40 protein-coding genes (2 of these 40 only partly in view) are annotated in these 57,671 nt (G+C 52.3%); 22 read left to right on the top strand and 18 right to left on the bottom strand.

The annotated features are described in order from the left end of the window. Positions 1 to 171, bottom strand: the beginning of a protein-coding gene (locus tag SH302x_RS15520) for a response regulator (RefSeq protein ID WP_479363306.1). Its footprint begins 207 nt before the window's first position; 171 of the gene's 378 nt are visible here — the first part of the coding sequence; its start codon is at positions 169 to 171; the stop codon falls past the left edge of the window. A 449-nt stretch (positions 172 to 620) separates the two neighbouring features. Between SH302x_RS15520 and SH302x_RS15525 the strand changes: the two genes are divergently transcribed. Beyond that, positions 621 to 1,016 carry a DciA family protein gene (locus SH302x_RS15525; protein ID WP_479363307.1) on the top strand — a complete coding sequence of 132 codons (396 nt, stop codon included), beginning with the start codon at positions 621 to 623 and terminating at the stop codon, positions 1,014 to 1,016. A 25-nt stretch (positions 1,017 to 1,041) separates the two neighbouring features. Here the strand turns inward: SH302x_RS15525 and SH302x_RS15530 are convergent, their stop codons facing one another. Next, positions 1,042 to 1,302 (bottom strand): hypothetical protein, encoded by a 261-nt coding sequence (locus tag SH302x_RS15530; protein ID WP_479363308.1) that lies wholly within the window; start codon positions 1,300 to 1,302, stop codon positions 1,042 to 1,044. Positions 1,303 to 1,498: 196 nt separating this feature from the next. Between SH302x_RS15530 and ychF the strand changes: the two genes are divergently transcribed. Beyond that, positions 1,499 to 2,590 carry a redox-regulated ATPase YchF gene (ychF, locus tag SH302x_RS15535; RefSeq protein WP_479363309.1) on the top strand — a complete coding sequence of 364 codons (1,092 nt, stop codon included), beginning with the start codon at positions 1,499 to 1,501 and terminating at the stop codon, positions 2,588 to 2,590. A 166-nt stretch (positions 2,591 to 2,756) separates the two neighbouring features. Continuing rightward, positions 2,757 to 3,602: a M15 family metallopeptidase gene (locus SH302x_RS15540; protein ID WP_479363310.1), complete on the top strand. Its 846-nt coding sequence runs from the start codon at positions 2,757 to 2,759 to the stop codon at positions 3,600 to 3,602. Between the two features lie 104 nt (positions 3,603 to 3,706). On the opposite strand, the gene SH302x_RS15545 is transcribed toward SH302x_RS15540, so the two are convergent. The 7 genes from SH302x_RS15545 to SH302x_RS15575 all read right to left on the bottom strand — a co-directional run bounded on the left by SH302x_RS15545 (position 3,707) and on the right by SH302x_RS15575 (position 27,892). Continuing rightward, positions 3,707 to 4,867 carry a M24 family metallopeptidase gene (locus tag SH302x_RS15545; RefSeq protein WP_479363311.1) on the bottom strand — a complete coding sequence of 387 codons (1,161 nt, stop codon included), beginning with the start codon at positions 4,865 to 4,867 and terminating at the stop codon, positions 3,707 to 3,709. A 113-nt stretch (positions 4,868 to 4,980) separates the two neighbouring features. Next, positions 4,981 to 7,221, bottom strand: coding sequence for an ABC transporter permease (locus SH302x_RS15550; protein WP_479363312.1), 2,241 nt, complete (start codon positions 7,219 to 7,221; stop codon positions 4,981 to 4,983). Further along, positions 7,218 to 8,477 (bottom strand): efflux RND transporter periplasmic adaptor subunit, encoded by a 1,260-nt coding sequence (locus SH302x_RS15555; RefSeq protein ID WP_479363313.1) that lies wholly within the window; start codon positions 8,475 to 8,477, stop codon positions 7,218 to 7,220. The genes SH302x_RS15550 and SH302x_RS15555 overlap by 4 nt, the downstream gene beginning before the upstream one ends. Positions 8,478 to 8,479: 2 nt before the next feature. Beyond that, complete coding sequence (locus tag SH302x_RS15560) at positions 8,480 to 10,114, bottom strand: cyclic peptide export ABC transporter (RefSeq protein ID WP_479363314.1); 1,635 nt, start codon at positions 10,112 to 10,114, stop codon at positions 8,480 to 8,482. Next, positions 10,111 to 17,499 carry a non-ribosomal peptide synthetase gene (locus SH302x_RS15565; protein ID WP_479363315.1) on the bottom strand — a complete coding sequence of 2,463 codons (7,389 nt, stop codon included), beginning with the start codon at positions 17,497 to 17,499 and terminating at the stop codon, positions 10,111 to 10,113. The genes SH302x_RS15560 and SH302x_RS15565 overlap by 4 nt, the downstream gene beginning before the upstream one ends. Beyond that, positions 17,492 to 19,939 (bottom strand): type I polyketide synthase, encoded by a 2,448-nt coding sequence (locus tag SH302x_RS15570; protein WP_479363316.1) that lies wholly within the window; start codon positions 19,937 to 19,939, stop codon positions 17,492 to 17,494. The genes SH302x_RS15565 and SH302x_RS15570 overlap by 8 nt, the downstream gene beginning before the upstream one ends. A gap of 153 nt (positions 19,940 to 20,092) precedes the next feature. Further along, positions 20,093 to 27,892, bottom strand: a complete 7,800-nt coding sequence (locus SH302x_RS15575; RefSeq protein ID WP_479363317.1) for a type I polyketide synthase — start codon at positions 27,890 to 27,892, stop codon at positions 20,093 to 20,095. Positions 27,893 to 28,771: 879 nt separating this feature from the next. On the opposite strand from SH302x_RS15575, the gene SH302x_RS15580 reads away from it, so the two are divergent. Continuing rightward, the gene (locus tag SH302x_RS15580; protein WP_479363318.1) at positions 28,772 to 29,437 is read left to right on the top strand and encodes a hypothetical protein; all 666 of its coding nucleotides are present in this window, start codon (positions 28,772 to 28,774) and stop codon (positions 29,435 to 29,437) included. A 61-nt stretch (positions 29,438 to 29,498) separates the two neighbouring features. Here SH302x_RS15580 and SH302x_RS15585 read toward each other — a convergent pair whose 3' ends face one another. Genes SH302x_RS15585 through mddA form a run of 3 tightly spaced genes read right to left on the bottom strand, consistent with a single transcriptional unit; the run spans position 29,499 to position 33,472 of the window. Continuing rightward, positions 29,499 to 32,111, bottom strand: coding sequence for a serine/threonine-protein kinase (locus SH302x_RS15585; RefSeq protein ID WP_479363319.1), 2,613 nt, complete (start codon positions 32,109 to 32,111; stop codon positions 29,499 to 29,501). Beyond that, the gene (locus SH302x_RS15590) at positions 32,108 to 32,677 is read right to left on the bottom strand and encodes an RNA polymerase sigma factor (RefSeq protein ID WP_479363320.1); all 570 of its coding nucleotides are present in this window, start codon (positions 32,675 to 32,677) and stop codon (positions 32,108 to 32,110) included. Before SH302x_RS15590 ends, SH302x_RS15585 begins: the two co-directional genes overlap by 4 nt. Positions 32,678 to 32,689: 12 nt before the next feature. Then, the gene (gene mddA / locus SH302x_RS15595; protein ID WP_479363321.1) at positions 32,690 to 33,472 is read right to left on the bottom strand and encodes a methanethiol S-methyltransferase; all 783 of its coding nucleotides are present in this window, start codon (positions 33,470 to 33,472) and stop codon (positions 32,690 to 32,692) included. 373 nt (positions 33,473 to 33,845) lie between these two features. Between mddA and SH302x_RS15600 the strand changes: the two genes are divergently transcribed. From SH302x_RS15600 to SH302x_RS15685, 18 genes are all read left to right on the top strand, one after another. Then, a complete protein-coding gene (locus tag SH302x_RS15600; RefSeq protein WP_479363322.1) occupies positions 33,846 to 34,160 on the top strand; it encodes a hypothetical protein in 315 nt (104 codons plus the stop codon). A gap of 16 nt (positions 34,161 to 34,176) precedes the next feature. Then, on the top strand, positions 34,177 to 34,476 hold the full coding sequence (locus tag SH302x_RS15605; RefSeq protein ID WP_479363323.1) for a hypothetical protein: 300 nt from the start codon (positions 34,177 to 34,179) through the stop codon (positions 34,474 to 34,476). A gap of 24 nt (positions 34,477 to 34,500) precedes the next feature. Beyond that, positions 34,501 to 34,986, top strand: a complete 486-nt coding sequence (locus tag SH302x_RS15610) for a hypothetical protein (protein WP_479363324.1) — start codon at positions 34,501 to 34,503, stop codon at positions 34,984 to 34,986. Between the two features lie 56 nt (positions 34,987 to 35,042). Then, on the top strand, positions 35,043 to 35,513 hold the full coding sequence (locus SH302x_RS15615; RefSeq protein ID WP_479363325.1) for a hypothetical protein: 471 nt from the start codon (positions 35,043 to 35,045) through the stop codon (positions 35,511 to 35,513). Positions 35,514 to 35,701: 188 nt separating this feature from the next. Further along, complete coding sequence (locus SH302x_RS15620) at positions 35,702 to 36,073, top strand: hypothetical protein (protein WP_479363326.1); 372 nt, start codon at positions 35,702 to 35,704, stop codon at positions 36,071 to 36,073. A gap of 24 nt (positions 36,074 to 36,097) precedes the next feature. Next, positions 36,098 to 36,601: a hypothetical protein gene (locus SH302x_RS15625; RefSeq protein ID WP_479363327.1), complete on the top strand. Its 504-nt coding sequence runs from the start codon at positions 36,098 to 36,100 to the stop codon at positions 36,599 to 36,601. A 79-nt stretch (positions 36,602 to 36,680) separates the two neighbouring features. Continuing rightward, positions 36,681 to 37,418, top strand: a complete 738-nt coding sequence (locus SH302x_RS15630) for a hypothetical protein (protein ID WP_479363328.1) — start codon at positions 36,681 to 36,683, stop codon at positions 37,416 to 37,418. A gap of 365 nt (positions 37,419 to 37,783) precedes the next feature. Beyond that, on the top strand, positions 37,784 to 38,515 hold the full coding sequence (locus SH302x_RS15635) for a cupredoxin domain-containing protein (RefSeq protein ID WP_479363329.1): 732 nt from the start codon (positions 37,784 to 37,786) through the stop codon (positions 38,513 to 38,515). 12 nt (positions 38,516 to 38,527) lie between these two features. Beyond that, positions 38,528 to 39,244: a hypothetical protein gene (locus tag SH302x_RS15640; RefSeq protein WP_479363330.1), complete on the top strand. Its 717-nt coding sequence runs from the start codon at positions 38,528 to 38,530 to the stop codon at positions 39,242 to 39,244. A gap of 103 nt (positions 39,245 to 39,347) precedes the next feature. Further along, complete coding sequence (locus SH302x_RS15645) at positions 39,348 to 39,905, top strand: hypothetical protein (protein ID WP_479363331.1); 558 nt, start codon at positions 39,348 to 39,350, stop codon at positions 39,903 to 39,905. Between the two features lie 115 nt (positions 39,906 to 40,020). Continuing rightward, positions 40,021 to 40,509: a DinB family protein gene (locus tag SH302x_RS15650; RefSeq protein WP_479363332.1), complete on the top strand. Its 489-nt coding sequence runs from the start codon at positions 40,021 to 40,023 to the stop codon at positions 40,507 to 40,509. A gap of 285 nt (positions 40,510 to 40,794) precedes the next feature. Further along, positions 40,795 to 41,457 (top strand): hypothetical protein, encoded by a 663-nt coding sequence (locus SH302x_RS15655; protein ID WP_479363333.1) that lies wholly within the window; start codon positions 40,795 to 40,797, stop codon positions 41,455 to 41,457. A gap of 23 nt (positions 41,458 to 41,480) precedes the next feature. Next, positions 41,481 to 42,161: an acyl carrier protein gene (locus SH302x_RS15660; protein ID WP_479363334.1), complete on the top strand. Its 681-nt coding sequence runs from the start codon at positions 41,481 to 41,483 to the stop codon at positions 42,159 to 42,161. Between the two features lie 606 nt (positions 42,162 to 42,767). Continuing rightward, the gene (locus tag SH302x_RS15665; RefSeq protein WP_479363335.1) at positions 42,768 to 43,391 is read left to right on the top strand and encodes a hypothetical protein; all 624 of its coding nucleotides are present in this window, start codon (positions 42,768 to 42,770) and stop codon (positions 43,389 to 43,391) included. Between the two features lie 140 nt (positions 43,392 to 43,531). Then, complete coding sequence (locus tag SH302x_RS15670) at positions 43,532 to 44,026, top strand: hypothetical protein (RefSeq protein WP_479363336.1); 495 nt, start codon at positions 43,532 to 43,534, stop codon at positions 44,024 to 44,026. Positions 44,027 to 45,790: 1,764 nt separating this feature from the next. Further along, positions 45,791 to 46,015 (top strand): hypothetical protein, encoded by a 225-nt coding sequence (locus SH302x_RS15675; protein WP_479363337.1) that lies wholly within the window; start codon positions 45,791 to 45,793, stop codon positions 46,013 to 46,015. A gap of 793 nt (positions 46,016 to 46,808) precedes the next feature. Then, positions 46,809 to 48,551, top strand: a complete 1,743-nt coding sequence (locus tag SH302x_RS15680) for a hypothetical protein (RefSeq protein ID WP_479363338.1) — start codon at positions 46,809 to 46,811, stop codon at positions 48,549 to 48,551. 426 nt (positions 48,552 to 48,977) lie between these two features. After that, on the top strand, positions 48,978 to 50,609 hold the full coding sequence (locus SH302x_RS15685) for a tetratricopeptide repeat protein (protein ID WP_479363339.1): 1,632 nt from the start codon (positions 48,978 to 48,980) through the stop codon (positions 50,607 to 50,609). A gap of 95 nt (positions 50,610 to 50,704) precedes the next feature. Here SH302x_RS15685 and SH302x_RS15690 read toward each other — a convergent pair whose 3' ends face one another. From SH302x_RS15690 to SH302x_RS15715, 6 genes are all read right to left on the bottom strand, one after another. Further along, complete coding sequence (locus SH302x_RS15690; RefSeq protein WP_479363340.1) at positions 50,705 to 53,338, bottom strand: PVC-type heme-binding CxxCH protein; 2,634 nt, start codon at positions 53,336 to 53,338, stop codon at positions 50,705 to 50,707. Then, positions 53,331 to 54,236, bottom strand: coding sequence for a sugar phosphate isomerase/epimerase family protein (locus SH302x_RS15695; protein ID WP_479363341.1), 906 nt, complete (start codon positions 54,234 to 54,236; stop codon positions 53,331 to 53,333). The genes SH302x_RS15690 and SH302x_RS15695 overlap by 8 nt, the downstream gene beginning before the upstream one ends. A gap of 334 nt (positions 54,237 to 54,570) precedes the next feature. Further along, the gene (locus SH302x_RS15700) at positions 54,571 to 55,149 is read right to left on the bottom strand and encodes an ECF-type sigma factor (protein WP_479363342.1); all 579 of its coding nucleotides are present in this window, start codon (positions 55,147 to 55,149) and stop codon (positions 54,571 to 54,573) included. Then, positions 55,146 to 56,108: a hypothetical protein gene (locus SH302x_RS15705; protein ID WP_479363343.1), complete on the bottom strand. Its 963-nt coding sequence runs from the start codon at positions 56,106 to 56,108 to the stop codon at positions 55,146 to 55,148. The genes SH302x_RS15700 and SH302x_RS15705 overlap by 4 nt, the downstream gene beginning before the upstream one ends. 15 nt (positions 56,109 to 56,123) lie before the next feature. After that, a complete protein-coding gene (locus tag SH302x_RS15710) occupies positions 56,124 to 57,032 on the bottom strand; it encodes a WD40 repeat domain-containing protein (protein WP_479363344.1) in 909 nt (302 codons plus the stop codon). A gap of 235 nt (positions 57,033 to 57,267) precedes the next feature. Further along, a protein-coding gene (locus SH302x_RS15715; RefSeq protein ID WP_479363345.1) for an IS701 family transposase crosses the window boundary here: on the bottom strand, positions 57,268 to 57,671 show its end. 1,060 nt of this gene lie beyond the right edge of the window; 404 of the gene's 1,464 nt are visible here — the last part of the coding sequence; its start codon lies beyond the right edge, outside the window; it ends in the stop codon at positions 57,268 to 57,270.

A 57,671-nucleotide genomic window follows, 5' to 3' on the forward strand; every position in this document is an offset into this window, starting at 1 on the left:
GTGGACGTCAGCAATCAACATGTCAAAGGCATCTTTCTCGATCATCGAGAGTGCTTCGAGCCCGTCACCCGCTTCGTAGGTCACGAAGCCGCGTTTGCGAAGCCCCTCGCACAGGCAATCCCGAAATTCGGCATTGTCGTCAGTAATCAATAGCTTGGCTGTAGCGTGCATTGGAAAACTGCCAGTTGCCATTCCTTGGAATGAGCGAATCGTTTGAGTTCAGGACGGCTGGATTCGTCCAACCAGTCATTTTAACGCCAATAGCTAGCCTAATTCAAGTTCTTTGATTTGCCAGTTTGGCATGAAATTGGCTTGCGAATCGAGACGTTACATTTTGTGTTCCAAACGTCCGCCGAAACGCACAATCTTTCAGTTTTACCCTTTTTTCTTTGTCCAGCACAAGAGTGGTCTTGACTCGAAGACCGCCAAAACTCCGCCTGACAGGTTTGGCCAAACGCAGCATTTGACCTTCCTGATTTCAAGGCCCAGCGGTAGAACGTTGAGCCTCGCCAGATCCTTCCGCTGCACCTGTAGGTCGGTTGGCTGGATAAACCGCAGGATCACGAACCGGGCGGCGATTGGGCGATTCATCCTGCTTCAGGATTGGTTGGATTAAGAATATGGATGCACGTTTTGAAAATGAGGACCAAACAGGCACGCCGGAACTGAGCGAACTGGAGCAAGAGCGGTTACTAGCGGACTTGCAGAAACGCTCGCGAGCGATTGGACCGCATGCGAAGACTTTTAAGTCGGTTGTCAAAAACTGGCAAATCACTCACAACATGTCCGCCGAACAGACCTCGCTGCTGACAATCCAGGAGTGGAATGCGGTCGTGGGGGAAGCTTTGGCTAGTTACACTCGGCCCGGTCATATCCGCCGTGGATCACTTCAAATCTTTGTCGACAGCCCGCTGGTCATGCAGGAACTTACGCTCCAAAAAGGCCAGATCCTGGCGGCTTTGCAAGAGAAACTTCCTGACCACCAGATCAAAGCGTTACGGTTTCGCACTCGCTGAATGGCGGTTGGACGGCACTCCAATGCTATGCAGGGCTATCGATGTCTTTGAGCGAACGGCCCAGTCGTTTTCGGCTGCCGGATTGAGAAGCGTTATTACCAGCGGCAATTTTGGGTGCGGCGGCAGTCGCAACTGTCGATCTGTTTTGCGTTAATGCGGCAATGCTGGGATGCAGGGTGCTGGAATCGTCTGGAGCACCGATCGTTTCCACTGCGTCACTGACACCTTGCAGCACCGATTGCTTGACTCCCTCGCGGACCCACTGAAAAAAATTGAAGTTCTGCATCTTGCCCTCCCGGCGAAATCTCGAAGAAACATTGTTCCGTGATATACAACTGGACGCTCTTGCGTATGATCTAGAGCCCTGATGATGCGCCGCGAAGACTCTATAATCATGCGTCGCACTGGCCACAAACGCCCAGGCGCAGACTATCATCTTTCGTTCACTCAAAGCTAGGCAGATTTAAGGAAATTCAGAAGCGATGGAAGCAGGTATTGTTGGCCTTCCCAATGTTGGAAAAAGCACCCTTTTTAACGCACTGACGGGTAGCGGCGGGGCTCAAGCCGCAAATTATCCCTTTTGCACGATCGAACCCAACGAGGGCATCGTCAGTATTCCCGATGATCGTTTGGATCGCATCAGCAAGCTGATTGTGCCTCAGAAGAAAATCCCCGCGATCCTGAAATTGGTCGACATCGCTGGGATTGTCAAAGGCGCCAGCGAAGGCCAGGGGCTGGGCAATAAATTCCTCAGCCACATTCGCGAGGTAGATGCGATCTTGCAAGTAGTCCGCTGTTTTTCGGACCCGGACGTGATTCACGTCGCCGGTCGCGTCGATCCAGTCGACGACATGCAGACCATTGAGTTCGAATTGATGCTCGCGGATATCCAAGCGTTAGAAACCGCCCTGCCGAAAGCTCAGAGAGCCGCTCGTACCGGCGATAAAGAAGCAAAATTGCGCGAGGCCGCCATACAAAGTTGTCTCAAGCATCTGCACGAAGAAAAGCCGCTGCGGTCTTTGGAGTTACCTGAAGCCGAACAGAAAGCGATCTCCAGCTTCGGCCTTCTGAGCGCAAAGCCGATTCTCTATATCGCGAATGTCGACGAAGATAACTTGGCGGGTGAAGGTGAATTGGTTGCGGCGGTGCGGAAACAAGCGGCCGCTTCGAATGCTGAAGTCGCCATTGTAAGTGCGAAGATCGAAGCCGAACTTGCCGAACTCGAACCGGCCGATCGCGAGGAGATGCTGGCTGCGGTCGGCCTGACCGAGCCTGCACTTGCCGTGGTAGCGCGACAAGCGTACCAGACGCTGGGTCTGCAAAGCTATTTTACTGCGGGTGAGAAAGAGGTTCGAGCATGGACGGTGCCGATTGGTGCCACCGCTCCGCAAGCCGCCGGTGTGATCCACACGGACTTTGAGCGTGGCTTTATCCGCGCAGAAGTGTATTCGCTCGCGGATTTGGAAACTTATCAATCGGAAAAAGAGATTCGAGCGGCAGGTAAACTGCGGGTCGAGGGCAAGGCCTACGTCATGCAGGATGGCGACATCTGCCACTTCTTGTTCAACGTCTAGCCGAACGCCTGCAAAGTCCACGTTTGACCTCGCTATAGCTCCCCCCCTATAGCCAAAATTGCTGGTTAGAAAGCTTCCTAGATTTCTCGAGATCTTACGCAACTCTCAACGACTACGTGCGAGAACCGTATTGTTGCAATCTGAGTCATGCTGAGGGAGCTGAACCATGTCGTCTGTAATTTCTGCGTCGGTGGGTGCCGGTGGTACCAATCGAGATCCTGATGTTCGTACCATTCAAACTTTGCTAAACCGTCACACTGCTCGGCTGGGGCTAGCCGAGTTAGTTGTTGATGGCGACTGCGGCCGACTGACAATCGGAGCAATCAAGTCATACCAAAAGAATGTGATCGGATTTGGCAATCCAGATGGACGCGTCGATCGGAATGGTCGGACCTTGCGTTCGCTGACGGGCAGTACGCCTCCGGGCACGCCGACGCTGCCGCCCACTCCTCCGCAGTCACCGACCCCAGCGCCAAGCCATGATGCGAACTGGCCGCCACGCCCGACGTTCTCGCCGTTAACCAGCAACGATGCACGAGCCAACATTTTCGGACGATTTGAATACGTTCATGAACCAGTGGCGAATAACCCTGAGAATATTCGTATCCTAGGAACTTGGGAACGAGATAATATTCGGACCACGTCGATCAATATGGGCCCCAATGTCGGGACGCGCAGTGTTCGCTTCCATCGGTTAGCGATTGGTCAATTAGAAGCACTTTGGCGGGATTGGGCCGACGCTGGCCTACTGGATCGTGTCCGTACCTATGCAGGTTCTTATGTTCCACGCTTTATTCGCGGCAGCACTCGCACGTTAAGCAACCATGCGTACGGCAGCGCTTTCGATATCAATGTCGCTTGGAATGGCTTGGGGCAGACTCCAGCCGCTATGGGGGCCCCCGGATGTGTGCGAGAGTTAGTGCCGATCGCGCATCAGCACGGTTTCTATTGGGGCGGGCACTTCAGCAGTCGCCCCGACGGCATGCACTTTGAGATCGCGCGCATCTTATAACGAATTGCAATTTAACTAGATTTCTCTCCACGGCGGGGCAATTTGCAAACGCTTTAGCTAACCGCGATGGAAGCGTCCGTTCGAGCGAGCGATTTGTCCACAACTTAATGCCACTGCAGCCCCTCTGGCAGCGAATTAAAATTCTCACTGCCCGACTCGGTCACAGCATACATATCTTCGACTCGGACACCACCCAAAGCACGACAGTAAAGCCCAGGCTCAATCGTCACCACGTCACCCGCTAATAAGGTCGGCCCACCGGGCACAAGCAACGGAGCTTCATGCAATCCCAAGCCGACCCCGTGCCCCGTACCATGCACCATGCTAGTCCACGATGCTGGATCACTGTCGTTAAATGTGCGCGTCCCATAGTTCGCGCTGCGTATGACTTCGAGAGCTGCTTCATTGACCGCTTCACCAGTCACACCCGCTCGTGCCGCTCGCGCTGCCGCTTGCTTTGCTAACACGACGGTTTGGTGCATCCTCGCAATCGGCTCGGCGATCGTCCCATGCACAACCGTCCTAGTGCAATCTCCCCAATAGCGACTCTGTTTGCTCTTTGGAAATATGTCGACAATAATCGGCTCGCCAGTTCGCAACGGACCACTACCACGACTGTGGCAATCGGCGCCTTGGCGTCCGCCTGCAACGATCGATGTTGATTCCACATACCCACACTCCAGCAGCCAAATGTCGATTTTTGTTTGGACCGCTTCACTTGTCAGACGTTGACCTTCCGCCAACAAATAGCCATCGTCGTCGACCTCCGCGCGAGCGATCCACTCACAAGCCTTCCGCATTGCGATTTCCGTGACGGCTTGAGCGGCGCGCAGAGCAGCCAGTTCTTCGTGGCTCTTCTGCCGACGCGCTGAGGATTCCCAATGTGGATCGCAGGTACATGGGATGCCACTGGATTCGATCACATGCTGGTACACCGCGGGCGTACTACGTTCCAAGGTCAGCTTCGAAATCCCACGCGCCTTTAAGTAAGCCGCGACAGCTTGCGCAGTCCCAATTTCGCGGTCCGCCGACAGTTCCTCTGGAGGCACAACATCCTTAGGAGCCATGATCTCATCGGCGCAAGCCGACTGTCTAGCACGGTCCACTTCAATATCCCGCAGAATGAAAATCGATGACCGTTGCTGTGTCGCTTCATCCACCAACAGCAAGTAAGCAGCCGGATCACCGGCAGAAAACCGCACGCGGTGATACAAGGTCATGTTTTGATCAGGAATCCCTGCGATTAAAAAAGCATTCCAAGCCATCGTATCCAACCACCTTCTGCATGCGCTCCGTAGCAAGTCCAAGGGCGATAGTATAAAGCGTACGCGTCGGCTGTTAAGTACGCTCAACTGACAGGAAAAAGTGCAGAGGTGGTTTACTCGTACCGCAAGGCTTCGATCGGATTCAATTTGGATGCCTTCCACGCTGGATAGTATCCGAAGGTAATACCAACCACCATCGATACGGCCACCGCCACAATGGCAGCTTCAATCGAAGGCTGTGTGGGCCACTCCATCAACTTTCCGACCGCCAGCGACGCCACGCGTCCAAGGATGACTCCACTGAAGCCCCCCACCATGCACAGCACAACCGCCTCGGTCAAAAACTGCCGCAAGATATCTTTCGCTTTCGCTCCGATCGCCATTCGCAGCCCGATCTCTCGCGTTCGTTCGGTTACCGACACCAGCATGATATTCATGATGCCGACACCACCGACGGCCAGCGATACCGTCGCCACCGACAAAGCCAGTGCCGACATTAGATCGACAGTACGATCCAACGCATTCGACACTTCCGCCATGTCACGCACCGTAAAATCCGCGTCGCCATCGCTTACTTGATGCCGTTCACGCAAAACCGTTTCAATTTCACGAATCGCTAGCGGCACACTGTCGGTGGATCGAGCTTGCACCATAATCTGATGGATACTTTCACTGCGTATGCGTTGGCTGGCCGTCGGCACACGTTGCCGTGACGAGTTATCCTGCATCGCTGAGACAGAAGCCCCTGAGATCCCTTCACCGGAGACGCGAGCTTTGATGGTCGTCCAAGGTGCCAAGACAATGTCATCTTGATCAACGCCTAGAAGATTCGCGCCTTTAGTCTCCAGAACTCCGATCACTTTAAAGGGAACATTCGCGATGCGCACTTCCTTGCCGATTGGATCTTCGTTGACGAAAAGTTGATCGACGATCGTTTGTCCTAGCACGCACACTTTCGCACCCGCTCGGACTTCGCGGTCATCAAAGGTGCGACCAAGATTCATCTCAGTCCAGTTTCGAATCGCGAGAAAATCACTGTTGGATCCCAAGGTATAATTCGGCACCCAATTGCGATTCCCATAAACAACTTGGACGCGGGAGCCTTTCACGATGGGACAAGCTCGCGCCACGGACGGACACTCCCGCGTGATCGCTTCAACATCCTCTGGAGTCAACGTCGCGACACTTCCTGAACCTTGCGAAGCCCCCCCCGTGTTCGAGACGCCTGGCGAAACTTGCAACGTGTTGGCCCCCATGTTGGTCACGGTCAGCTCGATTGCTTTGGAAGCACCTTGACTGATTTCCATCATCGCGATCACCGCCGCCACACCGATGATAATACCCAAGGTTGTAAGCACGGTGCGCAATACATTGCGACGCAAGGCTTGCATCGCTATGTTGGCAGCGCTAAAAAACATCTGGGATCTGGCCAGTAAGCCTCGTGAACGATTGAAGTCCACTCGAGCGGGCAGTTTCTTGCCTTGCACATCAGCGCTCAGTTGCTTTTTGCTAATGTCTTTGTCGTCCACAATCAGTCCATCGACCACGCGAATCACGCGATCGGTATGGCTGGCAACCTCGGGGTCATGGGTCACGATCAACAGCGTAATGCCTGTTTCTTCGTTCAAAGTTCGAAACAGCTTAAGCGTCTCTTTACTGGTCTTCGAATCCAAGTTCCCGGTCGGTTCGTCCGCCAGCAAGATCTGCGGCTGATTGATCAGTGACCTAGCAATCGCCACTCGCTGCTGCTCGCCACCAGACAATTGCGCTGGCGTATGGTCAAAGCGTTTGGCTAAACCGACGATCCCCAACAACTCAAGCGTTCGATCACGCAACTGCCGAAAGGATAGATGACCATACGAATAGGCGGCTGGCATCTTCACATTATCAGCAGCGGTCATGCGAGGCAGAAGATTAAAGCTCTGGAATACAAATCCAATCTGCTGGCTGCGTATGACGGCCAGTTGATCAGACGACAGATTTGAGACTTCGATACCACTGAGTTGATAGGAACCCGACGTCGGCCTGTCCATGCAGCCTAGCACGTTCATCAACGTTGTCTTGCCGGACCCCGATGCGCCCATCAAGGCCACAAACTCGCCGCGGTGGATCGTTAGCGATACGCCCTTGAGCACTGGCACCGCAACTTCACCTACTTGATATGTCTTGTGAATATCGTTCAATCGAATGACGACGCTATCCTCTGCATCGGCGGAAGTCGAAGTGCTCATCGCTGGCACTGACGATCCTTCCACCTGCTTTGCATTGTCATCCACGAGCGCAACGTCCTTCGCATCTCGATGTCGAGCGGACTGCGAGCCGTGTGTCGGCGAGGAAACGGGAGTCTGGGTCATTTGTCTTTCGGTTTCGTGACGCGGGAGACAAAACTTGAGACGAAATCTGGCTGCTTCTTTTTGACGGTCCCAATGACAACCAAGTCGCCGCTCGATAGATCGCTGGTGGTCACTTCGGTTGCCAAGCCATCGGATATGCCCGCTTCTACTTCGATCGGGCGGACTTTACCGCGTGCAGCTTCCACCCAGATGGTCGGCTTGCTAACCGTCACCGTGGGTTGATCTGTTTCCGTCAGCGTTGTCTCAGATTTGACGTACTGAGCACGATAGTCTTCCAGAATCTCGTTGGCCGCCGGCCTCCAGCGCATCGCTTGGTTAGGCACCAGCAGTACATCATCTCGATTAGCAACTGTGAATTCAAGATTGGCGGTCATGTACGGCAGCAATCGCCCGTCGGAATTGTCGATATCGACAATGACGCCGTAGGTCACCACGCTATGAGCTGTGCTCGCATTAAGTCGGATCTGGGACACTTTGCCTGTAAATCTTTCATCGCGATAGGCATCGACAGAAAAGCGGACAGCTTGGCCGATATACACTTGACCGATGTCGGCTTCATTGACAGCGGCCCAGACTCGCATGTTGCGCAGATCTTTGGCAATTAAGAACAAACTCGGAGCGTTCAAGCCTGCGACCACCGTTTGTCCAACGTTCACACGTCGATCGAGAATGACTCCGTCGATGGGAGAGCGTATCAAAGTGTAGTCCAAATTGATCTCCGCCTGCTTGACGACAACTTGAGCTTGATCCACTCTTGCCTGCGCGATTGCCACTTCGGTCTCTGCGACTTGAGCGGCCGTCACAAAACTTTCATACTCGCTTTCCGAAGTCGCTCTTCTTGCCTCTTCAGCACGATCGCGATCGCGCTTTGCTTGCGCGTACTTGGTCTCCGTCAGCAATAGCTCGGCTTTTGCGAGTTGCAAGTCCGCTGTCGCTCGCTCCAGTTCTGCTTTGTACGGCAAGTCGTCGATCTGCGCGATAACCGCCCCAGCGCTGACTTTTGAAACAAAGTCCACTGTCTTGCCAGGATTGTTTGGATCATCACCAAAGCTGCGGATGCGGCCAACGATCTGAGCTCCGACATCGATCACTTCTACAGGTTCAATAGTCCCTGTGGCCGTAATGGTTGAAGTCAACGCACCACGAGCGAGCGTCGTCGTGCGAAACTCCGTCGGCTCAACATCGTCATTCTGCGAGTACAGGAACCCTACACCTCCCAAAATCGCTGCGATAAATAGTAAACCAAATATCTTCATCTCTAACTCGTGCTGCCTTCCAAAAGTAACGGCGGTTCCGCGTTGACGATTTGACCATCTGCCAAATGAATGATGCGATCTGCCTTGGCAAAATACTGGTCATCATGCGAAATGACTACAATGGACTTATTCTGCTTTTGCAAGGATGGCAAAATCTCTTCATAAAAAACGCGTTTATAAAGTGGATCTTGATCGGCCGCCCATTCATCGAAAACATAAATTGGTCGATCTTCCAAGTACGCCGTCAGCAAGGCAAGTCGTTTGCGTTGGCCTTTCGACAGTTCGGTGGTCGACAATTTCCCATCCTGGATCTGGACTTTTTTGTCGAGTTCCAAGTGTGTCAGCAACCGCTGGACGTTCTCTTGTTTCTGCCAGTCTAAACCATGCAGTGTATCGAACAAAACCGGCTCTGCAAAAACAACTGCGAACAATTGACGATAACTTTCTCGATTGTCGCAGGTGATCTCGACGCCATCAAGCAGTATTTGTCCTTCATCGGGATCGTACAGACCCGTCAAGAGTTTCAAAAACGTCGTTTTGCCACAACCATTGCCGCCCACCAGAAATACAACTTCCCCGGCGGACAACTGGAAATCCACAGGTCCAAACGCAAAGGTGCGCTCTTCACCGGGCGCTTCGTAGCGGAAACTTAAATCGTGGATGGTTAACCGATTAAATGTTTCATATGCGGGAGCTACTTCCGTCGGCTGGTCATCCAATGCCAAATCACCAAAGGATTCAATTTTTCGAATCGCAATCCTGGTGCGTGTCAGCAATGGGAACCACGCAATAATACGTTCAACGGGCGTGCTCAAAAACAGAATGGTCAGAGCGCAAGCAGTCAAGCTCGCTTTGTCCAGTTGCACAAAACGATTCGACGCAAATAGCAATGCACCAATCGCAACAAAGAACATCATTCGACCGCCACTGATCGCAGCCCCCTGAATGGTGTAGCCAATCGTTTGATTGGAGCGAACATCGCGATTGGCAGCGGCAATTGCATCAGCGAGAAAGCCACCCATCCGCGCACGATGCATCTTCAATTCCTTTACGCCATCAATCAAACTGCGCAAATGTTTGGTGAGCTCGTCTTGTCGTTCACGCGCCATCTGTAGATACGGCGTGCCAAAGGAGGCCGTCCACGTGTAGATGATATATCCAAAGATGATGAACACGATCGCGCCGATCATCACCGGCAAGGACAACCAGCCCAGGTAGATCAGGCCCGCAATCAATGTCAATGCATTGCCGATCAGCACCGGAATTCCTTGCACGGTCATGGCCAACGTACCTACGTCGACCGTGATCGCCGATAGCGCTCGATGGCTGCCCACTTTTTCCAAATCGCGAAGCGGCGCGTTGGCGATGCGTCCACATAACGATAGCAGTATCGATGAGATTGACCTTTCAGCCACTCGGGTCAACACCAATTGCGAACAGATCTTTGTCGTCAACACCGCAACTCCCAACGCTACGAAAGCCAAGATCTCTTGCGAGGTAGCTTGCGTGTCGCTGGTGAGTATCCGCTGGATCATCGCGATCATGCCGATGGAGGCCGCAGCATCGACGATCGATATCGCAACGGCTACCAATGTGATCGCCGAAGAGGACTTGAAGAGAAAAGTGAATAGCTTCATCCATCACCTCCGGTAGTCGCTTCATTTCGCTGGAGATAGGATTCAATCACCTTGGCCAGTTCGACGACATCTGGCTTGCTCAGCATGCTGTAATGCGAACCGGGCACCGTCTTCGTTTCAAATCGCGTTGCAAGACTTCGCCAGCGACCGTCGGTCAATCGCCAAGGCCTCGCTGCTTGCAACATCACAATGTCAGACTCGATCGGTTGGACCTGATACTTACCGAGCGCCACGAGATGCGCTTTGCACATCACTGCTAAGCGCCGAATCTCTTCCGCCGAAGAACTGCTGTCGGCATCGCCGGTCAATTGCTGCGAGGCTACCAGCACTTGCTCCCACTGTTGTTCTAGCGTCAGCTTGCGCAGGTTCTTTAACGATAAGCCGACTCGCGGCGCGATCTGCTTGAGTATCGATTCTTCCGTGATCTCTTCGAGTGAAGGGTCCTTCAGCGATAGATGCGTGTCCAAGAAGATGGGGACGCAAACCTGACGATCATTCGATTTCAAAATGCGTATAATCTCCATCGAGATCAACCCGCCCATCGACCAGCCGATCAATTGAATATTTCCTTCGGGCTGCCGTTGCATAATCTGCTGAGCGTAAAGGCTTGCCATTTCCAAAATGCTGTTGTGCGGCAAACGACGCCCATCCACGCCGGTCCCTTGCAAGCCGATCATGGGTCGATCCGTAATGAGCTCGCGTGCCAGTGGCACAAAGTTCACAACGTGGCCACCTAAACCATGTACACAGAAAATTGGATCGCCAACGGAAGATTCCTTCAATACAACCAAATTCGATTCTGCTTGCGTTCCGGTGATCATGGTGTCCAGCGTCTCCGAATGATAACTAGCTAGGGATAGAACTTGTTCTTCCTGCGATGTTAGCAACAACGCATGCGAGTTCAATTCCACAAATTTAGCTACCGCCGCGACCGTTGGCGATTTAAAAAGCTCGACCATCGGCAATTCCACCGCAAATGTCTTCCGAATTTTTGACACCAAACGCAGGGCCAGCAGGGAGTTCCCACCCAGCGTGAAGAAGTCATCCGTCGCCCCGACTGGTCCACGCAGTAAAACCTCTGAGAAAATACCCGCCACCTGCGGTTCAATCGTGCCGGTTGGTGCAACAAACTCGGACGTCGCAGCCTCTTCCCACGCCACCTTAGGCAGCGCTTTGCGGTCGATCTTGCCGCTAGCCGTCAACGGCATCTCTTCCAGAACACAGACCTGCGCCGGCAACATGTGCTCGGGCAATTTGGTCGCCAGAAACTGCCGCAGCGTAATGACGTTCAGTACATCGGGACCATCGGTAACCAAATACGCGACCAATGTGATCTCATCCACTCGCGACGAATCGGCAATGACGACCGTTTCACGTACTAACGGATGCTCTCGAATCGCATTCTCGATCTCTGCAATTTCAACGCGGAAGCCACGGATCTTAAGCTGATGGTCGCTGCGTCCATAAAAATCTAAACGGCCATCCTCGCGCCAAGATACGATGTCTCCTGTACGATACATTTTGGCGAAAGGACGCACGCCATAGATATCGCCAGCAAACGGATCGCGGACAAAACGTTCGGCAGTAAGTTCCGGCTTGCCTAAGTAACCTTCAGCGACACTCAGCCCGCCCAGATACAGCTCGCCGCGAACGCCAACTGGAACCGGTAATCGCTGACTATCTAAAACATACGCGGCTGTATTGGCTAGCGGTCGCCCAATCGTCAATCGATCCGCTTTGCAATCATCGGGGGTAACCTCAGTTGCGGTCGCCACCACCGTTGTCTCCGTGGGACCGTAACTATTGATCAACCGAACCTTTTCACCATGCGTGCTAAACCATGCTCTAGCTCGCTCCAGCGACACCGCCTCTCCACCAAAGACAATGGTCCGCAGACCCGCCGGAAGTGTTGCTTGCGTTTCCGATGTCTCCAAGGCAATCTCATGCCAGAAGCCAGTCGACATACTCAACACGCTTATTTCTTGTTGATCGCATTCCTTGAGGAAGCGATCGACCGAATCAAGCATCGACTCGCTGCGTAGGACCAAGGTCGCACCACACAATAGCGTGACGAATACTTCTTCCACATGCGCATCAAAACTCAACGAAGAGAACTGTAGCACACGATCCGACGCTGTTACGCCGTAAGCTTGCGTGGCGGCAATGGTATAGGCGAGAGCGGCTTGATGTGAAATCACAACCCCCTTCGGCTTGCCCGTCGACCCCGAGGTGTAGATCACATATGCGTTGCTGGCTGAAGCTGCGACTGCGGGCGCAATAGTCTCGGCTACATAACTTGATCTGACAACATCAGCGTCCGTCCCACACAGATCCACACCGTCGATGAAGGTCAGACCATCGATCTGAAAATGCGATTGATTCGGATCGCAAACTAAGAAGCGAACGCGGCTGTCCTCCAAAGTGGCTTCGTTCCGCACCCGGGGGGATTTCTCGTCCAGCGGCAAGTACGCGCAGTTCGCCTTTAAGATACCGAACATCGCGACTAATGCGCTTGCAGAGCGGGGTAAATGGATCGCAATCAGCTCCTGCGGTTGCACACCAAGTTCCTGTAAACGCGCGGCGAAACGATCCGCATAATCATCCAGTTCGCGATACGTCAGCCCCCGCTTTCCGTCAACCAGCGCGAGCTTGTCTGGCGTGCGTTTGGCCTGCGCGGCAAATCGAGCATGCAAGGTGTCGTCGCAATCATCCAGCGTGATTGGCTCCGCATCTGGTCGAACAAAACTTTCAATCACCCGCGTCTGGTCAGCACCCAGCAGCGAGACCGCTCGCCAATCCTGCTTAGGAGTTGCCACGAATGCGCGCAGCAAGACTTGCATCGCCGTTAGCATTCGCTCGATCGTCTGCGGCTTAAAAAGATCGGAATTGTAAACCAAGCGACCTGCATAACGACCGTCCGTTTGTTGCAACACTAGATTCAATTCAAAGTACGAAGACTGCACCGGTGGATTGTCGACCGGCTCAAAACGCAAACCAAGCCCACCGGTCGGAAGCGGCGCGTTGTTGTGCAGCACAAACATCGCTTGAAAAAGCGGATGGCGACTGGTATCTCGCGGAGGATTCACGGCGCTGACGACATGGTCCAAGGTTAAATCCTGATGCTCAAACGCATCGAGCACCATGGACTTCACACGTTCCGCGGCATCCAAAAAGGTTGTCGTGTCGCTCAACTCGGGTCGCAGCACGAGCATGTTGATGAAGTACCCAATCAAGTCTTCCGACTCTCGCTTGCGTCGATTGGCAACGGGCGAGCCGATTGCAAAATCATTCTGATTGCTGAAACGTGCAAGCGTTAAGTAGTAGGCAGTAAAGAACACCATGAACGGCGTCAAGCTTAACTTTTGAGCGACCGCATCGATGGCACCCGATAGCGTCTCATCTAATTCGATGGGCCGCCAATCTCCTTGCGTAGTCCGAATCTTCGGACGTGGATAATCGGTCACAAGATCCAACGGCGGAACACCCTGGAGATGCCCAGCCCAATAAGCTTGCAACCTTTCCAAGTTCGCACCAGACAGCAAATTTCGCTGCCAAACAGCCCAGTCGACATACTGGATAGCAAGCGGCGGCAACTCGAGTGGACTGCCTGTAGAAACCGCGCGATATGCCGCCAAGATCTCTTTGGCCAGAACACCTAAAGACCACCCGTCGTGAATAATGTGATGCCAAGCGACCACAATCACATGCTCATCGCCCGCAAGCTTAGCAACATGCATACGAACAATTGGGCCCTTTTGCAGATCGATGCCGTGCATCAATTGCCTTCTGAGCCATTGATCCAGAGCCTGTTTGCGTTCCGAGATTGCAAGCTGCTGGAAATCGGTAACTTCAATGTTGGCGTTTAGCTTCGGTGCAACCATTTGTACTGGCTGACCGTCCACTTCAGGAAACGTGGTTCGCAGTACCTCATGCCGATCCACCACGATCTCCAACGCCTGTTGAAGCAGTTCAATATCCAGATCGCCGATCGCTCGCAACATCGGATACGTAGTATATGCCCCCGAGCTCGGATTCACACGATCAAGGAACCACAACGCCTCCTGCGACAGCGACAATGGATTATCCAAGCGATCTGCGCGAACTCCGATGGCTGGCAATTGCGACTGGCCAGAAACGTTTGCCAATTGCTCAATCACGGCAACCGCCAAGGCAGCTATGGTTGGCCGCTCAAACAGGACTCGAAGCGGCAAGCTGACTTGCAACTGGTGTTCAATCCGGGCGAGCACTTGAGCGGCCAGCAATGAGTGACCGCCTATTGCAAAGAAATTATCCTGGCGGCCAATCGTTGGCGTGCCCAGCACTTCGCTCCATATCGCTGCCAGCTTTTTTTCTAGCTCGTTGCAGGGAGCTTCAAAAGCTCGCTTCGCTTGTGCCGCAGCGTGTTGCGGATTGGGCAATCTCTTACGATCCAGTTTACCGTTGGGCAACATCGGCAATTCATCCAACAGGACATAGCCCGACGGATTCAGCGCCATGGGAAGCTTCAGAGACACGTAATCCGACACGCTCGTGATCAATTGCTCGTCATCGAAAGGAACTGAGGGCACGAGATAAGCGATCAGTTGTTTGTCGCCGGATTCAGCTTGCTTGGCGAGCACCGCACACGCTTTGACATTGGGATGCTGCTGCAAGACGCCCGCCACTTCCGATGGCTCCACGCGGACCCCGCGAATTTTCACTTGGTCATCTTGGCGTCCCAAGATCTCAAGCTCACCATGCGGCGTAATACGTCCGCGATCTCCTGTTCGATACAGGATATCGTCGGGAGCTGCGGTCCAAGGATTTGTGACGAACGCTTGTTGGGCATCCTGAGCTAGATAACCTAGGCTGCGAAAGGGAGTGCGAATCACAATCTCGCCTAGCTCGCCCGTTCCACACTGTCGCTGCCCGCTCATAATGATCACTTGCGTTTGCGGCAACGGTTTGCCAACCAGTTGAATGCCCTCGCGTACTTCGTCGATGACCTTCCAAAACTTCGCTAAAGTGGTTTCCGTGGGACCGTATAAATTCACCAACGTGGCGTTGGGAAATCGCCGATGCAGCCGATGGCACAAATTGTCCAACAGCGGCTCGCCAGCACTAAACAGCAAACGCAAACTCGATACGTCGGTCTCTGTTTCGCTTGATAGCCAATGTCGAAGCAAGCTAGGGACGCTGTGCAGCAACGTTATCTGCTCGTTCTGCAACCAGCGCAAGATGCTGCCGCTCAAGATCGCGTCGGACGAATCAGGAATACAAAGCGTTGCACCGGAGGTGAGGGGCAAAAAGATATCGCGCAGGACCACATCAAATGAGACGGCGGTCAGTTGAGCGACACGGTCGTGCTCGTTGACATTGAATTGAGTGCGCTGCCATTGCAAAAAATGAGCTAGCCCTTGTTGACTGCCGACCACCCCTTTGGGAACGCCCGTCGATCCGGAAGTAAAAAAGATGTAAGCCGCGGCGTCGTTTGTAACAGAGCGGTCGTCTTGCGTCACAACATGGGATTGGGCAAATTCGGAACAGCGAACAGCCTGCGGCATTCCGCTCGAGTAGGACTGAAAGCCAGTATGGTCGATCAGAATCCTAGCTTGTGAAATGGCGAGCAACTGCTGCTGGCGTTCCACCGGAAAGCTGGGATCGATACACAACAACACTTGATCCGCCAACTGGACAGCCAACATGGCTACCACCAACTCGATCGATTTTTCAAACGCGACAGCCACGACAGCTTGCTCATACGGGCTTTCATCTTTGCCCACATCCGCTCGTTGATCGCCGATCGATTGTCGGATCAATTTGCTAAGCGATTCTGCTCGCGATTGCAACTCGCCATATGTCATCGATTGCTCACGGTGCCTCACCGCGATTGCGTTGGGATTCCTCTGGGCGATCGCTCGAAACGATTCGGCTACAGTCGGAAAAGTGGGACGCGTCAATTCCTGGGTTGGATCGCTGACCACATCTTCAGCAAAGGGCAACTGTAACGTTAGCTGTTGTAAGGCGGCTGAAGGACTCGCTACAAACTGCTCAAGTAAGCGAACAAACTGACGCAGGAACAATTCCATACGAGCCGATTGAAACAAGCCGGCGTTGTATACCAACCGCAGTTCAAGCTCATCCCCCATCGGCTCGGCGTACAAGGTAATGTCAAACTTGGCAAGCGCTTCAGGCAACTCAAATCGCTGAGCGACCACACCAGGCAGACTGACCGCAGGTGCTTGGTAGCTCATCAAGTTCAGCATTACGCTAAAGACTGCCGTCTGATGCGTGTCACGTGCAATTTGCAGTTCACTGAGCACGCGTTCGAAAGGGATACTCTGATGCTTATAAGCGTCGATGGCAGTACGGCGGGTGTCATAGAGAAATTGCTCGACAGTCTTTGATTCATCGACATTGGCTCGCAAGCATAATGTATTCAGAAAGCAACCGATGAGCCCTTCAAATTCCTGCCGGGGGCGACCGGCGATCGGAGTCCCCACAACCACGTCGTCTTGACCACTCCAACGCGACAACAACACTTGCAGCGTGGCCAACAACCCCATGAATGGCGTCGCCCCATGGCGACTGCACAGCTCCTTGAGAGATGCCCATTGTCCAGCGGACAATCGATGAAGGAGTGTCGCCCCTTGTCGAGACTGCCCGTGCTCTCGAGGAAAATCCCTTGGCAGATCCAAAGGCGGTACATCGGCCAATTGTTGCTTCCAGTACTCCAATTGCTCAAGGTCCGCGCCATCCTGAACATGCTCATGTTGCCAAATGGAATAGTCGGCATACTGATAATCTGGTGACGCTAAAGCTGGTGCTCGATCTTGACATAGCGCGGAGTAAACTTGAACGAACTCTTGAATTAGAATCGCAAGCGACCAACCATCTGAAACCGCATGATGCATAGCGAACAACGCCACGTGCTGGGTCTCTGACAATCGGACCAAATGCACTCGCAATAATGGACCGGTGGCAATATCAAAGGGCTTGAGTGCGAACTCTTGCGCGATCTGCAGCAGTTGCTTATCTTGATCGGCTGCTGGACGACCTGACAAATCCAGTAACGGAATCTGAATCTCCCACGGCTCTTCAATGCGTTGCATGGGTCGTCCATCTTGAACGACGAAGATAGTTCGCAACGATTCATGGCGCTGAATCAACAAGTTCAACGACGGCGCAATGATGTCCGTTCGCAACGCACCAGTTAACCGCATGCCAGCGCAGATGTTGTAGACAGGATTGCCTGGCGTCAGTTGGTCCAGTAGCCAAAGTCGTTCTTGCGCATACGAAGGTGCAAAGTCGCGCAGTTCAGCCAAGTCTTGTTCATTCAGCAACTCTTCCAGCAAACGACGACGGTCATCTGCGGAAAGGTTCGACAGGTCAATCTCGCTAGCCATCAGTCTCTCGCGTCGCCGTTTGCGACTTCAATTTCCTGCGCAACAGCTCTTCGACCGCCGCATCGTCCAGTTCCTTGACCGCTCGTTTCGCACGCAGATCCAAACGTGAACCAGTCAAGCCAGCGTTGTTGGCTTCCGCTGCCACGGATGAATGAGCGACGGAGTTCGACGGTTGTGTTAGTTGGACACTGCTGAGCAGCTTTTCAACACCTGCGGCATGACTTTTTCGCAAGTAGGCTGCTAACGTCGCTACGGTTTGCGCGTCAAACAAAGCCATCACGGGAATCGTTTCTCCACATTGTCGCTGGAGCCGATTCAGCATCCCAGCCGCTTGTAACGAATCCCCGCCCAACTCAAAAAAGTTGTCCAGCGTCCCCACTTTGTCCAGTTGCAAAGCGACGCACCATTGATCAACCAGCCATCGTTCCAGCGCATCGCTTGGTTCTAGATATTCGACATTCAACTCAGGCCGCTGTTTACGTTGCGGCACAATCGGCATTGCGGTCGATGATGCTCCATTTGCAAGTCGATTCAGTATCGCATCGTTCTCCGGTGACGAGTCGATCCAGAATCGCTTGCGCTGCCAAGCGTAATTGGGTAATCGAACGAACTTGCCTGGTGTCGCAAGATTCAAGCTCCAATCAACCGCATTGCCATTGGCAAATCGCGCCGCCGCATCATGCATAGCACTTGGCGACGCGCCATTGGCAGCAAGTCTTGTGGGGTTAGTAACACTAGCCCGCGCGCCATTGCGTCCAACGTAGATCTTATCGCAACTGGAACCATTCACGAACGCGAGCAAGCATTCGGCCGCTTCCGCTGCAGAACTTGAGACAAGCGCTAATCGGCAATCAAGATGTTCACGCTTGAAGGCTGCGGTCCAGCAGAGGTCATACCAGCTAGCCGACGTTCCATTCAAATATGCTGCGGTTCGTTGAGCGATTTGTCGTAAAGCCGACTCGGTCCGAGCAGACAGGGTAAATACAAGCTCCGGTGAAGCCACGTTACTTGCGTTCTCTGCTTCCGTGCTAGCCGCGTCGCTTGGCGAAGTGGTATATTGCTGCAAAATTACATGCGCGTTGGCACCACCAAATCCAAACGCACTCACGCCGGCTGTTAGCGGAGCAGCATCAGTCGACCAAGCTTGAGTCTGCGTTACCACGCGCATGGGCGAATCGGCCAAGACGGAATCGCGATGAGGTTGCTTGAAATGCAACGTAGCAGGCAATTGTTGGTGTTGCATCGCCAAAATTACTTTTAACAAGCCTGCGACACCACTAGCCGCTTCGCAGTGCCCCATATTTGTTTTGACAGAACCGATGTGCAGCGGGTGCTCGTTAGTATGCAATTGGCCGTAGACATTCTGCAAGGCCGCTAGCTCAATAGCATCACCGATTGGAGTGCCTGTCGCATGGGCTTCCACATAGGAGACAGCTTGCGGTTCGATCCGACTAGACTCGCAAGCAGATCGCATGACAGCTTCTTGTGTTTCACGACGTGGAGCCGATAGCCCATTGGCACCTCCATTGTGGTTGATGGCACTGCCGAGGATACAAGCGTAAATAGAGTCGCGGTCGGCAATCGCATCCGACATCCGCTTAAGGACCAATACTCCCGCTCCATCGGCGCGTACAAATCCATTGGCGTCGGCATCGAAGGCATGTATCTTGCCATCCGGCGAACATACACCCGACTTCGTCAGGTTAATAGTCGTTAGCGGATTAACCATCAAGTTCGATGCGGCCGTAATCGCTACATTGGAATCGCCTGTCCGCAAGCTTTGGCAAGCATGATGCAACGCGACCAGAGCCGAAGAACATGCGGTATCGATCGCCATGCTCGGCCCTTGCAGATCAAATGCGTAGGACAATCGATTCGCAACCGCGGCAGATGAGTTACCGATACTTGCATAGGCCGAACCGTCTTTAGCGAAATGCATTACCTTTGAAAGATACTCGTTCATGCTGACGCCCACAAAGACGCCGGTTTTTGTTGACCGCAGCTTTGTTGGCGGAATACCAGCATCCTCCAGCGCTTCCCATACCAACTCCAACAAGATGCGTTGTTGAGGGTCAGTGACAATCGCTTCACGATCCGACATGCCAAAAAAGTGATTGTCAAACCAAGCCGCGTGGTCAATAAAGCCACCCCACTTGGTTACCATTTTTCCGGCCGCGGATGGATCGGGATCGTAGTACGCGTCCGCATCCCATCGCTCGGCTGGAACTTCGGTTACCGCGTTCTGCGCCGATTGCAGCATGTCCCAATACTGGCTGGGTGAATTCGCAGAACCCGGAAATCGACACGATAAACCAATGATCGCGATTGGTTCATGTTGCTGCTGTTGCAGCCGCTGAAGACGAAGCTGCGTTTCTTTCAGCGCATAAGCTGCTCGCTGCAGTGGGGTTAATTTGTCGAGGCGAGCCGAAAGGTCGGACATGACGGTGGGACTTGAATCAGGGAGAATCGTTGCGTTTTGTGACGAAATCCTAAAGGATTCGACTGCGGGTCCATCCGACGATGGACGATTATGGAACCTCTAAGGTAGTCCACAAGGCCGAAAAATCAAAACGTGCCATCGTAATTTACGCATCTACGCCCCGTCCAAGGCTGCAAGCTGGGCGTTGATCAAGGCTTCTAAATCGTCCTCGGACATCGATTCTACTTCATGAATCACATCTGCATCGATCGTACTCTCCAAGTCGACTTTCTCCGTCGCTGCAACGTTCGGCGGCAGCGTTGCGGCTGACATCGCCGGGTCATTGGCGGAAGTATGCTCGATTTTCAGTACGTCAAAGGCCACGTATTCTGCCAGTGTGCGGATGGTCGGATAGTCAAACAAAACTGTCGGACTTAGCTTGCTGCCAATCGACTTGCCAACTGAATTACAGAATTCGACGCCCGTGAGCGAATCGAATCCAAGCTCATTGAGGGCACGGTTGGTGTTCGGTGGCTCGTCAGCTTTCCAAGCCAACGTGCGAGCTGCGAGCTGCGTGAAGTGATGAAGCACCGCATCAAACTGCTGCTCGACTGGCAGATTGCTGAGCTTCTCAAGCAGTTCACCCTTCTGCGACTCGACCATACTGGCCTGACCAGCAAACTCAACAGCAATATCCCGCAACCAAGACGGCGTGCGATCGGCCGCCAATCGCGAACAAAACTTGGACCAGTCCATCGGCATCACCGCACATTGGACCGTGTCCATGTTTGCGGCATCGCGGTGACCATTACTGCTAGAAAGAATCGACTCCAAAGCCCACATACCTCGCTCGACATCGATCCAACCGACGCCCGCAGCGGCCCAGCGTTGATGATCGGCTGCTTGTAAGCTAGCGGCCATGCCCACGTCGGACCAACTGCCCCAATTGATACTTACCGCAGGCAAGCCCATCTGTCGTCGCGCAAAAGCCAAAGCATCTAGCACCGCATTCGCGGCCGCATAGTTCGCTTGCCCCGGTGAACCCGCCACCGCCGCAGCGGATGAGAACAACGCGAAAACTTCTAACGATCGATTCAACGTCGCTTCGTGCAAGTGAATCGCACCGTCGACCTTCGCTCGCAGTACCTTGTGCAATCGAGGTAAAGTTTGCTCGCGGATCAATCCATCATCCAGCACACCTGCCAAATGATAAACGCTGGTCAGTTGCGGCATCGCCGCATCGATGTGGGCCAGCAATTGTGTAACTTGCGATTGTTGCGAGATATCAGCCGCATACGTCTGGACTTCAACACCCATTTGACGCAACGCATCGATCGTCGCTAATGCATTCTCACTGGGCTGCGATCGGCTTACAAGCATCATCGCACGTTGGCCTTGAATCGCCAGCGATTGCGCTAGCTCAAGCCCTAAGCCTCCCAAGCCCCCGGTGATCAACGCTGTGCCAGCCAGCGCTTTGGTATCCGATTCAAGTTCAGCATGTTCAAACTCCGCCGCTCGCAAGCGAACTACGTAGCGTTGGCCATTACGCCATGCGATTTGGTCTTCATCCGAATTAGCAAAGACTTCTTGGCACAACGGCTCGAAGTTCGACTGGCTCAACGTCGCATCGAAGTCGACCAGTGTCGGTTGCAATTCCGGATGCTCGCTCGTCAACACGCGGCCCAGTCCAACGCAAAGGCTTTGCGCGACATGCGTCAAATCCCCTGTCAGACCATTTGGCAGCAGTTGAGCGTTGGTCGTGACCACATATAACCGCGCGCTGTTGTTACGTCGTTGTCCCCCCTTGCGCTGCTGCGTCAACTGATGCACCAACGTCAGCAGCGATGCATAGCCAGCTTGTGCAGCACGCTCGATGGCTGCCGTCGAGATCTCACTGGTCACGGCCAAATTGCCACCATGTACAATCACGCCAGGTGCTGCATCTAAGGCCAAGCTGAGCCGCTGCTCAAAGTCGTCTGTATCGACCGACAACACATCGCAGTGAGACCCCTGCGATTGAAACGCCTCGGCCATTTGCGAGCCAACCTCGGCCGTCGGCGCGATCAAAAGCAAGTGTTGCTGCGTGCTTGCGATTTGCTTTTCGTCCAGCGGAGCGGCGATCCACTCCATTTTCTTAAACCACTGCGTCTGCACCGGCTTGATCAGCTTCCTCAGATAGTCGCGTCGCTGAGCGACCCAATGGACACCGCGCATCAAGCCAACGACTCGGCCCTCTGCGTCTCGCCATTGAACGGTCGCTTGTATCGTCGATTGACTCTCAACGGCCAACTCGACCATCGCATGGGTAGCTTCACCCACTGCAGCGTCAAGCTCCAGCAATTCGATCTGCTGCAGCGCCCAAGCTTGTCTTGGCAGGTCCGTATCGACCGCGTGCAAGACAGCGTTCAAAGCGGATTGGATGACAAAGCATTCGCGCTCTTCAGCCGATCGGAACTCGCGAGTTGCATCGATATCGATCGACAAGTGCCAGCTTGTTGCACCATTGCTAACCAGCTTTTGCACCCAAGTTGTCGCTCCATCGCTGTCAAGCTGCTTACCGGATGCTTCAAGCTCGCTTGCATCCCATTTCATGCCTGTTTGATCGCTGATGGCAGTCGACTTCCAACTAACGTTTGCCGCCGCGATTTGTTCAAATCGAGCTTTCGAGCCCTCGTGGCCAATGGCTCGCAAGAACTTCGCATTCAAAGCTTGGTCGCCAGCAGGACTTAGAACCGTTTGAACATTCAAACCAGACTCGTCCAACAGAACAGGCAACGCAATTTGGACGCTATGGAACTGCACGACTGGTGCATTCGCAACGGTTGCCTGTTTACGTGCGGCAGCCAGTATGGCTTGCAAGCCCACGATCGGAGCCAAAAAGCTTACGCCGTCATGTTCGACTTGGTACACGTTTGGCAGTTGGCGTGGGACAAGTTGATGTTCAAAAATCGTTTGCTCAATCGGTAACGACAATTCCTTACCAATCAAAGGGTGCCGGTCCGTCTGCTCCAGTTTCGGCGTACCGTCGCGCAGTCGATCCAGCAGCGTTACTCCGCCAAAATACTTACGCCGTTCAAAGGGATAAGTTGGCAGAGGGATGATCCCTGCACCTTGGGCTTTGCCACGCGTGCGGAAGTCCAGTTCGACGCCAATGGTAAACAGTTTGCCAGCCGCGAGCAGCATAGAACTCTCGTCGTCCTGATCTGGACGCACCGAAGCGACCCAATGCACACTGCCAGGCTCGCGATGGATACGGCTGGCCATGCCGATCAGAACCGGTTGCGGGCCGATCTCGATAAAGACATTGCAGCCTTGTTGGCTGATCTCGTTGAAGTTCGATTGGAATTGGACCGACCCGCGGGCATGCTGCGACCAGTAATTCGGCTCGGCGAACGTCAAACTATCTGCCAGATAGCCAGTCAAGTTTGATGCGATCGGCATCGTCGGCGGATGGAAGGTACATTGTCCCGCAACCGCATCCAGATTCGCCAAGATCGGTTCCATCATGGCCGAATGGAACGCATGCGAGGTCGAAAGTTCAACGCAACGTTGGCCGCTGGCCATACAATCTTGCAATATCGCGTCCACATCTTCATTCGGACCAGAAATCACAATGTTCGTCGGGCCATTAAAAGCCGCGATGGACACTCGATCGCCGAAGGGAACGAGTTTACTGCGCACGGTCGCTTCGTCGCATAGGATTGCGGCCATCTTTCCGCCACGTGGCAGCGACTGCATCAGCGATGCACGCTTGGCAATCAAACGCAGCCCATCTTCCAGCGATAGCACGCCAGCGGTGACTGCGGCAGCGAACTCTCCGACGCTGTGCCCCATAACGGCGGCTGGCTTGACGCCCCAAGCTGCCCACAATTTCGTTAATGCATATTGGAAGGCAAACAAGGCGGGCTGAGTGAAACCCGTCTCATCAATGCGATCGCTTGCCGAACCAAAGAGCACTTCGGTCAGCGGAATGGTAAAGATACTGTCGGCGAGTGCCCCGTGGCCATTGGCTTGTGCGCCCAAGCGTTGAAGGACATCAGCGCATTGGTCAATCGCCGCTTGGAACACCGGCTCCGTTTCATACAACACTTTGCCCATGCCCGCATACTGGGAGCCTTGGCCGGTGTACAGGAAAGCAATCTTCAACGTGTCGCCGTCGGAACAATCACCGGTCTGCGTCGTCGAACTCGCTTGACCGGTTACGTATTGTTTCAGTTGCGTTTGTAAATCCGTGAGATTATCCGCTTTGAAAGCCAATCGATGCTCGTACGCGTCTCGACCATGGTTCAACGTATAAGCGACCTCGCGCAAGTGTATTGCATCGTCGGCATCATGATCGCTTATGAACGCCAACAAGTCGTGCGCTTTGGCCTCCAAGGCGGTCGAACTGCGCGCTGAAAGCGTCACCAATTGAGCGGCCCGAGGCAGAGGCCTTAAATCAGTCGCAACCTGCGGTGGTCGCTGCAAAATCACATGCGTATTGGTACCACCAAAGCCGAATGAACTGACGCCCGCATAATTCAACTGAGTCTTAAAATTCTCTGTTGGAATCTCGATGTTGCTTTCTTCGATCCGCAAAATCGGGTTCGGATTCTTGAAATGGATATGCGGCGGAATCTGCTGGTGTTCCAACATCAACATCGCTTTAATTAAGCCTGCTAGGCCCGCGCTGCTTTCTGTGTGACCGATATTGGTTTTCACCGACCCCAAATATAAGGTTCGGACTGGGTCATCGTCATTGCAATACACATTTCGGATCGCTTCAAACTCGATAGGATCACCTAATCGCGTACCGGTGCCGTGGGCTTCCACGTATTGAACCTGGTCCGGCGTAAGCTGTGCGTCGGATAGCGCGTCGAGCATTGCCATTTCTTGCGAAGGCCCATTAGGAGCCGATAGCCCATTGCTGCGTCCCACGTGCGTGATCGACGACCCGGCGATGACACCATAAACGCGGTCACCGTCGGCCATCGCATCAGACAAACGCTTTAACACAATAACACCGCACCCTTCGGCGCGACCATATCCATCTGCCGATGCATCGAACGCTTTGCAACGCCCATCCGGAGCAATCATCTGCGCCTTGGTAAGCACCATGGTCACTTCAGGGCCCAAGATCAAATTGATCCCTGCGACGATGTTCATATTTGTTTCGCCGCGACGCAGGCTGTGGCAAGCCAAATGGGTTGTCACCAGCGAGGACGAACAAGCCGTGTCGATCGACATGCTCGGTCCGTTTACACCCAGCAAATATGACAATCGATTGCTTGCGATAGCCAGACTGTTGCCAGTTCCCGTGAAGACATCCATATCTTCGAACGTGCCAAGCTGCCTCAAGAAATAATCGTTGTAAATCGCGCCGACATAAACTCCAGTCCGCGTACCCGTCAAGGCCGTGGGCGGAATGCCCGCTCGTTCAAGAGCTTCCCAAGTCACTTCCAGCAACATCCGTTGCTGAGGGTCCATACGGATTGCTTCGCGAGGCGAAATACCAAAGAATTCCGGAGCAAACTCCGAGAATCTTTCGATGTAGCCTGCTTCAAGGGTGCCAAGTTTGCCTGGTACCGAGAAGTCTTCGTCATAGTACTCGGCGTTATTCCAGCGATCTTCAGGAACCGGTCCAATCGCATCGACGCCATCCACCAACAACTTCCAAAAGCTCTCGGGGCTATCCACGCCGCCAGGGAATCGGCAGCCAACACCAACAATCGCAATCGGCTCGTGCTCGCGATCAATCTTGGTGGAATCTTGCTCCGGTGCAGCGGTTTGTTCTGGCGACCAGCCCGCTTGGCCGTTCGCCTGATCGCCACGATCTGCAGGGACCGCATCAACCGCGTCGACATCTAACGCAGCTTCAGCCTTATCCAATTTTCGAACTGTAGCAGCGGCAATATGAATTGCCAAATCAGCGATAGTCGGGTGCTGATAGATAGCCGTAGGGGACAATTCGTAGCCCAACCATTGCGACATATCGTTGGTCAGTTCCACTGCATCCAGCGACGTTAGTCCCAGGTCGATGAACGGTGAGTCCGCTTGGATTCGATAGCTGGGCAACATCAACCGTTGAGCGATCCGTTGGAGCAGCCATTCTTGGATCTCCAGCGCAGGTCGCTTCACAATCACGTTGTCGCTAGATGAGATATTGGCTGGTACAGAATCGGCCACAGCAGCGGGCAAGGTCGCTTCGTCGGCCACCTCCGAAGCAGCAGGAGCGATTTCGCTGGGATCGAACCGCCACTGGGCAATCGGTTTCCAATCTTCGGCCAGGAATTTTTGACGACAAGCGAACCGCTGTGTCTTACCGGATGATGTTTGCGGAATATCGCCCGCTCGCACAAGCACCACAGCGTAAACCGCCACTTCATGCTCGGCAGCCACCCGTTGGCGAATATTCAAGATCGCCGCTTCGTGATCGAACGAACGCACGCGGGGTTCGATCTCTTGCACAATTACCAGTTGCTCTTGGTTGTCCGCTTCGACGGTAAACGCCGCGCAGAATCCCACGCGAAAGTGCTCGTCGCAGTTCGTTGCAGTTTGCTCTACGTCGTATGGATACAAGTTCCGTCCGCGGATCAAAATCAGGTCCTTGATCCGACCGGTGATGTACAGATCGCCTTGGTCAATAAAGGCTAAATCGCCGGTGCGCAAAAACGGCCCATCGCCGTCTTGGGTATGAGCGCGAAAAATCGCTTCGGAAACTTCAGGTTGTTGATAGTAGCCTTCAGAGACGCTCGCACCTTGGACCCACACTTCGCCGACAATACCATCGGCACAGGGTTCCAGTGTTTCTGGATTCACGATGATAAACCGTTGCTCAGGTCGTTGATGACCAGAGCTGACAAGGGTTTTCGTATGAGCGGAATTGTCGACTCGGACCGCTTGGTTCTTTGCCAAAGCGCGCGTATCAATCGTGCAGCGGGCTGGTAAGCCTGCACTGGATCGACCACTGACCAGCAATGTTGCTTCGGCCAATCCATAGCAAGGATAAAACGCTGCGGGATTGAAGCCGTAGGGCTCGAATGCGGCAGCAAAGCGATCCAGCGTTTCGGCTCGCACCATCTCCGCGCCACTAAACGCCAGCTTCCAACAACTCAGATCCAATCCCACGCACGCTTCAGGCGTCGCTTTGCGAGCGCACAAGTCGTAGGCAAAATCAGGACCGCCGCTGACCGTCGCTCGACAATCGCTGATTGTCCGCAGCCAGCGCAGCGGTTGCTGCAAGAAGGTCGCCGGAGCCAAAATCGTGCTCGTACCTCGCGCAAAGATCGATTGCAACACGCCGCCAATCAAGCCCATGTCATGATAGCTGGGCAACCAGCAGACGCCTTGATCCGCTTGGTCATGTCCAAACGCATCCTTGATGATGCGACTGTTGGCGATCAAGTTCCGATGGCTGACCATCACGCCACGCGGCTTTGAGGTCGAGCCCGAAGTGTACTGAATGAACGCCAAACTTTCTGGTGCGATCGCCGCCGCACTTAAGATCGACTCGAAACGTCCGCGATAATCGGCAGCAACTTCAAAGCGATCGGTTTCCAGCCAATGCGGGATCTCATGCAACCCGCCTTCGGATTGCCGCGACTTCTCATAGTCCGCTTGCCAGAGCTCTTTATTATCGCCAGAGGTGGTTAGAACCGCCGCAGGCCGACAATCTTCGCTGATGGACACCAAAAAGCCACGCACGCGGTTACGACGAGGCGGACTGACGGGAACCGCGACCGTCCCAGAAAGGATGCAGCCCAAAAAGGCCGAGATGAATTCCAGCCCAGGTGGATAAATGAGCAGCACACGTTGGCCAACCAGCGATCGCTGGCGAAGATTATCCGCTACCGCTGTCGCTCGGCTTAAAAGCTCCGAGTAGTTAACGCTATCCAGCACTTCACCGTTCTGATCGATGAAGCGAAACGCAGTTTTCTCAACAGCCGATTCCAACTTGCCAAGCAATTCGGCAAATGTCTTAGGATCTGACGACACAGTAGAGAGCAATTCTTGTAGTGAAGCAAAGGTTGAACATTCAATCAATTCGAGCGTCAACCAGGAAGGGCATAGCAGTCAGCTCGTGCGGCGATCACAAGGCACAAGGCCTAGACGCACAGTTATTTTGCCTAGTGCGCCCATTTTATCAACCCAAATCTGCGAACGCTTTGCCATGAAATTGCACCAATCTGGCAGTTTGGGCGGAACTTTGCAGGTATTCGATACGCTCGAACGTTTCCAATTTTCGCTAATTGTGGACACTTGCTATTAATCGAACCCCGACAATGCGCAGCAAATCGTACTTCGACGCGTAACCGAAGGAGCGAGAAAGGACAAATCCCCCGGGGACACTTGGGCTCAAGAAAAACACGCCTTTTTCGCACTCAGCCGATCTGTACAGTTGATAACGTACCAGACGTAATGGAATTCGCCAGAACTCCCTGTGTACAAATGGAATTCTGGCGAATCCCACTACAGTGGATTAATTCATGCCTCTCGCCAAGCAAGGACTTACGATTTTCAGGTCCAACGCGAATTGACTTGCCCCGTCGTTTTTTTGTAAGCATACGACCAGAACAAGTAACTTAAGACAAAAGCTGCGACTTTCCACACGCTCGGCAAGCAGTTCCCTTTATTTGCTTATTGAACAAGGCCAGTCCCATTTTCGCTTGCGAAACAACCATCCGCCGCGCCTCGACGCTCTGCGCCGCCCTCTGCCTGGCGCTGCTGAGTGCCACCGGTTGCGCGCGATGGTACGCCAATGTTTCCGCCCTCAAGCCGACGACGCCGGACTCAGAACACAGCGTCCCTGTCCCCGCTGGCCACCTTTCGGTACAAACGGTTTTTCTTCGCCTAGATCCAGAAGACAACGCAACCTTGGACGCTCTATGGCCAAAACTGGACGAAGTGTCGCTTGATTTCGCGCTCCGACAAAAGCTTGAAACCAACGGCATTCGCTGTGGAGTGATCCTTGGGGAGACACCTGCGGAAATGCAACGTTGGATCAATCGTTCAGAACAACGAATGGAAAGCGATCCATTAGAGAATCTGGGCATGAACGCCGACGTCCAGTCCTTCTCGCAAGTGTTCTTCTTTCGCAGTGGCAGTGAAAAAGACATCGTGGTTAAACCGATGCGCTCCGGACAGTTGGTGATCATGCACAACACCAACGGGGGGGGCGGGCGAACGTATGAAGACCCCACCTTGCTGCTTAAGTTACGCGGCGAACAAACCAGCAATGGTACAGTGGCCTTGCACGTCCAACCTGCCATCGAGCACGGCAAGTACAAGAACAAGATCGTCGGCGAAGATTTTGCCATGCGACGCGAAACCAAACGCGACATGCAACATTGGAACGACCTGAAGATATCGCGAGAGCTCCGCGATGGCCAACTCCTTGTACTCAGTTGCACTCAACCGCCGCGAGCCCTGGGGCAACACTTCTTTACAACTAGCCTAAGCGATGGCAATGAAGCTCGGCTTGTAATGCTGATTCGAATCAGCAAGAGCAAAAGCGACAGCGCGTTTGCAGCCCACAATTAATATGCGTCAGCATCGGTATCGCACAAAAGCAGCTATGACTGCATCCGGCATACGATTCCTACTAAGGGCTCTGAGCTGTGGTCGACAACTCCTCCGCTACCAAGAATCGTCCTTCCTCCAGCGTAACTCCTACTCGCCGGTGCTCTGCATCGTAACTTGCAACCGACCAACCGCCTGAACGACCTACAAGATAGTTCTCGCAGATCAACTTGCGATCCGCTCCCGTTAGTTGGCTAAGTTCAAGTTGATTGGCATCGGTGCGTATGAAGGCAAAGAAGGTGCTCACTGGACTTGGCGATTCAGTCGTATAGAAGAAGCTGACCCTGTGATACGCTGCCTGCGGCACTTGCTGCCAACGAAAGGTCGCGTCGTCTAACCGAAGCGTTTCGCCTTGTGTCGGAGAAAGCAGTTGAACTTCGTCGGCCAGGCGCAAGATAGCCGGAGGAAGCTGGAGCCTGTTCCCGCGAATCGTCACTTCCGCAGGCCAGTGGTCGGTATCGAACTGCAACAGTCGCATAAACCTTTCGCTACGGGAGTCCCAGCGGGCTTCCTGTCCGCCGAAGTGAAGGCGATAACGCCCATCTAAAACGCCCACGAACGCACGACCTTCGGAATCCAACCTAGCCAACCGCGGAAGGCGGTGCGGCAAGTGCTGGTCCGGATCAGCAACTGCGGGGTCGCGTAGCTCCAAACGAATACCTAGCGTGACATCCGGCGGCAGCGGCACCCCTTCCAGCGAGAGTTCAATTCCACCTGCTGGCTGAGGGTACTTATCCTTTGCGAGCCGCGTAAGATCGGCTTGCAACGCAGCGACCAACTGACATTCTTCCCCGTCTTTGCTACTGCCGCTAGGCTGCACTAGCCCCAATCGAGAAGATACACCGCTGTAATAAGGATAGACGCGCCTCAACATGAACATGGCCTGCTCATAGGCCGCGAGAGCTTGTTCGGTCTGCCATTTCGCTTCTCGTTTTCTGCCCAGCGCAATTGCCGCCTTGCCACGGTTCCACAACGACTGATTGTCGTTGTCCATCAAGGACTGTAGCTCTTCGATAGTGCCCGTTGGCAACTCATACAAGAAATCAGGCGCGTATCGAACATCGGGCTGTCCATCCTTCAATACAAGTTTTACGGCAGCCAATGTTTCTTCGGTTTCCAGTCGCATCGCTTCGGGCACACCGTGCTCGATTGCGAGTTCAAGCCGACGCCGTACTAACTCCAGTGAGTCACTGGAGCGACGTCGCCAAATGTCAATTGATCCAGTGGGATCATTCGCTCTTTCTCGCGCGACCAGCTTCTGCGCGATTAGGTAGTCAAGCTTGCCGAATGAAATGCCCGCATCCAGCTCGACAACGTTGAGCGCCAGTTTTAAGGCTTCGTTTGGATTGTCACTTAGTCGACAAGTTTGCACAATGCGCTCGATCAACAACCGCCGTTCTGGCTCAGTCCCTTTCGCCCACGCTCGCGCATAAATATGCGTCGCAACACTCGTGTTACCAGTGGCCAACTCTTCATCGCCCCACGCAACTAGTTCCCGATAGGAACGATCGAACCACTGCGAGGCGAGCATTAAAGCGAGGGTTGCTGCCAGGATAGCAGTAAGTGCCAGCTTCCAGTGACGTCGACTCCAGCGGAAGGCCATCGCCAACCGACTGGGGCGTCGCGCTTTTAACGGTTTGCCTGCTTCGTAACGTCGTAGGTCTTCCAACAAAGCCCCGACGTTTGCATATCGAGCTGAAGGACTCTTTTGCAGACAAGTCAAACAAATTGTTTCCAGATCACGCGGGATACGATGATCGATTCGCCGCGGTGCCTCGGGCTCGTGATGCAGCAGCTTGACCAGTACATCGGCAGGCGAACGCGCTTGAAAGGCCGGACGCCCTGTAAGCATCTCGTACAGCAGCAGTCCAAGCGCGTGAATGTCGGTCGATTCTCCCACCAGCCCTACTTCGCCGCGCGCCTGCTCAGGCGCCATGTACTGCGGCGTGCCAACGACTTCTCCTGTCTGAGTGAGCGTGGAGTCCTGATGCATCTGTCGCGCGAGGCCGAAGTCGGTGACAAATGCTTCGCCAGCTTGGTTCAGCAGAATGTTCGCTGGCTTCAAATCGCGATGTACAATTCCATGTTTATGAGCATGCTGGACCGCCGAAGCGATCTGCTTCAGCAACTCGATCGTCTGGGACGGCGCAAGCGGACCACCTTTGAGCGTCTGTGTCAGCGATTCGCCATCGACATAGTCCATCGTGAAGTATGGCTCGCCCGCTGCGTCTCCGATCTCATGTATTGCGACGATATGTGGATGGCGGAGTTTCGCTAAATGACGCGCTTCATGCAAGAAGCGATCGACAAGATTGTGAAACGTCTTATGACTTGGACGCAATACCTTGATCGCCACTTCGCGATTCAAGGATTGTTGACGTGCCAAGTACACCACTCCCATTCCCCCGTGCCCCAACTCTCGTTCGATGTGGTAGTCGCTGGACAGTTGCGGCGGACTGCGATGTTCCAGCGCACTCTGGCCCGTGTGCGCGACTCCGTCAAGGAACTCACGCAGGGCAGCGTCACCCATTGCGGCTTGGTTGAACACCTCCGTCAGCGATTCTGGCACAGCGACTGATTCGCCAGCCAAGTGTCGTTCCAGAAGTTGATCTAGCGTATCTTCGTTGATTGTCACGAGAACGACTCCTCTCCAGACTTCAATTGTTTTCCCAGTTCAATCAGCGCGCGCGATAACAAGTTGCGGATGGCACCCGATGAACGCTGCATCCGTTCTCCCGCCTGATCGGTCGAAAGTCCCTGAAAGTACCTTAGCAAGATGACCTCGCGATGTTCATCGGAAAGTTGTGCAAGCGCCCCTTGCAAACGCTCGCGATTTTCAGCACGGGCCAGTGCGGTGACAGGCCCCGTCAACGCTGATTGTGGCAGTTCATTCACTTGACGCTTGGCCGCAGTAAAGTAATCGTTCGTGTCGCGCAGTCGATGGTCGACGATGCAGCACATCCATCTTAAAAAGGCACCGTCATCCGAGTACTCGAATCTCGCAAAGCTCTGTATCGCCGCTGTATACGCATCCTGCAATATGTCCTGTGGTTCGACGCGTGCCCGAAGCCGCTCGCCCAATCGCGCACTGATGAATACCAACAAGCGTTCGGTGTGAATCGAAAAAAGTTCATCGAATGCAGCTTGGTCGCCCGCTTTGGCTCGCCGCCAGATCGCATGGGTAACAGATTCAGGAGACATGCAATCGCGCCTTCATTCAGAACATGTTCTAGTGACAGCTTCCGCGAGATGCTTTTTCCGCGCCGGCCAACGAGGCAGCAGCATTGGCACTCGTTGTCGATAATCAGCATAAGCTTGATGGAAGGCAAGGAGATCACGCTCCTCCAATCGAATCGCCATCAGAATATAGATCGTTAAAGTCGACGAAAACAACAAGTGAGCCACCGTCATTGTAGGGGTCGCCCAAAAGGCCAACAACCAACCGACATACAGTGGATGCCGCACCCAGCGATAGAGACCAGGCGTCTTAAACGCAAGCGGTGTGTAACGTCGTTGTCGAAAGCATAGCCATACTTGCCGCAGTCCAAACAAATCGAAATGATTGATCAAACAAGTGGTTACCAACACGGTAAGCCAGCCCACTGCAAAAGTAAGCCAAAGCACGATCCTTACCCACTCGACTTCGGCATACCACACGACTCCACCAATCGGCCGCCATTGCCAGAATAACATTCCCAGTGCAAGGCTAGTCGCCAGCACGTAAGTGCTACGCTCCATGGGTTCGGGTACCCACCTAGTGAACCATCGCTTAAACACGGGACGCGCCATGACACTGTGCTGCAAACCAAACAGAGCTACCAGCCCCAAGTTCACAAACACTGCCTGAACAATGGTGGATGGTTGAGGAACTTTTACCGCCGCGTCGAGACTGGTTGGAGTGAGAAAGCCTCCTACAAAACCGATGCTGTAAACAAAAACAGCCAGGAAAACCACATAACTCAGTAATCCATAAACCAATATCAGTAAACGTTTCATCTTAACTCCGCCTTCTGCACAGGATGGGTCTCAGCGGAAGCCTCTCGGTCCGCTGCTCGAAAATGATGATGAATGGAACTTCACAGACAACAGCGGAGAATCACTCAAAACGTGTCGCGGAATTTTTCTCGCTTTGATAATCCCAAAAAATTTGCTCGCGTACCGGTGCGGTTCGCCCACGCTGATGCCCTGGACTACTAAAATGAAGTCGGGTCGCGGATCCGAATCGCCAGCCCCAAACCCACTTCATGCTGCAGCAACATGAGCAGCATGCACCGACATGTGCGAAGTCAAAACGACCAAAGCCTGGTAGCTCAAGTGAACTCCTGCGTCACCCACAGGAACGAAGTCCGCGCAGACTTTCTCCCGTCAGATGAGTGAACTCAACCCCTACTCAAATCCGCAATCAGAAAGGCTTGAAGTCACAACTGGCCCGGTTCAACATTCCAAATTTCGATGGGCATTAACAGGTTTTGTGATCGCTGCGGTTGTCCCAGTCGCATACGGTGCTTATGGTCTTCATCGAGAAGCAGTCTTTGAAGCGTCACTTCCTCCCGGAGAAACTGCCTGTGGGATGGTCGCGCTGGGAGCGTTTGTCATGATGACGTTCGGTGGCCTACTCTGCGGACTGTTCGGTAGTCTCATCGGCGCGATCGCTTGTATATTTATGTCGACTCGGGATTCGTAACTTACATACGCAAGTCATGAAGCAAACAAGCTTAGTATTACTTGTGATTACCTTGCTAATTCTCGCGGGCCTTCCGAATCTTGGATACTTCGTATTCGCCCCAAAGCATCCGCAAGAGTTAGCTTTGCTACTAGCGCTGAGTTGGTTTGCTGGCGTGCTTCTGCTTCCGATCACCATGTTTGTCGTAATGAGTAGGCCATTGAAACCTGAGCTACTCAATTTTGTTACGGTCGTTTTCATCGTTCTCGCATTTGCAGCCATACTCACGGGATATTTTGGCGTCGAGCGTTCCGTGTTCGAACTTTTGGCTGGCTGATCCGAGTTACTTCAAAACATAAGGATGAAAAACTTGATTGCTCATTTTTGGATTGCGTTTCTCGCAGTGGCGGGCGACATCGAGCGTCAACACCTTGCAAGAACGGTGGAATCTGCCTCCGAACTCGAAGTTGGAAAATTTGAAACCGATGTAGCGGCAGTTTTAGGAATCCCACTGGCGGAATACGAGGCCCATCCTGGCTTGACATTTCTCGCGATTGGTAGACATCCTCGGCAGTGGTGCTATGGGACACGAGTGAATCTAGAGAGCATATTTTGGATCGACCCAGTTTTTCGGTTGAATTCACTGCCGTTTAACATCCGCTTGTTTAGTTACATGGACGATGACCTAGTGATTGACTTTGATGAAGATGGACGCGTTACTCAAGTTTGCGTCCCGAGCATACGCTACGAAATCAACCATCGCTATGATGCTGTTCTTCAAACAATCTACACAATCAGTGAAATCAGCACGCAGATCAAGAATTCACACCTGCCAAATCGCGACTGACGGACTTGGTGCAGTCGCTCGCTTGAATTCACATGAACGTCTTTGAAAAACAGTGTATGAATCAACCGCTTCCAGGGCCTTACGAACCACCAACTCATACTCTAATCGATGACTCAGAGACGGTCGAAACACTTATTCCGCAAGAACTAGCCACGCGTACCAGGAGAGTGGTGAGTGGATTGGGACTCTTTCAGTTCTTTGTGCCGTTGGTGATGGGCTTTTGGACTGGCTTTGTACTAGTCGATATCGTGGCAATTTTCATTGCGAATAATGGACTTCTGTTGACATCCAGTTCGTTCCGACGGTTTCCGTTGACGGCCGTGATGTGCTTGCTGTACCCAGCAGCATTCATGTTTTCAATTTGGAAATTCAACGTGTTCCAGGTAAGCAATTGGTTCCCCGCCCCTGGGTCTCCGGTGCTGCTCATGCAGGGCGTTTCTGCTGTATGGTCGCTGTACGCCATCAGCCTGATGCTCATATGCTATTGTATCCGCAGGTCGCGACGACCGAAGGAGGACCAACGGTAGTGGATTACGCAACACCTATACGGGCTTATGCGGAACCTGCTCATGCGCCAATCTACTTGATTCCTGGAATGTCGGTTGACTACCCTGTCTATTCACGTATCCTCCCACTATTGCCTAGCGCGATCTTGGCAGAATTTTCAACAACGGCAAAGCTGAATTAGAAACGACCTTGGGAAATGCGAGTTACGATGGAATTCAATAGTAGTGATCACCAAGCATTCTTCACAGACCTGACTGAAGACGGGTACCATATCTTCAGTCGAAAACATGCCTTGTGCAATGGCTTCTACCCCAATGCTTTTCCCAAGTTTCCTGATATTGACATCGCCGATATCAAGATTGATGACACGATCACGATTCGCGCATTTTTTTCAACCAGCAAAGGCCCGCAACCCAGCATCGAAAGTGGGCTCATAGACCTCGAAGTGGAGCATGTGGATCAAGACGCGAAGATCCTGTTTGGCAATATACTCACGCTACTGCCAGCCGCATTCGCGCTTGCCAAGGGAACTTCGATCGAAATCATGATTGATGAGGTCTTGTCGGTTAGAGCAGGCTAGTGCATTAGAAAGCCTCCTCGATTTATGAACCCATACAAAACACCAAGTGCTGAAGCTACGACCTCGTCGCCTGCGCAGTCCAACAGCTTGCTTTATATTTGGATTTGGCTGCCTACCGCCGCTTTTGGAGCCATGCTCGCAACACCCGCGGATCTTGTTTCTGTCTTATGCGCGACGGTTTTTGCACTTATTTGTTTCCTTGGTGGCGTTGTTTCCACGACCGAAATCGATAGAAAACAGAAATGGATGTACGTCGTAATTCTTGCGATCGTTGCTGTTTTGTTAGCTTCCATGGCTTGGTTAGCAGATTGGATGGCGCTTATCACTAACGCTTGCCTGTTCGGGATCGTGAACGCTGCATTGGGTATTAGAAGTGGAAATGCCGTCAGCCATAAACGCTTTCGCATTTTTACGGCTCTCAGCATCGCGTATATCTTAGGCCTGCCCCTTGTTCCATTCGGTGTGATCGCGTTGACGATTCCTGCAGTACTGCTTGCCAATCGCAATGCCGTGTTAAGAGCTGTCTGACAATGAGTGCTACATCCTTACGGAATGCCTAACTCTCGACGAGTACGACAAATACGTCACACATTCAACGGCAGGTCCAATGTGGGAACAAAGGTCACATTGGTACTTCGTTACGACCGATTCGATAGAGTATTTCATCATTCGCCCATGGTGGGGCAGACATATAATCGTTGAGTTAACTACCGGTAAAACCAAAGTTCCAACATCGAGGATTGCAGAAGCCACGCTAAATGCAGAAACGGAGTATGTAGTGAAGGTGCTTAAAAATTGGCAAGCTCGCAAGGAAATAGAGTCAGAAGACTTTCCCACTCGTTACGAAATATCAACCGCCGTATATCTTGCGGGCGTGTTGAAGGTGCAGGAAGTTGTTCCGGAGTTACGGCAACTTGAGGACAGTGCGTACATAGGGCGTTCGACAACAGGGGGTTTTGGCGAGTTACCCATTGGTCAACTCAATCCGCTAAGGTTTTCCACCTACACGACCCGTCAAAACGTCCACTTAGCACTTCGGCGTCTCGGTGAAAGGCCGGGTTCCTTTCCATGCACCAAGTTCGAGGCCGAGCATGTGCGGAAACCAATCCCCGGCACCCGTGAAGCGAATGTAACAAGGATTAGGAAAGGAATGAAGGCAGACGAGGTAATTGAGCTCATTGATTGCCCTGACTACATCCCCACTTTGCAGTGGCACTACGACATAGATACCGACCCGCCATACACACTCATACTCTCTTGGTCAGAAAGAAGCACGGTTGACGATATCAAGGTCGCCCGGCCCGCACTTTGGCAAGAGGGAACGACACGTGATCACGAATGGTAAAATTGATCAAATCCAGATTAACGAACAAATCGACGAAGCTGATGGCATGCAGTTGCTGGCTATTTTTGTCGATCTAGCGTAGCTGTTCAAATCAATGCAAATCATCGTTAGTCGGTTCCGATCCATTCAATAATGCTCCGCCAGCGAGGACGAAAAGCAAACGGTGGACGGGTAACCTCCGATGTGCCGTTAATTACAACGACTCGGAGAAGGGGTGTCTTAAAAAGAGCATTCAGTTGACTGTGACTGATCTTGGAACAATAACGCATCGATTATGATCGACCGAACTATTTACTTATGTACGGAGTTGACAGTTTATGAATCCGACACTCATCGCGTGTAGTCTTTTGATTCTATTGCCATCCATGGCTGCCGTTGAAACTGCGACGCTTAAGATACGTTTCGTCATAGATGGGGAACCGCCGCCTTTGAAACAAATCAATATTGGCTCGCGCGGTGTGCCCGTCATCGACGAACGACTACTGGTTGACCCGCAATCTGCCGGAATAAAAAACGTTATCGTTTACTTAGAAAGGCGGCGTTTGGGATTTGACCTTAAATTGCCTCCCGTCAACAATCAGGTGCGACGACTAACCATGCATAACGGACGCTTCACACCTCATGTCATGATTATCAGAGCGGGTGATTCCATCGAACTTATCGACCTGGGACCGATACACAGCCCGAATTTTGGTTTTTTTGTAAACAACCGCTTGGGTAACGTGATTCCGTCAGAGGTGCGAACCACAATTCCATTCACAAACCCCGAGCGGGCTCCGACCCCTGTCGACTGTAATATCCACCCAAATATGACCGCCTATATCGTGGTTCTGGATCATCCCTTCGTCGCAGCTTCGGATCAAGAGGGCAACTTGACGATAGAAGACTTGCCAGCCGACACTTCCCTCACGTTTCGCGTCTTTCATGAAGCAGGTAGGTTCGATAAAGTAAAAATGGAGGGTGGCGTTCGAGATTGGTCAAGTAACCGTTTTGTTACCACGCTGGTTGCTGGCGAAAACGACCTCGGCAATATCTTGGTACCGAGCTCTACTTTTGTTAACAGAAATGAACTACAAGCAGATCGCGAAGGCGACTAACGAAAGGCAATCATGTTGAACTTTCAATGTCGCAAAGTCAGCTCTGACCAAAAGCCAAGAGATCTTTTCCACTGCTTTTCCACTGCCCAACTCATGCGTAGCTTGCTCTATTGTTTCACGTTGGCGGTAACATTATTGTTGACATCCAAACCGGTTACCGCACAACTGGGGTCTAAAACGTATAGCATCGAATGGCTTACAGGCGCAGCGGACGCAATTGTACTGGCGAAAATCGACGGTATCCACTTCGATAAAATTCTGCTTGAAGAGAATGCTCCGGCGCTACCAGCTAGCCACAAGGCTAAAGTTCGCATTAGCGTTATTGACCGTTTGAAGGGAAATCCAGCGAGCCACTTGGAGTTTACAGTCGATGAGGCGGTCGCCCGGCAAACGCTGCTACCTTGGAAAAACTCCGGAAGCACTTTAGTTCTCTTCTTAAAAGCGACAGACATCGAAGGTCCGCCTTACGAGCCAATCGGCCGTCTGATTGTTGGCGATTCAGCCATTTCACTAGGCGCTAACCTGGATGCTAAAATCACGCGCCCTGTTCTGACTTCTTCTCTCGAGATACTGGACACGGGAACAAAGATCTTGGTAGCGATTGAAAAATTGTCGACGAATAAACCGAAACAAAACCTCAAAGAAAAGCATATTTCCATTCCGTACGATACAGCACTTCTAACAGGAAAAGCCGGAGATGCCAACGTACTCGTTGTCCCAGCCGACTAAGAACTGGTTGCTCAGGTTAACATCTGCAACTCTCCAAAAACACTTCCTCGCTTTGACATTCTCTTTGGCGTTGGCTTTCAATGCGCAGGGAGCAATTCATGTAATGATTCAAACCGAGCACGATACGCTTGAAGCGCGTGCAGCCTGCGAGATCCGCGAAGACATCGCCAAACGAAAAGTTATGCTTACTAGATTAGAACAGAAGCTCTTGCACGGAATCCATTCAAAAGCTCAACTGCTTGCGCGGTTCGGAACACCAACTCCCTTTGACACATCTACACTCGTTCGACCGTTGGGTGCACAGTTTCTGATCTCGCCCGAAGGCATAAAAGCTAACGAAATCGATGGCTTGCTGGACAGAGCATTGTACTTCGAACTGAATCCAAACTGCGGTATGCTTGTCCTTGTCGATCATGAAGGAAAGCCCTATTTGCCATCGATACTCTTCTGGACGGTTGATAGCGACCTGCCAGAAATGACTGATCCGGCATTATGCGACCAGCGATTAGAATGGGAAGCATCACGTCTAAATGCCGTCCTGAAGTTGGTTGGAGTAGCTGAGTCAGACCTAACGCCGACAGATGAAGAGATGCGGCAAGACAAAGAGGCAAAGAGAGAACTTCGAATGCGGTTTGACCGTTTGCGCCGAAACTCGCCATGAACTCCGATAGTGATTTTCGCGTGCAACTATGTCGGCAGCAAATTTTCGATTTGCAACAACAAGGTTTCAGGGTGCATAATAAATTGTATCAAGCATTTCACACAAGGATACGCGTATGTTGATCTCGGAATTAATGTCGGATGAGCTGCCTGATGAACTGGCTATGACACGCCGTTTGTTAGCAAGGATTCCCGATGACAAATTGGAATGGACGCCACAAGGAGCTCCCCATTCGATCGCCTGGAATGCGACTCATGTGGTGGAAATCTTCGGCTGGATTCCGGGCATTGTCGGACAAAATGAATGGGATATCGCGCCGATCGGTGAGCAGCCATATGTCGCGCCGACCGTGACGCAGTCGAGCCAACTGTTGGATCTGCTGGATGCTCATGGCAAAGCAGGGATTGCATCACTACAAGGCGTCGCGGATTCCGTGCTGCATGAACCGTGGTCACTGAAGATGGGAGGGCAGACGCTGTTCACGATGAGCAAAGTGGCATGCCTTCGGAAATGGGTTTTCGGTCACGCCGCGCATCATCGTGGAATACTTTCCGCTTATCTGCGGATGGCTGGTCTCCAGTTTCCCTCGATTTATGAAGAGTAGGTGCGAAGGGCAGTAGTTTTATTGGCAAAGCCCTTCTATCGATTTTGCACCAAGAATGCATCGCCCCATGGAAGGTGAAATGGTTTATTAATTCTTTTGGGTATGCCAGGCAAGATGCGTTTTCGCTCGATTAAGCATTGAATACAAATCGGCCGTGAGCCAAAACTAAACTTCTACAACCGTAGCAATACGTTTCGTTGATGAAGCCCATCGTCCTACCTAAGCCTACCATTAATCGTGGCATTCTATTCTGTGCAGCGATGTAACTTTCCGGACTTTGAAATCATGCGCCATGTTGATAGAGAGGGTACTCAGCAATTGAAAGCACAGGACTACAAAGTAAGAAAACTGCTGGCATTAGCCGCGTTGTTTCTCCTGTTGAGTGGTTGCAGCAAGCCGATGGCCGTCGAGCACTTGGACGAGCCACCAGCGAACGCCACGGAAACTGCGCAAACGCGTTACGAAACGCTGAGGGAGTCACCTGACACTAAGCTTGACCTAATGCGTGCCAACTATCCAACCGAATTCGATAGTTTCCGTCGACAATGGACCGAGGATGCCGCTGCCGTTACACTCGATGGGAGCCGAGTGATCGAATTACTTGAGATCGCATGTTATGCTGATGTCGTATGCCATGCGACCGAATATCCCCTTAGAGTAGCCACGCTCGACTTCATCGAAGCAAACCTGCAATCACCTGACGTCCTTGCAGCCTTGAATTGGGTGTTGAGTTCGTACGAGTGTAGATTGCCAATGGATACCGCATTCGACGATTCAGAGCAATTCCAAGGCTTTTTGGCGAAGTCTATGAACATGCGAATGGTCGAATATGTTGAAGAGTTGCTGAGTCCGCAAATTGCGTCTCAACATCGCATAAGACCCGCTCATACCCAGGGGGCGGCGGCGGGGCCGATCCCGAAGACAACGCGGCTTGCGCAACCCCGCTGAACGCCGCACGTAGCTCAAACGCTATGGGACTAGACACTGTCGAATTAGTGATGGATATCGAGGATCATTTCGGAGTCCTCCTGCGCGATGAGGATAGCCAAAGCATCCGAACCATTGGTGATCTAGCCGACGTGATACTGACGCGAATTCTCGCCAGGTCAACCGTTCAATGTCCAACCATGCGAGCATTCTACGAAGTACGCTCGGTCATCCGTGAATCACTTGGTAATCACCAGCTACGAATACGTCCCAGCACTCAACTAAGTGAACTGATCCCACTCGCGTCTCGAAAGCCTTGCTGGGATTCAATTCAAGCGAAACAATCTTGGCGATTTCCCGGTCTTGAGTTGAAACAGAGCGTTTACTACTCGATGCTTGCGCTGATTCTTTTGCTATACACAATTCCGTTGCTCTATTTGCCGTTGGAGATGTTGGTGCTTTCCATCTCAGTCAGTTCGCTGCTCTCGATCATTGTGTACTCCTGCATAAGTCGATACAGATCCGAAATACCGAAGAGTTTTAAGACCGTTGGTGATTTAGTTCGATCATCGGTAGAGACAGTAATAGCGACCAAGAAGACGGAACTAACCACGAGGGATTTAGTACTGAGCGAGGTTCTCCCAATTGTCGCTCGCCAGTTCAGTGTCGACATTAAAACACTGCGTGCACAAACACGATTTGTCGAAGACCTTGGAGCAGGGTAGAACGGACATCTTTCAGGATGTTTTCTGTGTAGCGGTTTAGAAATTGCATGTTCCGTTCGCAAGACCATCGACGAATGGGTGCTTACTGAACGCGCGATTGGCAATGACGATACAAGTTGAGACTGAGGATGATCCGGCAACGACAAAGACTGCGTCAGCGGGCAATCCACCAAAGCCTCCAAGGAATGTCGCAAGAGTATTTGATGATTGGCCTCCAGACCACTCTGGACCCAGCCACACAGCGTACGAGGAAAGTCCCAATATCTACTTTTTCTTGCTACGATTTTTCGGGTTCCTTCTGTGCGGTATCGCCTGGAGTGGTCATTACCTACTTTACCAAACTTGGCCCGGAACGCTGAAACTCACTGTCTGTACCGGATTGGGACTGCTGGCATTAGTGCACTCGATTTTCGTACCACTGAAACAACGCGGGAGGAATCGCTTCGAATCGGTCTCGTGTGCAGACTCGATCATCATTACCCTCTTGGCGTTTGCAATCGGAGGGTTTCTGGCATGGTTAGCTGAAGGCGCACCAGATCAGTAAACTACAAAGGCTCATTGACACCCCCACCCTGCTCGGCCAACCCAATCCAGATAGTTCATACTATGAATCGCTTGCTGTTCAGTCTCGCATGCTTGGTTCTCGCAGTCACTACTGCACTCGCTCAAGACATGACACTGATCGAAAATCCATTTGAACCAACAGACGCGATTGACGACAGTACTCCCTGGCAGCCCACGCACCCGGATGGGGACACACCTGAGGCTCGCATGCTGTTGCTGGCCCACACTGACTCGCTTCCTCGATTTGATCGTGTTGAATTGTACGCTATCTCATTGCCGAACCCATTCGATGTCGAGAAAGCCAAGCGGCAAGCTACCGACAGTACATTTCCGGTGCATCCCTATGGCGTGCACGCCGACGTTCACGCGCGCACGACGATCGAAGGCGAAGCCTGCGACACGTTGCGGACAGCTTGGCAATCGCTTACCTTTGACAGTCTTGGCGGTGCATTTTGCCATCATCCGAGCTATGGATTCCGAATGTACCGTGGCGACGATTTGCTGTTCGAGACCAGCGTCGGCTTAGATTGCCAGAACTTCTACCTCCCACAATACGATCGGGAAAAGGAGCGGTATACTTACACGTGGTACGGATTCGCAAACGATGAAAACGCGAAATTGCTATTCGCGTTGTTTCGATCCCAACTCCCTCATCCGCAACATTAAGATCGAATTGCTACAGACCAGTTGTACGATGCGCTCGGTCTGATGAAAAGCTAGTTGGTTTCATTCGTTCCACTTCTGTACAATCGACAAGCGGCTAGGTCGATCATTCAATTCCCTTTGTGTGAGTAGCTAATCGTACCATGGGAATTCTAGTCGTCTTGCCTGTAGTATTTGCGATGGAGATAGTTCTTATCTATGTCGCATCATGCATATGGCGGGAAAGAAAATCTTTTGAATCTACAACCTGGATGGCCGCGACTGCCAAAAGCAAAGAGACGAAAGTTCAACTGATTCGGCATGACGGCGATCCAAAGTTTGAGGTAACGTGCAACTACAATTACAGCGTTTTTGGCCAGGAGTATTCTGGCATTAAGCCATACTTCGGGCACCGAATTATCGCACTCCAACTTAGTGAAATCGAAGTCATTCAGAACCTGCAGCGGTACGAGGATCGCATCATCTACTATCAACACGGAATTCCGGAAATCAGCGTGGCCTATATGATTTTCCCGGAGGAACTCCATTCAAGATTTCGGATCACGCTTGTTTTTATCGCAATTGCAGGATTGTTTGTCCTTGGCTTTACTCCCAAGTTCATGGAGGAACTAGCCTACCTGTTCTCTTTCCTGATGTGAATTGCGATCCACCTAAGCTATGCCAACTCCAGCGAATAGATTTAATATTCGCTATAATGGCAGAGCGGGTTGCACATTTGCTTCCTGCCGTCAACCTCGTGCTGTGTCCCCGTGTCCCCATTTCCGGGATGCTGTGTCCCCAGGTTCCGGGAGCATTTGAAAGACAGAAGACCAAGGCACATCGGTCTGAGATCGCCAGTTCCGGGCGACCGTTGGGCTTGCCCCAGCGCGTCGTAACAGGATTGGTGAGCTACGCCCCGTGCCAACCCCCGCCCCTTTTCCGGTTGGCCGCTCAGCGGCCAACCAAAAATGAGAGGTACGGGAAAGGCGTTTGCAGTTAGCACACCAATCCAATTGCGAAGTCTGGGCACAAGGCCCAGCTTCGCTTCGATGCTTGCACCACAGCGCGAACCGAATCCCACTGGCTTGTCCAGTGGATCATTAGGTTTCTCGCTACACGACAGTGGCCGCCATAGCCTACGGAATTCCACCGGCTCGCCCGGTGGATTGTTCGGCTTCTCGCTGTGCAGTAACGACTTTAGCAAGAAACGGAACGATCTCCTGGGCAAGCCAGGAGCATTAGTGGTAAAGAGTTTGTTTGGTCGTAAGCATGTAGCTAGAAACGTAACGATCTCCCGGACAAGCCGGGAGCATTAGAAAGACAAGAGACCAAGGCACAACGTTCGGAGATCGCGAGCTCTGAGCGACCGTTGGGCTTGCCCCAACGCGTCGCAACAGGATTGGTGTGCTAAGCCTCGTGCCAACCCCCGCCCCATTTCCGGTTGGCCGCACAGCGGCCAACCGGAAATGAGAGGTAGGGGAAAGGCGTTTGCAGTTAGCACACCAATCCAATTGCGAAGTCTGGGCACAAGGCCCAGCTTCGCTTCGATGCTTGCACCACAGCGCGAGCCGAATCCCACTGGCTTGTCCAGTGGATGGTTGGGTTTCTCGCTACAGCAAAGAGCCCGCCATATCGGGAATTCCACCGGCTTGCCCGGTGGATTGTTCGGCTTCTCGCTGTGCAGTAACGACCTCTAGCTAGAAGCGTAACGATCTCCTGGGCAAGCCAGGAGCATTAGCGTTAAAGAGTTTGTTTGGTCGTAAGCATGTAGCTAGAAACGTAACGATCTCCCGGATAAGCCGGGAGCATTAGAAAGACAAGAGACCAAGGCACAACGTTCGGAGATCGCGAGCTCTGAGCGACCGTTGGGCTTGCCCCAACGCGTCGCAACAGGATTGGTGTGCTAAGCCTCGTGCCAACCCCCACCCCTTTTCCGGTTGGCCGCTCAGCGGCCAACCAAAAATGATCGGTAAGTGTGAGGCGTTTGCTCTTAGCGCACCAATCCTATTGCGAAGACTCGGCACAAGGCCCAGCTTCGCTTTCCCAATGCCGCTGCTTCGCAGCTCTGACAGGTGCCTAATGCATTTGCATTCGCCCTCCTCCGAATAGCTCGGTCAGTTCGTGTGGCGCAGTAAAGACGACGTGATAGTACTTGGTATCCAGCTCCCAGGACTGGATCGTATCGAGCAATTTTTAAGCTTGAGCCAACCGCAGTCGGGGCAATGACGCTTGGAGCATGGCGGATACAGAATGCGTTTGTCTTTGCCAGCAGTGGTTGGCGGTGCGAAAAAAATCGAATGAACGGGAACTCAGATGCTAGGAATACACCGCAAGAGTTGGGAGTTTCGCCAGAGTTGCCTTCAAAATAGTTGTTCATTCATCCTCTCGCGGTTCTCTTTTCTCTCGCGGTGAAAAAAAGGCGAATGATCTGGCAGTACTTGAAGGATATTTTGCATCGCGTACTAGCAGGCGAGACTCAATACGAAAAGCTTTTGCCGGACGTATGGAAGCAGGAGCATCCCGAAGCGATTCGCCAGTACCGGGCAGAGGAAAGCCGCTATAAATCGGACCGCAAGCAGATAACGCGAGCCCGCAGGATCATCTCCGCCAAACTCAAGCGCCAGCAAACCCAGGGCCAATCCAACTAACCCCAACAACTGGTTGTGGTGGACGCTTACAATGAATGTAGGTGATATCTTAATCCTTTCACGGTTACCTTCACTGCAGGGTATCGCCGCTCACAGGTTCAGCTTTCCTGGTCAACTTCTGGCTCAATTGAAAACGTCATTGAATTTGCAGTCGATTGCCATGTCGCACACACTCATCACTGACGCCGATGTTGGCGTTCTTGAAAGCCACCCCCGGCTTTTGTTTGTTTCTTTCGTTGCTACAAAGCTCACCGACATGGCATTAAAGACTTTCAGCAGTCTAACCGCTGTCGAATTGTTTGACCTACGCGATACTCTCGTTACTGATGTTGGCCTTCCACTACTCGAGAGACTTACGAACTTGCTCACAATTGACCTGAGAGGAACGGCCGTAACGATGGCTGGGGTTGAACAATTTCGAAGTGTTGTGGGAAACACTCTCCCCGACGTTGAAATCCTTATTTAGGGAATCGGAGTTGTTCTATAATCGGCAATATTCGCGGTTTGTGAGAAAGTTGCTGGAATGTCGACAACCACTGGAGCGCTCGGAAAATTGGTTACTGCAGTATCCCATGGTAGGAAGGACTCTTCGGTTACTAGACTTGCAATTGGATGGTGAAGTTCGCTGCCTAGCGATCTTCGATTCGTCGTCTATGTTAGAATTGCTTAATAAAGCGGACTGTGGCGTTAATTGTCCAACCTTCAGGCGGAGTAAATCGGGAGTTTTCGCAGAATCTCGTCGTACTTCGGGACATTTTGTATCAGATATTTCCTATTGAGAATGAGTATAGAGATGTCAGAGCACACCTTGACGCGATATGGAATACGCCGATTACTGCTGGTGACGGTCGCTTTGGCGGGAATGCTGCAATATGCAGCGAAGGCAAAGGAACAAGACACTGAACCTAAAATACCAAAAGCACTTTGGGAGCAAGCTCGACTCGAAGTAGGTTCTTCAACTTTTCCCATCCTTCGCGTAAGGAGCCGTTGGCCATTTGAAAAGCGAGCTGGCTCAAGTTTGGTAAGAATTAAGGATAACAGCTTGGAAGTCGTGGATTTCACATCGTTCAGGCTGCTCTGGAAAGAGATCGCTCCCAATATCGAACAGTTCCGCTATCTCGCGTCATCAACCGACAAATTGTTTCTGATTGGAGACGCGGATTACGGCAGTGAATATTTGGATAGTCCAGTAACAATACTTCGGCGCGATTTGTTGTCCGGAGAAAAATTGGACGACCTTGAAATACCAATGGAAACGGCCGAATCCGAGTGGAAGTGTCGCTTAGTTGGTGCGATTACAAAGTCAGACAGTATCTACCTTCTGACCATGCTCTACGCAGAGACAGAAGCGTTTCGACCGAAACCGATGTCGTACCAACTTACTAAAGTTACTAACACCGTTGACTGGTCGGTTCGTTTCGATTCCGCTGGGACGCTGGAAACTCCGAATGCGTTTTTGTGGGGCTCGCGGGGCCCCGCTTTAGACGGAATCTCTTCTCAGACTCTTATCGAAATCGATTCAAAGATCATTTTTAATGCAGGGCCGATTGAAGATATAGTAGCGATCGATGCCTTAACAGGAAAAGTTGTTTGGCAAGTTCCAAGAATCTGGGAGTACCGCCGCGGCTTCATTGGCCCAAGTGTTTGGAGTTACTATCTTGGACGTTATGGAGTTGCGGATCACGATTTCGAAACCTTGAACCGCCCACTTGCAAATGCCGAAAACTCGCTTGACAAGGCAAGTGAAAGCAGGAAAGAGTATCTTCTAGAACTAAAAGAACGAGTACAACATGCGCGCGCGAAGTTCGAATCGCAGCCCGGTTGGATTCTTGCTGGACCCGTCGCGCTAAAGATGAATGATAAAAGCAAAGACTATCGACTGTTTGTGGTTACTGCCCAGAGCGATGAAGGTGAAAGATGGGGAAATTATCTTGCCAACGCGGTGGTATATGAATTAGGGAGTGACGGAAGTATGGTCAGTATGGTAACGCTTCCACGCTTGCTAGCACGCAACGTTGCCAACAAGCTCTCGGACCGGCTAGTGTGGAGCGGTACAGATGGCTCGACTCTGGAGGTCTTTCCAACCGAGGACAGATTTTCAAGTGATACATTCACGAAGATCAACTGGAGCTCCCCATTTCTGACTCCTAAGCGAAAAGCTTGGCTTCGACAGGGCAGCTATTACATATCACGCGACTATCGCAAGTTTCACATGTTTCTTCTCGCAGAAGGTGGCTACATTGAGAAGAAAGACTCCCAAATGCTCAAATATCCGATTGATGTAAAGAACCTCGCAACCGGTACTAGAAATCAGCTATTGCTATCTCTTCCGTTTGACGGAGCAGCGTACACACCCACACAGAACTATTCGCGTGGGCCGGACGGGTGGGTCTCACTGGCTGACTACCTATTCACGATTGCAGATATACAAGTCGACGAGAACTCGCTGTCCGTCACATTTGAGGACGAGGAGGAGCAACGCACAGTGCTAGAGTTTGAAATTGCTCAAATAGTCGACTCGCTTGATAATGATTAACAGAATGGCAACAAGCAAACTAGTCTAAGAATCGACATCAAATGGATAGAACCGTTTTGCTTTACGAACATACTTAGTCATTCAACGCTGAGCAAATCATGGGTCGAAGCTGAGGCAGACATTTCTAATCTACGCATGAAAACCAGTGCATCGAATATCACCGCACGTAAAAGTGTTTACCAAACTTGGCTGACACGCAGCGCGAAGGCGTTCGCAAGCGTGATTTACATCCGAGGGTTTAACATTTCCAAATCTTCGCCGTTACTAGATTCTGAATCGAAGCCAAACTCAAGCTGTGGTAGATTGAACTTTGCAACTGGCTCATCAGACAAATGCGATTAATATTCGCTATAATGGCAGAGCGGGTTGCACATTTGCTTCCTGCCGGACTCCTTCTCCTCCCGCTCCTCTCAAAGGGAAACTGTCATGAAACGCTATGCCACTGTAATCGTCCTGGCCTTCTCCTGCGTCTCTTTTGCCGTCGCGTATCTCTTGTTTGCCGAAGGCGAAAACTCCAAGTTGTATGATGATGCACTAGCAGAGTTTCAGGGCGATCAAGAACCCGAATACTTTTCCATCGACGAGCGGAAGATCGGTGCCGAGGTGCAAGCGCTGATGGTGGAAGGCCGCTCTGTAGAAGCAAAGGCTTTGCTGAACAAGTACTTGAGCAAACATCCACTGAACTATCGGGTTCGAATGGACCTTGCTCTCGTGTTGGAATGGGAAGACGACTTCGATTCAGCCGTCAATGAACTGATGAAAAGTATGACCGGTAAAAAGACGGATAAGCCGCTTTATGAATTGATCGCATCTCTCCGGCAATCGCAAGCCAATGTTGATCCGAACCAGATCAGGCACGGGAACTTTACTGAGTACCGTCCGAGCTCTGGCCCAAGCGAATCAGAAGTAAAGCGTCGCAATGACTTGTTGGAAAAGTCGCTCGAAGCTTTCCAGCTTGCTCTGAAAATTGAACCAAACGATGAAGACAATTTGCTAGGTGTCGTGTCAATCCTTGAAATACTTGGTAAGCACGAAGAAGCGGACGCCGCTTGGAAGTCGCTGCATGAACTCAACCCCGCTGGAGACAGTATCGCGATCGGGTACTCCAACAGTTTGCTCAGAAACCTGAAGCACGACGTGGCGATAGAAGTCCTTGAAAATGCAATTCTCGCGAATCCAAAAAGTGAATTGCTTCATCGCAATCTGGCGAAGGCTTGTAATTCAGCAGGAGTTCTCGATAAAGCTCAACGAGCTGAAAGAATTGCTGAATTCTACCGATCTCTACCGAACTTTTGTGATTTGGAATACTCCCCGGAGAACGAAGCCCGTGTTGCAAGATTGCATGACGCGGAGTCCGTTAAACTGTTGGTTAGCGATGATTCAAAAGACTCCTCCAAACTTCTTGCGACGCTTTGCTGGCATCATCCGCACGATGAACTTGAAGAGCTCGCTTTCCAAGAACTTGAGCGCCGCGGAGACAGTACCATTGATATTGTCGTTGCGTTGGCACGAGAGTCCGCGAGCAATTGCACCACGCGGCAGAGTATGCAGATCCTTGCCAGAGCAAAGCATCCGCTGGCATACGATTGGCTAATTCATTTACTGCCGCAGGACACGATGAATTTCGGCTTCGATATGAACATCGCTGGCTCGCTGGCTGAACTGGGAGACGACCGAGCCGTCCCGCATCTCATCCGCATTTTTGCACCCGAGGAACCAGCACCCAAACCATCGGGCGGCGGCATGGGTTGGCTACAGGACACTGCATCAACACGAGCACGCGCTGCTCTGGCATTGGCAGCGTTCGATACACCGGAGTCCAAGAACGCATTGCTTGTCGGTGCCAATCATCCTACCTTTGGCGCTTGCTGTAACCTCGCGTTATACAAGCTGACCAATCAATCTCGCTATCTTGATCATGTCAAACCATCGGAGATCGACTCACGAATTGCAGGTACTCTGCTGGGCTTCCTTCGAACTCTGCCTGAGCCACGCCCCCAAGCGTTTGCGGATCAGCTTGAGGCCCATTTGCAGAAAACTCAGCAACAACGGCAATGAAATGCGATACAAGAATAGCCAGACCAGGCAACGCGTCGAATCGTTCAGCAGACGATGCTACGTGTGCTGAACAAGTATCAGGCGCTCACATCTGGTCACCGCAACGTTTCGAGCCAAGCGATCAGATCAAGCATGTCAGCAACTGGCATCTTGCTTGCCAAGTCGTCTGGCATGAGTGATTTTTTCATGGCGGCAAACTCCTCGACATCTTTGCCGGGAATGTTTCGCGTCTGTCCGTTCAAATCGATAATGCTAACCGACCCACCCGTCCTGAGATGGCCCTGCAATCCGGTAATGATTTCCCCAGCTACAGTCATGACCATCCAGCCTTGAAACTGAGGCGCAATGTCATCCGCAGGTCGGACGATCGAATGAATCAACTGTGATCGATTGGCAGTACGTCCGACGACGGATAAATCCGGCCCAACTATACCGCCTCGACCATTAACGCGATGACATTGAATGCAAGTCACGCCAGCAGTGTGAAATAGCCGTTCACCAGCCGCCGGATCTCCTCCAATTGATAGTTTCTCCTGCCACTGCTCAAGCGACAATTGTGATAACTTATCGGCTTGAACTTCATCGTGTGCAATAATCTCCGCAAGCGCACTAGAAGGAACTGCCGTACGCGTCATTCCAGCGGCAATCTCAGGTCTTGAGGACGCTTGCTTGAGAGTCCTGGCTGCTTGCAAGCCAATTAACCGGTCGCTGGAATCGAGCAGTTCACAAAGTTCGGCTGGAATCTGTTGCGGTTGGTGTGACAGTGCCGCCAGCGCTTCTGCCCGAACAACATTTGCGTTCTCGGCATTGAGAGCGATCGCTGCAAGTTGACTGCTTGCTGTTGGTGTGACGACGCTTGCCAAACTGCGTATCGCTTCAGTCTGCAGGGGGCCGCTGGCGTCTGAAGCCAGTCGCAAGAGCAGGGATTGCAGGGTATCGCTGGGTGAGTGCGTCATGCGGGCAAGTGCTATGGCGCGCAGCGATGAAGGCAGCGTTTCGTCGAACGCAATCGCTTTCAGCAAGCTCGCCGGAACGTCACGACGGATGTTAAAACCGCGTTCGTTTCGTGCATAGGCTTGATCGACATCGGAAAGCAGTATCTGTTTGGTCGCGAGCCAAACCTCAAACAGTCTCGGCGTCACCGCTTCACGCTGAATCGTTTGGTCAATCTTTTCAATGTATTGCTTGGCAACGCGATCGCCAATGCACATCAAGGCTACGATCTGTAGGTCCTCGTCATTATCGTCCAGCGCCTGAGGAATAACTTCTTGCCATTGACTAGATTCTTGCAGGCAAATGGCAATCAGAGCGGCCGAGCGCACGCGGGGTGATTGCGACGCAAGCAAGCCGTCTGCTTTATGAATCCAATCTGAGTTCGAAAGCGTTGTGATTGCCGCCGCGCGAACAAAAGGATCGTCATCGGCTGCAGCCATTTCAAGCATCTCTAGCGACCCAGCGTTCTCGATCTGCTGCAATCGATCGGAACCAACACTAGCAAGCGGAGCAGTAAAAAGGGGCGTGGGTTCCATTCCGACGAACTCTGGTCTTCGTGAGACCTTCCAGATTCGTCCGCGTCCGTGATTAGGATAATCTTTCAGCATCCAGTCGGTGATGTAGATGCTGCCATCAGGGCCATGGGCCAAACCAACTGGACGAAAATCCTCGCCACCTTCAATCCACGGTTTAGCTTTCCCGCTGATGGAGACGCCCTTTTCTTCGGTCTGCACGAGGCTCACATTGTGCTCGCCCCATACTGTGATTGCGATCGTGCTTCGATAATCTGAGGGCAGGCCACTCAAGCTTAAATCCATCACAGCGCTCGGAGCCTCGCCCACTCCGACGACCATCGGCAGTGTTCCCGGCAACTCACCGTCCCACGCGTTATAAGGATGCAGTCCCGAAGCGCCGTACCGCGAGCGGAATCCATAATCACCACCGCGAATAATGTGCAGTAATCGGTTGGGGCCTCGAGAGTCAGGATCGTTGTCAACACACAGCAGTCGCCCATAGCGATCGAATCGCAGATCAAAGGGATTCCAGAAGCCTTGAGCGAAGCGTTCTACCTGAGAGCCATCTCCTCGACAACGGATGATATCCCCGCCTTCGGCATAGCCTTCGACTTTAGAGCCATCGGACCCGCGCCATGTGTAACGGTAACCGCCCACATTTCCGCGTGAAACATACATGAAGCCATCATGAGCGAAGGTCAGTCCTAGCAACTGGCTATGAGCATAGCTTTGCTCGGTATCTAGCTGGACCAGCACCTGCCGCTCGGTTGCATCGCAGACGCCATCGGCATTGCTGTCGGGAAGAGAGATGACTTGTTTGGAGGTCACTAAATGCAGCGTGCCAGCAGGCGAGAAGGCCAAATTCATGCCTTGATAAAACCCGTCGGCATAGACGCTTACTTCGTTGGCAACACCATCGCCATTGGTGTCTCTAAACAACTTGATACGATCAAATTTCGGGCCAGCATAGTCGCTTTCCGGCAGATGCGTATGCGATTCAAGTACGAACAAACATCCCTGCGGATCACAAGCCACTCCAATCGGCGTGACGATTTCAGGTTCTTCTGCCAGCAGTGTGATCTGCAAACGATCGTCGCTAATTTGGGGCATTGCGATTTGGTCAGCGAAACTGTCGCCCTCTGGAACAAACATGCTCAGAGCGATTGTGAGCATGTAGGATAGGAAGAATTTCGCAGACAGCCAATTTGTGTGTTTAGCCACGTGTATACCCTTCAAACTGTTTGCGTGCTTTGATTAAGTTTTCGACGATCGGCGGTTTAGGCTCAGCCCACGCCATTTCGATCACTAAGTATCCGTGATAACCGGTTGCGATCAGTTTCGAAAGGAAGCGATCAAAGTCGGTTGAGCCTTGTCCGAAGACTACTGTATTGTGTCCCTTGCCAAATTCGTGACAGTCCTTCAAGTCTACATGAAGAGTCCGTGAGTAAAAGCGATCCATAATGTCGCCTAACGCAATACCCGCCCCTTCAAAATGCCCGGTATCAAGGCAGAGTCCGACGTTTGGCGAATCGATCTGGTTGAAGATTGTGTCAAAGTCTGCGACGTTTTCCAGCACATTGTCGGCATGGTTTTCCAGCAGAACCAACATGCCCATCTCTTCGGCAACTGGCGCTAGCTCCTTGCAAACCGCAATCACCGATTCTAGGCCGCCATTGGTGTCCCGCTTTGATCCAGTGCACTTGATACGGTTGCAGCCAAGCTTCTTTGCAATTTGCATTAGCCATAGCTTATGCGAAAGATCCTTGATGATTCCATCTCGGCCTACACCGCCAAAAGAAGTTCCTTGTACGCAGATTGGCGTCAACTTCTTCAGCTCGCAGCGGGTGAGCAGGCGCTCTACATAGCTCGGAGTCAGTTGGTCTGGGTACCAAAGATTGAATTCGACGTTTTGAATTCCAGTTTGCGGAATCAGCTCAAAGGCTGGCTCATGGTGCTGATTCCCAAATCCATCGGTGCAGATGGTAGCTAGGGACAGACGAATGAAATTGTCTTCATTCAAGTTGACAGGACTGGCGACAGCGACTTTCGCACAATGTGCCATCCCTGCAGCAAGTATCGCCGATGCGGCGGTGGTCGCGATAAATTGACGCCGGCTCATGATTTTTTCTCCAAAATTGAGGAAGTTGGTATCTTGAGAACGTCAATAGCTAACGATTAAGCGAAATACCGTTCAACTATTGTCGTTATAGCGGCTTTAGCCGGACACGCTTGCGGAAAACTCAAACGAAGACCGCCTAACGGTGGGGCTACGAACGAAGACCGCCTAAATGCGGGACTACGAACCGAGACCGCCTAAAGTCGGGACTGCGAACTTAGCTGCCCTCCCCGGTCGCTCGTGGTACTCGCGGCCGATCCCTCCCGCAGGATGGTGAAGCAATCCCGGCTAGGCCGTTTATGATAGCGTAGCTGACCGGGCTTGTGTGCAACGGTGATCAGTCGTTGCGCAATTGAACTTTCAAGAACGCTTTGGCGTAAGTCCACCAGCGATTCGCAGTTGCACGAGAAATGCCAAGAAGCTCACCTGCTTCTGCTAGGCTGTAGCCGCCGAAGTAATGCAGCTTGACCAGTTCGGCGCACTGTGGGTCTTTTGCGGTCAAGGACTCTAAGGCACCATGTACATCGAGTAGTTCATCAGGTCGTTGAATGTGAATTTGGTCTAGTTCAAGCTGTTCGCGTTTGGCAGTTCCGCCGCGTTTGAGGGCAAGCTTTCGTCGAGCGGAATCGACTAAGATATGCCGCATCGCTTCGGAAGCTGCCAAGAAGAACCCGCGACGTGACTCGTATTCAAGTATCTGGTTTAGGCCGACGAGTTTTAAATAGACTTCGTTGACCAGCGCGGTCGGTTGCAGCGTATGTCCTTCTTTTTCATTGGACAAATGTCGCTTAGCGAGTCTTCGCAACTCATCATAAACCAGCGGAAACAGTTCGCCCGCCGCCTCGCCATCACCCGATTCGATGCGATTCAAAATGTGGGTAACGCAGGCCATGGATGAATCTTGACTGGCGCTCATTCGTTCGATCCTTCCAGGACCTGCAATGTTTCGGTTTGCAATAAGCGAAGAGTGGCGGTTCGATTCCAGGGAGAGCTAGTAGGCGTACGAAGTTCTTCTGTGACGATTGCATCTGCCCGTCGTGCCCACTGAGTTGCGATATCCGCGTTCCCCAGCGTAGCTTCGCACATCGCCAAGAAATACCAAACATACGCGGGCGAAAAGTTTGGCGTTTCGCTTTCAGCGATTTTCAGCAGCTCGTCTCGGGCCCGTTCAACCTCTCCTGCACGATAAAGCAAAGCACCCAACTCGACACCAATCGTGTCGTCCAGATGCAGTCGTTGATAAAGATCTAAGGCAGGCGAGTAGTCTGAAACCGCTGTGGGCGCTAGACAAGTCGTCCACGCACTAAAACGAGCTTCAACTGGATTCGATGTTTCGGCAAATTTATCGAGGATTGTGCGGCATAATTCCTCATATCCCTGTCGGTTCCCCACGACCAGAAAGGCCAATGCCTTTAGATAATACGGTTGGTGTCCACTGACTTGATTTTTAATATCCTTATCAAAGCCTTCGATCCACTCTTGCTGGAAGGTCGGGACGACACCATTTTGTAGCTGTTCCTCCGTGATGCTGCTGAACCAAGCATTCGCTGTCGTACGTGAGTCAAAGCCCGCATTAAATGGCATGATCCCTGATGGCACCGATGTCAGAAATGTTTGGTAGCCATGCACGCTCGCTCGCAATTCTTCGGTTGTTATATAGTGTTCATCCTTTTTAAGCTGATCGATATAGTAGTTTACTTCAGCGTCGACCAGTAGCGTTTCCAGCGCTACGCGTCTTCGCCAGTCCTCAGGACTTTGCTCAAACTCCCCGGCAAATCGAGCCAGTGTTTGCCTAGCGGCTGCAAAAGCTTCGCGTGCTCGCAGTATGTTGTCTGACTTTGACAGTCGGTGGCAAAGGTGGTAACGAATATCCAACTCCAATCGTATCGCTTATTTGGCTTCGAGAATCTCGGAGTGTTCGTTCAACACTTCCAGGCACGTATTGCCCAACTGCAGGGCGACGCATTCTTCCAAATGACCGTCGATCATGCAGTTGGCGGCGGCCAGATAAGCTTCGAACTGCTCTTCAGATGTAATAGCTGGTTTGATCCAACTTCGGATCTCACTCGCAAGCGTTGTTGGACAAGGTTGAGTAACTCCATCAAGCATTTTACGAAGTTCTTGCAACGGCTCACGCCAAGCAAACGTTGTGACCGGTCGCTCAAACTCGTCTGCGGCATCTTGCTTCTGAAAGTGTTGGTATACCTTGCCGTGCGTTGGAATATCGCTATCGGTAATCGGGATCGCCATACCGGGAGGACCGAATATGATTACCGCTCGATCTGATGTACCGGCAGCCAATTGTTGACCATCAGGACTCCATTGGACTGCTGTTAAACTGATACTTGATGAATTTAATTGGATGAGTTCATTACCGGTGGCGACATCCCAAATCCTCACGGTTCCATCAGAACTAGCAGAGGCTAATCTCCTGCCGTCTGGCGAAAAGTCCAGGCCGTTGATAAAAGCTCGATGCCCTGACAATTTTACAATCGTCGAAAGCGACTGACCATCGCGAATCCAGATTTCACCGTACTGGTTTCCTAACGCGACGATTTGCCCTGATGGGTGCCAACCGATGGCAGTAATGCCGTTCAAAGTGTCGTCAGACGTTTTTAAATATGACCCATCAATTCTAAGAAGCGTCGTCCGGCCGTAGCTTGCAGATACAAATCGAGTTTCGGACGAATCCCAAGCCCCCTTGGCCATGCCATCGTTAATATCCTCCGGCCATTCGCAGATCACTTCTCCGGTTGCTCCGTTTCTGAGCAGTGGTGGTCGGCGATTGTTATAAGTCATCACTAACTTTCGACTGGGACTCCAGACTGCCCTCGACTCGGAAAAAAGTTGACATGGCATTTTTTGTAATTCAATACCGGTATATGGGTCATCTACCTGTAGGTAGTTTCTATTACTTGCCCGCAGAATGAACGGTGAATCGAGATCCCATACCAACCCTTTACAGAATCCGGTATTTGTAACGTTCAATGGTCGTAACTGCACTTTAGGGGATTGTTGGAATAGCGTGCTAGGCTTATGCCGCTAGGGCCAAGAGTCTTTCGAATCGGTCGCGTATTTTTGATGGATCGGCGGCAGATTGGAGATCTCTCAAAAATACTTCGCGCAGCATTTTCCGGGCTATTCCTCGCCGGCGGTCATTGTGCGAAGGACGGCGAGTTGGATTGTCCCATGGACGATCGCTTCGGTCCACCAGTTGTTCACTCGTGTGATCCCAACACTCCAATTCAACCAGTGTATACAACCATCCGCACAGGTTCCAGCAGCCAATGCTCGACCACACGTTACGAACTTGTTGCTCACCTGCACCCCAGATTTCTTTGACGTCATGAAAATGCTCTTCGATCGCCCACCGATCCGACGCTGTCTTCAGAATCATCTCGACGCTCATCAAAGCGTCAGTGCTAACGTACGCCGCCC

The organism is Njordella calcicola, from assembly GCF_056494125.1.

Excerpts from the sequence above, each read along its gene's own strand:
- SH302x_RS15525 (WP_479363307.1), top strand. The coding sequence starts at position 621 with ATGGATGCACGTTTTGAAAATGAGGACCAAACAGGCACGCCGGAACTG.
- SH302x_RS15530 (WP_479363308.1), bottom strand. The coding sequence starts at position 1,302 with ATGCAGAACTTCAATTTTTTTCAGTGGGTCCGCGAGGGAGTCAAGCAA.
- ychF (WP_479363309.1), top strand. The coding sequence starts at position 1,499 with ATGGAAGCAGGTATTGTTGGCCTTCCCAATGTTGGAAAAAGCACCCTT.
- SH302x_RS15540 (WP_479363310.1), top strand. The coding sequence starts at position 2,757 with ATGTCGTCTGTAATTTCTGCGTCGGTGGGTGCCGGTGGTACCAATCGA.
- SH302x_RS15545 (WP_479363311.1), bottom strand. The coding sequence starts at position 4,867 with ATGGCTTGGAATGCTTTTTTAATCGCAGGGATTCCTGATCAAAACATG.
- SH302x_RS15550 (WP_479363312.1), bottom strand. The coding sequence starts at position 7,221 with ATGACCCAGACTCCCGTTTCCTCGCCGACACACGGCTCGCAGTCCGCT.
- SH302x_RS15555 (WP_479363313.1), bottom strand. The coding sequence starts at position 8,477 with ATGAAGATATTTGGTTTACTATTTATCGCAGCGATTTTGGGAGGTGTA.
- SH302x_RS15560 (WP_479363314.1), bottom strand. The coding sequence starts at position 10,114 with ATGAAGCTATTCACTTTTCTCTTCAAGTCCTCTTCGGCGATCACATTG.
- SH302x_RS15565 (WP_479363315.1), bottom strand. The coding sequence starts at position 17,499 with ATGGCTAGCGAGATTGACCTGTCGAACCTTTCCGCAGATGACCGTCGT.
- SH302x_RS15570 (WP_479363316.1), bottom strand. The coding sequence starts at position 19,939 with ATGTCCGACCTTTCGGCTCGCCTCGACAAATTAACCCCACTGCAGCGA.
- SH302x_RS15590 (WP_479363320.1), bottom strand. The coding sequence starts at position 32,677 with ATGTCTCCTGAATCTGTTACCCATGCGATCTGGCGGCGAGCCAAAGCG.
- mddA (WP_479363321.1), bottom strand. The coding sequence starts at position 33,472 with ATGAAACGTTTACTGATATTGGTTTATGGATTACTGAGTTATGTGGTT.
- SH302x_RS15600 (WP_479363322.1), top strand. The coding sequence starts at position 33,846 with ATGAGTGAACTCAACCCCTACTCAAATCCGCAATCAGAAAGGCTTGAA.
- SH302x_RS15605 (WP_479363323.1), top strand. The coding sequence starts at position 34,177 with ATGAAGCAAACAAGCTTAGTATTACTTGTGATTACCTTGCTAATTCTC.
- SH302x_RS15610 (WP_479363324.1), top strand. The coding sequence starts at position 34,501 with ATGAAAAACTTGATTGCTCATTTTTGGATTGCGTTTCTCGCAGTGGCG.
- SH302x_RS15615 (WP_479363325.1), top strand. The coding sequence starts at position 35,043 with ATGAATCAACCGCTTCCAGGGCCTTACGAACCACCAACTCATACTCTA.
- SH302x_RS15620 (WP_479363326.1), top strand. The coding sequence starts at position 35,702 with ATGGAATTCAATAGTAGTGATCACCAAGCATTCTTCACAGACCTGACT.
- SH302x_RS15625 (WP_479363327.1), top strand. The coding sequence starts at position 36,098 with ATGAACCCATACAAAACACCAAGTGCTGAAGCTACGACCTCGTCGCCT.
- SH302x_RS15630 (WP_479363328.1), top strand. The coding sequence starts at position 36,681 with ATGTGGGAACAAAGGTCACATTGGTACTTCGTTACGACCGATTCGATA.
- SH302x_RS15635 (WP_479363329.1), top strand. The coding sequence starts at position 37,784 with ATGGCTGCCGTTGAAACTGCGACGCTTAAGATACGTTTCGTCATAGAT.
- SH302x_RS15640 (WP_479363330.1), top strand. The coding sequence starts at position 38,528 with ATGTTGAACTTTCAATGTCGCAAAGTCAGCTCTGACCAAAAGCCAAGA.
- SH302x_RS15645 (WP_479363331.1), top strand. The coding sequence starts at position 39,348 with ATGATTCAAACCGAGCACGATACGCTTGAAGCGCGTGCAGCCTGCGAG.
- SH302x_RS15650 (WP_479363332.1), top strand. The coding sequence starts at position 40,021 with ATGTTGATCTCGGAATTAATGTCGGATGAGCTGCCTGATGAACTGGCT.
- SH302x_RS15655 (WP_479363333.1), top strand. The coding sequence starts at position 40,795 with ATGCGCCATGTTGATAGAGAGGGTACTCAGCAATTGAAAGCACAGGAC.
- SH302x_RS15660 (WP_479363334.1), top strand. The coding sequence starts at position 41,481 with ATGGGACTAGACACTGTCGAATTAGTGATGGATATCGAGGATCATTTC.
- SH302x_RS15665 (WP_479363335.1), top strand. The coding sequence starts at position 42,768 with ATGAATCGCTTGCTGTTCAGTCTCGCATGCTTGGTTCTCGCAGTCACT.
- SH302x_RS15670 (WP_479363336.1), top strand. The coding sequence starts at position 43,532 with ATGGGAATTCTAGTCGTCTTGCCTGTAGTATTTGCGATGGAGATAGTT.
- SH302x_RS15675 (WP_479363337.1), top strand. The coding sequence starts at position 45,791 with ATGATCTGGCAGTACTTGAAGGATATTTTGCATCGCGTACTAGCAGGC.
- SH302x_RS15680 (WP_479363338.1), top strand. The coding sequence starts at position 46,809 with ATGTCAGAGCACACCTTGACGCGATATGGAATACGCCGATTACTGCTG.
- SH302x_RS15685 (WP_479363339.1), top strand. The coding sequence starts at position 48,978 with ATGAAACGCTATGCCACTGTAATCGTCCTGGCCTTCTCCTGCGTCTCT.
- SH302x_RS15695 (WP_479363341.1), bottom strand. The coding sequence starts at position 54,236 with ATGAGCCGGCGTCAATTTATCGCGACCACCGCCGCATCGGCGATACTT.
- SH302x_RS15700 (WP_479363342.1), bottom strand. The coding sequence starts at position 55,149 with ATGAGCGCCAGTCAAGATTCATCCATGGCCTGCGTTACCCACATTTTG.
- SH302x_RS15710 (WP_479363344.1), bottom strand. The coding sequence starts at position 57,032 with ATGACTTATAACAATCGCCGACCACCACTGCTCAGAAACGGAGCAACC.